The sequence below is a fragment of the Candidatus Chloroploca mongolica genome (genome assembly GCF_004762035.2).
Classification (GTDB): domain Bacteria; phylum Chloroflexota; class Chloroflexia; order Chloroflexales; family Chloroflexaceae; genus Chloroploca; species Chloroploca mongolica.
Window position 1 is genome coordinate 27,069 of record NZ_SIJK02000016.1, and the last position, 57,671, is coordinate 84,739.

A 57,671-nucleotide genomic window follows, 5' to 3' on the forward strand; every position below is an offset into this window, starting at 1 on the left:
TCACGGGCGTGAAGCTATAGCCCGCGAGCGTCGGCGTGAGCACGTGCGTGCCATAGGGTACCTCGGTCAACGTGTAGGCCCCGGTGCTATCCGTCGTGGCATTGCGCGTGCCGTCGGTGATCACCACATCCGCCAGGCCCACGCCGTCCACCGTCACCTGTCCCGTCACCGGGAAGGTGAGGAGGGTCGCCGTAAAGTCCTGACCCGCCAGCACTTCCGTCACCGTGATCGTCCGCGTCACGGGCGTGAAGCTATAGCCCGCGAGCGTCGGCGTGAGCACGTGCGTGCCATACGGCACGTCCGTGAGCGTGTAGGCCCCGGTCGCGGTCGTCGTCACGGTGCGCGTGCCATCCGTGATGACGACATCGGCCAGACCCACGCCATCGACCGTCACCTGCCCCGTCACCGGGAAGGTCTGTAGGGTGGCGACAAAGTCTTGCCCATCGAGATCGCTGGTCACGGTCACGCTTCGGGTCGGTGGGATGAACGTGTAACCAGCGAGGGTCGGCGTGAGTACATGTGGCCCATATGGCACGTTCGTGAGCGTATACGCTCCTGTATGGTCGGTCGTTGCCGTTCCGATGCCATCGGTGATCACGACATCCGCCAGACCCAGACCCTCCAGCGTGATATGTCCACGTATGCGATGCGTACTGATATGCTTCAGGTGATCAGACTCACGACCAACGAGTGCATTGCGATACAGAAAGAGCAGGCCGGTCTGTGAGGGCGAAGCCGCAGCCCCCTCGGGGCTTGACGTCCACGCGACGTTGACGCTGCCCGCAGGTGGCACATCAACCAAGCGGTCAGCTTCGGGGATGGCATAACGTGACAACCCAGGCGTGTACTGATACGTTCCCGTACAGACCCCGTTCACCTTGGGCGCACAATCCCAGGCGGTGCCGCCAAAGTAGGCATCGAAGAGGAAGACGCTGAAGCTGAAGGGCTGCCCTGGGGTCACCCCGACCAACGCGGCATCCATCGGCAGAATGAAGTTCTGCGTATTGAACGTCGAGTCGATGAAGTAGATAGGACTTGCAACGCGGGGCGTCGCCGCCAGATCAATAACAAAGACCACATTGCGCCCGTCGCTGCCATTGAGCGCAAGATCGGCATTGAAGATGACATAGTCATCGGTACCGTCGTTATTCGCGTCAATGTAGATGTCGATCTCGACCGGGTACTGACTCGCCCGATACGGGTTATCCCAGAGGGTCACGCCGAACTCGAGGAAATCGTTCGGACTCACAACACTGGTTGCACGGACACCGAGTTCCTTCAGATCGACAGGCGACTGATTACAGCCGGGGTCAAAGCCACCCGAGGCACAGTCACCGACCGTATAGCCATAGTCGTTGGCATCGGCGACGATGAGATCAAAGATGTCAACCTCGCCGGTCACGACGGAAGACGCATTGTTGAGCACAGTCGTCTGAGAGACCAGACTGGTCGTACCCAGCGACACATCAGCCACCGCCTTGGGCAACACATGCCAGACGACATGGATCGGAGCCCCGCTGGTCGGCGTGATGCTCACGTAACCATCGTATTCCTGGAACGTCAGGGCCGCGCCATTCGCCCCAAGCAAGCCCTTATTGACGATCCATGGGTGCAGGGCTGCGGGATCGATCGTCATCACGACGGGCACACTCACCGTGCCATTGGCCGGAATGGTGACCTCTGCCTGCCCTGGCGTGACCACCACACCCTGATCGGCATCTTGCGCATAGCGGAAGACCGATGCGAGCGTCACGGTCTGCGCGGCATTCGCCAGATTCTTGATCGTCAGGGTTCGCGTCAAGGTCTGGCTCTCAGCAACCGGCTGATAGCCAAAGGACATGCTGCCCGTCCAGGCCAGCGACGAGGCACTGGTGCTATCCCAGGCCACGAGCGTGCTCGAGTACGCTGCGCTTGCATCAACTTGACCGCCACCAATGCGGGTAATTGGTGCCAGCACCGTACCAGGATCGCCCTGCCAGATCTCGAGATTGCCCGTATTCATCAGCAGCGCTTTGTACTGCTGCACGATCAGCGTATCCGTGTAGACCTGCTTGAGCAACGCGGCCACACCCGAGACCATCGGCGCGGCCCCGGAGGTGCCACCAAACGGCCCGGTGGCGGCCCCACCAGCAGCGATCGCCGAAATCGAAGCACCAGGCGCACCAATGTCGGGCTTGATCACATTATCGTGATTACGTGGGCCACGCGACGAACTGCCGACCATCGTATTCGCCAGACTAATCGCATTGGCCGGATCGATCCCCACCACCACGCCATTCGCAATCTGCGCCTTGAGCAGGTTCGAGGCAGCCTGAGTGATCATAAACGACGGAATAGTGATGGGGCGGTCGCCGCCATCGCCACCCTCGAAGGGGTCGCTAGGATCTACTAGGCCGATCAACGAGATCGCCGCACCAGCTGCCGATGCATTTACGGCTTTGGCGGTGAAATTACACCCCCCGCGATCAGCCAGAACCACCGAACCGGTCAGGGGGGTGGTATACACCGCACACCCGTTGGTATTGGAGCCATCTGCGTTGCCATAGACAACCGGGCCTTGGATCAGCACATTCGTCGGGGGCACTGACCAGTTCTGGAAGACGGCCGTATTGATCGTGCCACTGACCGCACTGCTTGCATAGAAGAGCGGATAGCGCGTCGCTGAGGGCACGGAGGTCTGGGCGACACTCAGCACGCCATCGCCGATCGAAGGACTCCCGACGATGAAGGGCTTGTCTGCCGAGTTCCCCGCCGACGCGACCACGAGAATGCCCATCGCAGCCGCTCGATTCGAGAAGTAGGTGAGATCATTCTCGGGTTGCCCGTAGTTGGCACCAAGCGACATATTGATCACATCAACCGGGTCAACGGTGGCGGGATCACGGTCAAGATCGGCAGCATTGTCAACCGAAGCCAGCAACGCCAGACCGTTACATGCGGAACTGAACGACGCACACGCCTTGAAGCCATAGATCTCGGCTTCAGGAGCCACACCGGCACCCTTGGCGGGGTACGGACCATCTTCATTGGTGCCCGCCAGATAGCCAAAGCCACCGATGATATCGGCGACGTGGGTGCCGTGGCCTTCAAAGTCAATCGGGTTGCTATCAGTGATAATGGTCGTATTGGTCGAACCATTCCACTGCTCACCGAGCCAGTCAAAGCCACCCTTGATGCGCGGGGCCGCCGGGCCAAAGAGCGCCGGATCCGCGGGTTGCGCATAGGCACAATCCGGATCGTGGGCAACCGTGCGATCACAATCAGGGCTGTCGCCATAGTAGGCCGCTTCCCAGCCGGCCACGGTTCCTGGGCCGCCAAAGGCCAGGTGGCTAAAGTCAATCCCCGAGTCAATGACCGCAACTTTGACCCCAGCCCCGGTGACATTCAGGTTTTGCAGGGTGCTGGCCCCGATGAAGGGCACCGTCTCGGCCAAGTCACGCGTGTAATTGCGCACATGCGACAGGCGCTCAACGCCAGCAATCCGGCTCACGCGGCCAGCAAGATTGGCCGGCATCTGCACGGCAAGGCCACTGCTGAGCGTCGTGAAACGATAGATCACCGTCCCACCAAGGGCCTCAATCTCACTGCCGACCCGTGTCTGCACCTGCGCAATGCGGTTGGCATACGCCGTGCGCTGGGCCGCACGAATGCTCACCTGCTCGACCAACGCGGGCATGTCAAGGTAGACCACCACATCGATCACCTCGTTGCCCATGGCTTCGAGGGTCGGAATGGTGGTGTCCTCGCCACGTTGGGCAGCGGGAATGACCATACCACGAGGGGCGATCCGATCACGGGCAACCAGGCCAGCGATCAGCGCCGCGTCTTCAGGGGAGACGCGCTCATACAGGAATGCGTCGAGATCTGCCTCTGAGACGGGGACAATCCGTTCTGGCGCGGCGGTGAACGACCCGCTGCCCAGATTGCTTTGCGCAAACGTGAACGCAAAGCCCGACACTAGCATTGCCAAGGCCAGTGTGACCAACAACCAACGACTACGACCAACCATGTCAGCCTCCTGTTCAAACAACGCAGTATTGCCTCACGGAGGAAGTGCCGCTGTGGGGGCAACCGCAGCAGCACCATCCTCGTTTTAGGGACGTGCCTCGTTCACTTACCGCCGCACCAGCGGTAAGACGATGTTCATCGGCCCACGCACCGCCTTGGTGACGGTGGTGCTGGCCTTGTTCACCGCGCCGCACCCCGACCATGCTGCGCAGGGTGAGCGTGCGGCTGCGTTCGGTGGTGCTGAGTTGGGCATTGCCAAGCGGGATCGTAATTAGCTTCTGTTTCTCCCCCGCTGCAAAGTGCAGGCCACCCACCGTGTTCAGGGCGTCTAACCCGATGCTGCGGTACTGCACTGTCACCGGGCCACTGGCGGCTATGCTCAACTGCACCTCCACCGTGAGATGACTGCTGCCCTGGCCCACTTCGTAGGTCGCATGACTAAACGTGAACGTGGGGACGGGCACACCCTCAAGCGGCGTCAGGTGCATATGCAGATCGAGCACCTCTGGCGGCACGCCAACCATGGCAATGGTACTGACGCAACGTGCGTAGCCTGCTGCCTCCACCGTGACGTACCAGCAGCCACGAGCGACATCCCAGCCGTAGGAGCCATCGCTGCCCGTGACCTGCGGGTTAATCTGTGGATCGATCAGGTTGGGAACGGGCATAGGGATCACACCGAGCGACTCATCGGCAGGCGGCAGGTCGTCCCAGGTGCGCGAGCCGAGTGTAGCGGGACTCTCGCAGGTGTTGGGGGTGACATCGTCGGCACTGGCCTTGGGCGCGTAGCCGGGGACATTGAAGAACTGGACGACCGCCCCGGCAATCGGTTCGTTGGTGGTCGCATCGCGCACGAAGCCGCTGGGGTCGTAGAGTATCACGCGACCCAACGGCTCACTGATGGCTTCGCCCGCGCAGGTGTAGCGCACCCCCAACACACCACTAACGACCTGTGTCGCCGGGATGGTCATGGTGAAGATGCCACTCCCTGCCGGTGTTTCGCTCAATGGGAACGTGCTGTCTCCTAAGGTAAGTGTTGCTGTCGTTGGCGTGGTACCAGGGGCACAGTTGAGCGGCAACGCAATGTGCAGGTCGCGGCGCGTAGGATGCGCCATGCCCACCGTGACGAGGCCAGTTGTGGGATCGGTAGTAACCGAGGCGCCATTGCCGTTGATCAAGACGTCCGATGCCAGAGACTGCCCAAAGATCGCGTCAATCGCACTGGTGGTGGCGTCCTGGGTGACGGCTACCAGATTGGACTGGGTGGCAGACAGACCAGTGAACTGCCCTAGCCCAAGCAAGGCCAGCGCCAGGCCCAGCAGCGTGAACCGTGTGATCGTTGTAAACATTGGGTTCCTCCTTGTCTCGGCGCTTAGCGTTGGAGGAGCGGCAGGTACACAAGATTGCGCAGCAAACCCGCCGGCACAGTCATCTCAACTCCACTACCGTCTCTTGCCCGCAAAGGTGCGACGACATCAACCGTAAAAGCTGCCGAAGCCGTCAGGGATGTGCCAGATTGATCTGTGTCAGCGCGGGCGCTCAAGATGTAGGATCCAAGATCAGCTTGATCGGTTGCCAGTATGAGCCTGAAATAACCATTAGCGTCGGCCTGAATTGTATCGAGAGCATATCCATTGATCGTCAGAATAACCGGGCCATTGGCGAGAAAACCACCACCTACGAAAGTGAAGTAACTGCCCGGTCTGCCGTTGAGATACGTACCAACTAACCCTGGGGACTGAACTGGATTGACTTCCACTGGTTGGGTCAGCCACGGTTCGTACACAGCTTCTTGAGAAGATGCGTTCTCACGGTAATCAAAAATCCCATCCTCAATCGCAAGGATATCGTTTGTGCCCCACCAGTTCATCCGTACATCAATTGGATCGCTGTTTGTCCGAGAAACATTCACCGTCAGATTGCGATTAGTTAGACTACCGTCAATTGGACTGCGCTTGCTATTATTGTAAATATTATTGTTCGTAATCTTCACGCCAGGCCCAGTGACAATAATACCACCATTACCTTGATTATTTGTAATGGTATTGCCTTCGATTGTTATATTTCCACCGACTGAAATTCCACCGAGGCTAAACAGTCCAGATCCAACGTAAATGTTGTCACTGATTATATTGCCGCTGATTATGCCGAATTCGCTGGCATTAAACGACATTCCGTCGTCATTGTTTGTTATTATGTTATTTTTGATTTGCACAATCCTACCTCTGGCAACTCCAATGGCTTTTCTCTGATTGCCGCGAATAGTGTTGCCAGCAATCAAGACTGGCTGAATACGTGAGACAGAGGGGGGATTGATCGATGCTGAAACGGAAATACCTTCTCTGTCATAGCCCTCAATCAGATTTGCTGTAACATGAAAAGTGCCTGCAACTTGCCCCCCAATTCCTACTCCTTGGCCGTAACGCATCGTGTTGTGATCAAGATATGGCGCAGCGCTATCCAGCCATATAGCGCTCGATGCTGTATATTCGATCCACGCATACTGAATGACACTTCCGCCAAGGTAATTGCCGGCTGGATCAAATGTCGCGGTGGTGCTGGAACGCTTAAAGATAATACCCTTCCAGTCACCTTTGGCGGGATTGGCCTGATTTGACGTAAAGGTAATTGCTTGTGACGCTGTTCCTCGGGCAATAAGGGTTCCTTCAATCGTCAGCGTTGGATTGGAAGCAAACTTGATCCGCGTACCGGGCAAAATCGTCAGCGTAATGCCATGCGGCACGAGCACATTGCCACTGATCACATAACCATCGGGGCACTCCGCCGGGCTCCAGGTGGTATCGCCCGTAAGCTGGCCCGAGTAGCTCTTGCAGATGAAGGCTGCCACTTCGCCTTGGGCACGTACCGGAACAACGGCGGCGACCAGACTAACCAACAGCGTCAACAGCGCCAGCAGGGTGATCCGTTTCATGGTTTCCTCCTAAATTCTGCTCATAAGCAAGACACCTTGACCGAGGATTGGGGGAGTGATTTGCATCTGTAGAACCCAGCCTTACATCCCACTGGATGGTGGGAAGATGCGAGGGAAGCAGCTTCCCTCGCGTACCCTGACCTACCCAATCACTACTGCCCCGCCCGCACCTCTTGCCCCAACAGGCCCAAGAGCACGTGGTAGGGGGGCGCATTCTCGGGGTGCAACTCGAAGCGGGCACGCTCGAAGTATTGCACCTGGTATTCGCGTCCATCGCTCAACTGCTCCGTGATCAGGCCGGTGAGCGGCAGGCCAAAGAGGGCCAGGTTTTCGCTTTCGCTCAAGCCGGGACGGCCATCGAGTTCAAGGCCATTAGCGCGCCAGGCGGCCAGAATGTCGCCACAGACGTTGCGCCCCGTCTCGACGAAGAAGCGGCAGCCAGTCTGGGGCGTTTCGGGTGCGACCGCCTGCCAGTCGTAACCGCGCTGTGCTAAACGATCCGCACCGAGCCGCCCCAGCAGCACATCGTAGGGGCGCGGGTTGGCCGGGTGCAACTCGAGGCGATTGCGCTCGAACCACTGCACCTGGATCGCCCGCCCCTCAATCATCTCCTCGCGCTGCTCCGTTAGCGGGAAGCCAAAGACCGGCAAGCCGCCATTCTGCTCCCAGTAGCTACGGATGCGCCCCGCAATGCAGAAACCAGTCTCGGCAAAACAGCGCTCGTCACCCGCCGGGGGCGGTGGGGCTGGTGCAGGTGACCCGGCTGGGCGCGACCAGTTGGGGGAGCGACCATCATCAACGAGCTTAAACCGCCCTGATCCGTCGGCGTTGACGATAAAAATGCCAATTCCTCCCAACTCCATGCCGTAATAAGCTATTTTGCTGCCGTCAGGAGACCATGTGGGCTCATAAGCCTCAAAAAAATCGTCTTCGTTGATCCAGCGAGCTGCGCTAGAACCATCAGCAGGCATTACAAACAAGAAGCCAACATCACCAGCGGTATTAGCGATGAACGCCAAGCGGCTACCATCGGGTGACCATGCTGGGGCGCTACCTGCTGTTAAGAACTGAGCAGCACCGCCATTTTTATCAACTATATAAATAGCTGAGTAGTTATAATGATATGTAACACCTTCTCCCTCGCGTACATCCACAGATGAGAAAGAAATTCTATTCCCATCAGGATGCCAAGCAAGATCAGCGATCCAATTTGGCCGTTCGTTATTAAGTTGAAAGAATATCGGTATTTCAACGATGTCTGATCCATCAGAACGCATCGTGAAAAGCTTTCTTGCCGATTCATTTTCGCTATAAATAAAAGCGATGCGTTGACCATCAGGCGACCAAACTGGCTGAGACGCCCAATCCAATCTCGTCAGGCGTCTGATATTGCTGCCATCGGCTTGCATGACATAGATATCGCTGTGCCAGGCATCGGCTCTAAACTGTTGATAGATAGTAAAAGCAATCTGGCTTCCATCCGGCGACCAGACCGGATGCGCATAATCACCTCGAGTATCAAACGAAGTCAAGCGGGTGAGGCCACTCCCATCGGGATTGATGACCGAGATCGCACTCTTACCTTCTGCTTCGTGATACGAAACAAACACAATCCGCCCCTGATCCGCCTGGGCCTGCACGCCAGACGGCGCAGCGGGCAACGCCAGCAGCAGCGCAACGATGAGGATCCCCAACACCAGTGAGAAACGTTGCATGGTCTTGCACTCCTTTGTCGCTATGTGTCTCCCTTGACTTCGAGCCTACCTGAGCGCTTGGCCGCCTAGCAGTGGCGGAAGCTCGCCCCCCTGTCTCCTGCTCCCCTGACGGGAGCGAGGAGCGGTGATGCCCAAACACCTGATGGCGGTGCAGGAAAACGCCCCTCCACCCTGGTGGGGGCGAGGGGCGGGTGGGAGGGAAAGGCTATCGCCAGCCCAAAACGTTCTCCCTGAGCGGAGGGTGGGGGCGGGCATCCACGCCGCAGGAAAACTGACCACCCCACCCAGGTCGTGCAGGGCCGCCAGACATGCCGCACGCAAGGCAGTCTGCAGATCGTGATTCAGGTGTGCCCGCTCAGCCGGGGTGCTGCCCTCCCGCAACCGGAGCCCCGCCGTCTGCAGCGCCTCACTGCCCGATGCGCTGAGCGCATTGGCGAGGATCCCCGACGCACCGGGGAGCACCTGGTCAGCCGCTGCGCTGACGAGGCCCCCCGCCAGGCCGCCGAGCAGCGCCCCAACCGGGCCTGCGGCCAGACTTCCCACCATGCTTCCGAGGCTCCGAAGCTGCATCGCTGGCTTTCTCTGGCACGGGCGAACGACACCGATCACCCGGAGCCAGTCCCGCCCCCCTGCTATGGCTGGTGGGGGCTTCGGCGACCACCTCTGGCGCCCTCCCCTCGCCGCGTGGCAAGAGGCAGCGCATCGTCACGGATGGACACGGAATCAGACTCGGTGGCACGTCAACAACCGGGACGAGGAGCAAGATGCAGCATGCAGGTGACGGGCCGCGGAGACCACCACGCTCGGTCACACCGACAACAACGAGCACCCTGATGCAGGAGCAGCTCGGTCGTCGGCCCAGGTCGGCGTCGCGAGAGGGAAGATGGGCACGATGAAGATAGCATAGAAATCAGCCCTGTTTGGTTAAGAACCATCCACGCAGCAGTGACATGTTTTTTTGTGGAAAAAGGCACAAAGAAAACGACCCGTAAAGGTTGTGGAGCATGGCGTTATCCGGGGAGGCAGAAACGGGACATGGCACCGCTGCGTGAACCCGTGAACCAGGGGGCCGGGCGAGCGCATGTTGCGACGATCACGCGACGGGTCTACCAGCGGGATCGGGGTAAACCCTCCGAAAACGCGCATGCGCAGAGACATGCGCTCGCGGGAGCCAACATACCGCACGCGCACGCCCCATTGCCCTGACCGCATGTTCTGCCAAGCACCGCACCCACGCCATCCCTGCCCCCCATTGACCGCCGCGCAGCCCTGCGCCGCGCCCTCACACCGCAACACCCCCGCTGCGCACCGCTTTAGGCAGCGCGGTGCGCAGCGCGCCCTTCTCACGCTCAGCTGCCAGAACGGCGAATACCGCTGCGCACCGCTTTAGGCAGCGCGGTGCGCAGCGGGGGTGCGTGGACACCAGTGAACGATTAAGGTGGAGCCATTTGTCAAGACACAACATCGGCAGGACAACGGCGCGGCAACGGAGAAGGGGCCATCTACCAGCGTGACAGCGACGGCAAGTGGTGCGCGTCCGTCGACCTGGGCCTGGTCAATGGCAAGCGCACGCGCAAAGTGATCTACGGGAAGACCCGCAAAGAGGTTGCGGCCAAACTGAAGGCCATCCATCGCGACCAGGCCGCCGGCGTCAATCTGACGCCGCAGCAACAGACCGTTACGCAGTTCCTGAAGACCTGGCTTGAGGAGACCGTCAAGCGCCAGGTGCGCGTGCGAACGTACGCCAAGTATGCCCAGGACGTCCAGCACCACATCATTCCAGCGGTAGGCACGCTTCAACTCACCGGGCTCACTCCTGACCACGTCCAGAAGATGCTCAACCATCTGGCAGACAACGGGCTCTCGTCCAACTCCATCCGCAACGTGCGGGCAACGCTGCGCTGCGCCCTGAATCAGGCCCTCCGCTACGGCTACGTCGTGCGCAATGTCGCCACCCTGGTGGACATCCCTGGCAAGGTCACATTCAAAGCCCAGCCGCTCACGACGGTCCAGGCGCAGAAACTCCTTTGACACTGTCCAAGGTGGATCGTCTGGAGGCACTCTACCGTATTGCCCTGGGGCTCGGTCCACGAAAAGGCGAAATCCTCGGGCTGCGCTGGGAGGATGTCGATCTGGTCGGGGCCACAATCTGCATCTCTGGCTCATTGCAGCGCCAGAATGGTCGCTTAGAGCGCAGCACGACCAAGACCGAGGCCAGTGTCCGCACGATCGCCCTGCCGCTGCGCCTGGTGAACGCGCTGAAGCAACACCGCGCGTGTCAGGAGGCCGAGCAGAAGGCTGCGGCAAACTGGAGCAAGAGCGGGATGGTTTTCACCTCGCGTATTGGCACGCCACTCGCACCAGAGAGCCTGACGGAGCACTTCAAGGCGCTGCTGGAGAAGGCCGGCCTGCCGAAGACCGTCCGTTTTCACGACCTGCGCCACACTGATGATCAAGCAAGGTATTCACCCGCGCGTGGTGATGGAGATCCTGGGCCATTCCCAAATCTCGACCACGATGAACACCTATGGGCACGTGCTCCCCGAGGTCCAGCGCGAGGCGGTGAACGTCCTGGACGAGCTTTTCGCCGAGGGAGATGACGACGCTGCGACAACGGCGCCCCCGCCCAATCCCCCGACGTCTTCGGCGCCGGAGACAGCCGACTGGGAGGGGAGCATTTCCACGCCGATTTCGTCATCGGTGACGAAAAGGCATGACGAAATTGGCGGGCAGAAGTCAACGCGGTTCGAGCATCCCGGGCAAGAAGCGGTGATGGTGCCGCACACGCGCCATTACAACGACAGGAAACCTACGATTTCGCCACACCATTTCGTCAAGCCTGACGAAATGGTGTGGCGAAAAAGAAACGGATCAGGGCAGGTAGAAACGTTTCGCCCGGCGCTTTCCACGGGCAACGAGCAGCCCGTGCGCGGCAAGTTCGGTCAAGTCACGCAGGCCGGTGCTTGGCGAGACACCCGTCGCGACACAGTACTCGCTGGTGCTGATGCTCCCGGCCACCCGCACCATCTCCAGCGCCTTCAACTGGCGCTCGTTCAGCCCTTCCGGCTCCATCCCCTTCCCACCATTGCGGAAGGTCACGACGAAGTCGAAGTGCTCGGAGAACTCCGGCGGCGGCAGGCCCAGGGCTTCCATCTCGCGGAGCATAAAGCGGATACCGGAGCCAATGCGCTCCATGTACCCCGGCAAATCGCGGAGCAGGCCGGCCAGTACAGGGTTACGCGGCACTGAGGTGACGCGAAGCGCGACCAGGTCGTTGAGTGAGACGCCGGGCAGCAAGGCCCCTGGGCTGCGGATCTCAACGCGGTCGGAGTACAGAAAGACGCGCACCGTCTCGCCGGAGCGGGCGTAGTCGCGGTGGATCACCGCATTGACCACCGCCTCGCGGAGGGCTTCATAGGGATATTCGGGCTCGTCCTCGCGGTAAAAGCCGCGGATGGTGGCTCCCACGCGGATATACTGTCGCAGGAAGCTGCTCGCCTTGTCGATCAGTTCAGGCATCGTTCCCACGAAGTTTTTGCGGTCGATGTAGGTGCGGATGCCCTGGGTGTCGGCGTACTTAATGCAGACGACCTCGCTCTGCGGCAGGTAAAGCTGCGGGTCGTAGCCGAACATCAGGAGGCCGGCGTGCGTGGGGCGAGCCTCGCCAGTCTGCGGGTCCTCGGCCACCGCCTTGAGGCCGATGAGCATCTCGGTTCCAGAGCTATGGCGCTGGCGTGCCCGGCTCTCGGGCGACCGGCTTGCGAAGTAGCGGTCGAGCGCCTCGCCGCCGTATCTCCCAAGAGCGCACCTGTGATGTTTTCGGTTCAAGCATTGACACCCTACGGCTTGCTGACAGGGTCAGGTATGCCACCTGGGCGGCTCGTAGACGGCCTGAGCGCCCGCCAAAGAGCGTGCCTGTTCCAACGTCTCCTGTCTCCTGGGAGCCCGGGCGGCCCGCCCACGCTCCCAGCGGCAATGCTGCCCCCAGGTGTGAAGCAGTACCAATGAGTGTTCTTTGCGTTCTTTGCGTTCTTTCGTGGCTGAAAGAATCAACCAATGGGTGTTCTTTACGTTCTTTCGTGACTGAAAGAATCAACCATCTCGTTCGAGAACAAGCGGCCCGCCTATCCCTCAGAAGCGGATCACACCCAACAGCACCAGCATCACCAGCGCGGTAATGATCAGAGGCAGGCAACCGCCACCCGATGCGGACGGCTCGGGCTGGGGCACCGGAATGTAGATAACCTGCGGCGCTGGCGGACTGCGAAAGAATCCGCCAAGCAGGGCCGCAAGAGCGACGACCAGAGCCATCAGTGATAAAATCTCCATCGGGGGCCTCCTCTCGGTGTGGACACGGTTCCTGGTTGGAGTAAACTACAGACCAGCGCGGATCTGGCCCCCAGGCAACGCGGAACATTCCCCAGTGGTGACACCGAAATTTCGGCGTGCCTGCGCCGACATGTCCGCGTGGTGACACGGCAGCATGGTCAGGTGAGCCAATGCAACTGCCAGGAGAAGACAATGCGTAACCGTAGCGAAACCTTTGGCCGCCTGCTCAAGGGGGCCATCAACAGCATCGCCACCTATGAAGGCAAGACCGCGCCGATCATCGAGGAGGAACTGGCCGAGCAGGTTGGCCTGGCCGGCTCAGCGATCCAGCGCTACAAAGCCGGCTCCCTGCCCCCCGACCCGCGCACCATCGAAATCATCGCCGAAGCTGCCGTTCGGCGCGGCCTCTTCTCGCGTGAGTGGCTCCAGCGCTTCCTGCACGCCGCCCGCTACCACCAAGCCGACCAACTGCTCGACCGCCTCTGTCCCCTCGGCCCGGCGCGCCCGCGGCCACCACGGGTCTACCAGAACCTGCCAGCCCCAACCTATAGCCAGTTTGTGATGCGTGCCGAAGCCTTTGCTGAGGTACTGGACGGCCTGAGCAAACGCTCGGCGGCGGTAATCATCGTCGGTCTCGGTGGCAACGGCAAGACCAGTCTCGCCCGCGAAGTTGCCGACGCCTGCCTGAAAGACGAGAACAGCCCGGCACGGTTCGATGCAGCGGTCTGGGTCAGCGACAAAGACCGCCCAGGCACGACCAACCTCAGCATCGTGCTCGACGAGATCGCCCGCACGCTCGACTACCCCGGCTTCACCCAGTTCGAGCACGACGAAAAACGCCGCGAGGTCGAGCAACTGCTACGCCGCCAGCGCGTGCTCGTCTGCCTCGACAACGTCGAGACGATCACTGACGGCGCACTGCTCTCCTGGCTCCTAAATCTACCCGAACCGAGCAAGACGCTGATCACCACCCGCGAGTACCGCCGCGAGTATCGGCGCGGTGGCTGGCCGGTGGAGTTGCGCGGGATGAGTGACAGCGAGGCGTGGCAATTGATCCACGAACGTGCCTGCCTGCTCAAGATCGATCAACTCATTGGCGCACCAGACCAGGTGGAACCCTTGCTCGCGGCTACGGGCGGCAACCCCAAAGCCTTGACCATCACCCTGGGGCTGCTCAAATACGAACGGCGACCCTTGCAGCAGGTGGTTGATGATCTGTATGCAGCCCGTGGCGAGCTTTTCGCTGACCTCTTTGATCGTGCCTGGTCACTCCTTGACGAAGCCGCTCGACGCGTGCTTCTGGTTGCCACCTTCTTCCCAACCAATGCGAGCGCCGAAGCACTGAGTGCCAGCGCTGATGTCCAGGGGTTTGCCTTCGACCGAGCAGTAGAGCGTCTCGCTGATCTTGCGCTGCTTGATGTGCAGCAGGATGATCTCAATCATCCACCACGCTACACCATTCATCCTCTGGTTCATGCCTTTGCCATGGCGCACTTGGCCGATCAGCCATTATTTGAGCGTGATGCCCGCGAACGATGGGTTTCTTGGTGTGTAACTCTTGCACTACAAGTAGGCCATTGCCCTCATGAAGTGGAAAAATTATCACTGCTCGATCTGGAACACGAGACAACCTTCTGGGCGATGAAGTGGGCTTACCACAATCGGTGCTATGAAGATGTCCTCCAACTCGGGCACGGTTCTATGTACTATTATTATGTGAAAGGGTTATGGGATAAATGGTTTGATGCAAACTTGATGCGGCTCGAAGCAGTGCGAAAGATAGAAAATTTCATTGAAGAGGTTCGTGCGCTCGCATATCAAGTTCAGATGTTAAGTCGACAGGGAAAAATTAGTGAGGCAACGGAGTTTCGCCAAGCACTTGAACATCGCATCCACAACCGACCTCTCTCTGGGGATACCTTCTTCCTCGTTCACCATTGTCTCGGTGCATATGCTCTTGCCATTGATGATGTTAAAGCGGCTGAAATGTCTTGGCGAAGGATTCTTGCTGAACCCGAACAGCTCTCCCACTATCGAAGTGTGACAAGTCGTCAATGGGTAGGTCTGTGCTTATACTACCAAGGACAGAAGCAAGCAGCCCGTGCGCTGTTCCAGGAGGCACTTCACGAGGCCGTTGTGCATAACTATGGGCGCTACATGCTCTTCAACCAGATCCGTCTCGCTGCGCTTGAGCTGGATGAAGAAAACATCGATCGTGCCGAACAAGCACTTGAGCAAAGTGTTCGGCTAGCACGCCACTACCATGATCGCGAACAGCTCGCATACGCTTTACGTCTGACTTCGCGTCTGTGCGCGATGCAGGAGAATACCCATGCCGCAAAGGCAGCGCTTGCCGAGGCAATTGATCTCTTTGAACGAATAGGCCTACGCCGTGACCTCGCCGAGGCCCGCGAGGAGTTGCGTCGACTCGATGAGATGGGCGACGCGCCAGCGGTCTGACGCCTCGTCCACCTTCTTGCGCTCAGCCCCCTTCCAGCGCCCGCAGCGCGACGCGCAGCAACTCGATCAGCGCCGGCAGCGTCGGCATCAGCGGGATAGCACCGGGGGCCAGCAGCGCGGCGAGCAGCACGAAGGCGAACAGGACGAAGGCGGCCAGGGCGAGCGTCGCTCGGTAGTCGCGGGCGGTGCGGTTGCTGTTCATCTCTAACCTCCTGGCCTATCATTGCTTGGGCCGATGGTTAGAGTATCGCGTGAAATCGCTCGGATGTGCGGGATATCTTATGAGGCAAACTTCAGCATCGGGGTGGCCGGAGCAGGCTCGAAGTTGTAAGGAATTTCCGAACACCTCATCAACGCACGCCTGGCGTATGGCGACACACAGCCGTGGACGGCAACAGACGCTCCGACTTTGGCTACATGATTGGCTACATGAAACGCCTCCGGGCCGATCTTGGCGACCGACCCGGAGGCGTTCCAGAGCATCCCAATGCTGGTGCCGGAGACGGGACTCGAACCCGTAAGGGGTTGCCCCCAGCGGTTTTTAAGGGCGAACAGGTGGGGCGACACAGTCCGTCAGATGCCCGCGAACCTGATCAGGACGCATAAACCGTTGCGTGAGGATCAGCCTCAGCAGGGCAGCGAGCCGGTCTCGAACACTCTCACCATTACTCACAGGTGCGGCCTGAGGGCGGCGCGACCCTGCCTCGTGTTGGGTATGGCGCTGCTCGCTTGGGTTGCCGCGCACAGCCTGCGCGATGCTGCGCGAAGGCCGCGTGCGCCGCTGTGGGCTCTCCATCTGCCTGGCTGGCACGCGGGTCTCCCGCCATAAGGCGGTTCCCGTTGTGCGGCATTCACGATGAGAGGAGCCCCCAGGAGGCCGGGGAATCAACAAGGCTCAATCGACTTCCGTTGCCGCCAAGCACCAGTCGAGTGAGCCTCCCCGGATCAAGCTTTCGGACCGAGTCCGTAGGCCTGGTTTCCTGTTGTCTGCTCCATTATAACATCCGCCGATCCCTTGTCAAGCTATTGGATGGAAAAAAGGAGCATTGACCATGACCGTGTTTTCATCATCGGGGTCATCGGTACGCGGGCGCACGGGCGCGGTACAGGATGGCCTGTCTCCGCATCCCGCCCCATATCTGCGGGTGCCTGAGCGTCTGTTGCGCACCTATGCGCACGACCCGCTGGCCGTGGGAGTCTATCTGGTCGTCGCTCGGTGTGCGTTGGCCCACCAGGCACCGGTACCGTTGTCGGCAGCTGATCTGGCTGCGTTGTCGGGAGATCTGCACGTGCGCGATGCGAAGGTGATGCGTCGTATTCGTCATCTGGTTGCCGCTGGCTGGCTGGTAGCCCATGCTGCGCCGGCGGTGAAACCCCGCCTCTGGCCAGTGTGGGCACCGCAGGTTCCCTGGTGTCTGGATTCAGCGCAACAGGGCAAGCCCGGGCGGGTACAGACCTGCCGTGTGCCGCTGGAACTCTTCGATACCTATCTGGGACGCCTAGAGCCACACGCCGGTCGCCGTCCGGCAATCATTGTGCGCTATTTTACGCATCCGTTGCTCGATCTCGCTGATTTGGGTCGTTTCGTGTTGTGTCACGCTGGGTATGCTCTGCCAAACTACCGGCTTTTTGAATTGGCATTGATGGAAGGAACGTCTGCGTTGCCCGCCGTTCCGCTGACTCTGACGGAGTTGTTGCACCGCGCTGTGGCCGGAACGCTGCGGGTGACCACTGCCTGCGGGATAGTGAAAATCGAACCGAGTCGCGCGGGCTGGCGCAAACTGGGCTATGAGGGCGACCCGCGCGCAGCAGCCAACGGATCACCTAACGGATCATGCAACGGATCAGCATTGAACCCTCAGCAGATCGCGGAACCGATCACGCAACGGATCGCCCGCTCCCCTTCAGAGGAGACGGTCCTTTCGGCTTCAGGATGCGACAAAGTCCCTCAAGAAGAGCCAAACGGCGCGTATGCATGGGATTCATGGGATATGAATCAACGAATGAATCCCCCACCGCACGCGTCGGGGGGCATGGGCGGCGGCGAAGTTGCTCAGACCACTGGATCGCGAGCACCGCTCCTGGCAAGCGCAGGAACCGGAGGAGGCCAGGCGATGGACGGCGACGACCTCCCACGGGGAGGGGATGTGCGCCTCGGTGAGCTCGATCCGGCACTGCGCGATGGTCACGCAACCCTCAATGCGGCGCGCCCGATCCATCCAGGCGAGTGGTTTGAGCTGCTGCACTTGCAGCAGACCTATGGAGCGGAACGTATGCTGGTCTGGCAGGCCCGGGCGGCCCGGGCGGCCCGTGATCCTGCTCGTGGCATTGTGCCAGCCTATTATCAGGTCTGCGCCGCCGATGAGGGCGCTGCTGAAGCGGAGTTTCGGTTGATCGCGCCAGGTCTGACGCACGCTCACCTGGGTGACCAACTGGCACCCGGAGAATGCCATCCCGACGCGTGCGCATTCGCCCGCGAGCCGACGGAGCATGCACACGACCAGTACGCCACCGGAGACGTAGCCAGGGATCAGGCGTCCCCTTCGCGCCAGCATGAGGCTGCCACTGCGCCACTACCGCCGCCAACGTACCCTCCCCCTTGCAGGGCACCCGGACTCGATCCTGCGTGTGAGGCGTTGCTGCAGGCGATGGGTGTGCGTGCCCGTTACAAACTGGTCGGGGTCCCGCTTGCGCTAATCCATGCCTGGCACGAAGCCCTCCTGCATCCTGGCATTGCTGCGCGGTTTGCCGATCCGGTCGCGTTTGCTGTTTCGCAAATGATGCAGCAGATCCCGCCACCACCGTTGCACGAACGTGAGCGCTGGGCGGCCTGGGAGGCTTCCTCAGGAGGCGTCCGCTCCATACCGCTCATTGCCCCGCAGGACGCAGAACCCAGTGACGGGGAAGCGGCAGCCTGGATCGCACATGCCCGTCGACTTGTGCCGACGGCCTCATCGGATGATCTGGCAACCCTGGTGAGCTTTTTGCTGCAGGGGGCAACTGATACGGAAGCGCAAACCTGGCTAGCTGAACAACGAGCTAATGAGGGACAACGAGCCAGGCAGGAGGTGGTGTGATGAAACGCGCTTGTTTGCATCAGTCCAGGGCCGTTGAGCGAGAAGCGCACGAGGAGATGCCTGAGCGAGCTTTCGCCCCATCGATTGACGATGACGCCACATGGAGCGACGGCCCCGACACGCCGCATTGCGCGGCATGCGAGGGCATCGGGTGGTTGCGTCCCAAGCTTCCCGTTGGTGCTCCAGGCTATAACCAGCTGATCCCGTGCGCATGTACCACCATCCGGCGTGCCCGTCGTCGGCTGGCCCAGTTACAGGAACTCAGCCATATCGACGCGTTTCAGGCCCAGACCTTCGCCACCTTCAACCGATTGGTGCCTGGCCTTCAGGTCGCGTACCAACGGGCACGCACGTTTGCGCAGAACCCAACCGGCTGGTTGACCCTGCTTGGGCCGTGCGGTTGTGGCAAAACCCATCTGGCAGCGGCCATTGCGCATGCGGCATTTGCCGCTGAACAACCGGCACTGCTGGTGGTTGTGCCGGATCTGCTCGATCACCTTCGTGCGACCTACAGCCCAACCAGCACCGTCTCGTACGACCAGGTCTTCACACATGTGCGCGAAGTCGAGTTGCTGATCCTCGACGACCTGGGAACCGAAAGTGCCACCCCCTGGGCGCGCGAAAAGATGTACCAGTTGATCAACCATCGCTACAACCACCGGTTAGCGACCGTCTTTACCAGCAACATTCGCCTTGAGCAACTCGATCCGCGGGTCGCCTCACGCATGCACGACCCGGCGCTTCCTGCCTGCATTGTCACGATTCAAGCCCAGGATTATCGACGCCGCCCCCTCACCCCTGACCAGCGTCATCGTCCGACAACACCTGATGAAGGAGCCCAGGGATGCCTAAACAAGCGTTGACCCATGCGACGATCGCACAGGTGACCCAGCAACTGGCGGCGCAATTAGGCGAGACAGCAGCGGCACCACTTCGCCAGATCCAGCGTATTGTCACGGTTCTGGGACGCGAGCGTGCGCAGGCCTTCGTCGCCGAAGCCCTGGCACGCCAAGCCGAGGGCGGCTTGCTGGTGCCAGATGGCAGTCGCCAGCGCACCCTGGGCGGAATTTTCTTTTATCTCGTGAAAGCCCACGTCACCCCACAGCAGCGCAGGCAGCTCTTTCATCACCCACCACCACGCCGTCACCCACCGCAAAGCAACGCTCCAGCGCTGCCTGCTCTCACGTGGCCTACACGGAAGAGCGCGGTACGTGAGGGACTTGAGCAGAAAGGAGTCGCCCATTCTGTGAAGATCACGCTGATTGGTCGCCCCGGCATCATTGTCACCCGCTCGAATTGTGTATTGACGGCAATGGAGAGCACCCGTGGACCCAGCCTGCCCAGAGGCTTGCCTCCCATCCCGCCAACCCCAACAACCTACACCATCTACATTGCCCACCGCCACTGGGCTCGGGTCGCTGACGCGCTTGCCAATCCTGATGACAAACTCATCGTTGAAGGTTGGGCCGCCTATGATCCCGAGCTTGAAGGGATCGCCGTCTTTGCCACCTTTGTCACCACGACGCTCACCCGTGCGCAGCAGCACCAGTCCGCAACAGAAACTGAACCACTGCTATGAATACGGTCTCAGAAAGGAACCTTCGCATGCAACACGCAGGACATGGCCCGAATATTGGTCACGGTTATGTGAAATATGTCATCATTGACGCGAAAGGATGCGAACTGCCGCCGGTGATCTTTCCGGCGATGATCAGCCCGGCTGGACGCAGCGTCACAGGTGCGCTGGCGCACGTAGCAACGGTGCGTGCGGGTGGGGGCGCGTGGTGGAGTGGTGAGGATGCGTTGCTGGCGGGGTCACCCCTGACTATCCTGGCGCAAGAACGCCTCACCGATCCGGTATTTCTGCCGGTGCTCCTACGCAGTGCCTTGCACCGCCTAGGGGCGCTGAATGGCACCGCTCGTGGCGTGTGTGTCACGGGCCTCCCGGCAACCTGGGCGCTGGATCACGCGAAAGCGCGGGCATTGGGGGCCCATTTGCGTGACGCGCATAGCGGGTATAGCAGCATTCGGGTGATCCCTGAACCACTCGGCCTGGTGTATGCCGCAGCCCTCGATAATCATGGGCACCTTGTGGGCGATCCCGCGCTGCTTGAAGGTCAGATTGCCGTAGTTGATCTGGGCCACCACACGGTTGATCTCGCTGTCTTGCGCCGTCTGGTGCCGGTGCCAGCCAGCCTGGATACGTATCATCTTGGTACTTCGCGCCCCCTTCAGGCGATCCGCGCCCGTTTGAGTGCGACCTTTGAACGTGAACTCACACTCTTTGAAACTGATCAGGCGGTGCGGGCCGAAGCCCTGCTCGTCGCAGGCGAACCACGCTCGCTTCCGCATGGCTGGGATCGCCCCCTCCTCCAGCATGGTGAGGCTATCGCGGCGCGACTGGTCGAAGCTTGGGGCCGGGGCAGCCAGTTTGATACCATCCTCATCGGTGGGGGCGGGGCCGAACTTGCGCCTCTGGTCACGGCTATTCAGCAACGGTTTCGGCATGCCCAGCTGGTTGCGCAGCCGCAGACCGCAATCGCCCGTGGGTATGCCCGTCTCGCACGACGCCTGGGCGGGGCATCTGCGCCATGACAACATCGATGCGCCTCTTACCCGTGCGCGTAAGTGCGCCAGTGCGCCACCTGATTGACCAGGTAGGGGCAGTCAACCCGGCCACCCGTGCGCTCCTGTTGCTAGGAGCAGCACGGGCTGGCCTCGATCTGCGCGGCCTCGACCGAGAGCTTGCCATCGTGCTGGCGGCAGGCTTGGCCCCAGAAGTGCAGACGGCGCTGCGCGAGGTGTTTGATCAGGTGCATGCTGCCACGCGCACCGAGCAGGCTCCAGTGCATAGCCACGCTAGACAAGCAAGCAGCGCCTGCACCGGGTGTACGGCGCTTGTGCCAGAAGCGCACGCCTATGCCACAGAGCGATCAACGGGCACCGCGCCCACAAAGCAGGCTCAAGCCGGGGGGCCGTGGCTGTCCAGCGAACTGGTCGCTGACCCAGCACCCACAACCGACCCGCCACCTGCGCGAGCCGATGCAGGTGCCGATCCGTTCGCGATGGTTGGCATTGACGTGTGACGGTTCCCACGGCGATCACTGCGAGGAGCCGGGATATCTGCCGTCGACAGCTCCCGGCTCACCGCTGTCACCCTGTCCCGTGGCTTCCGTAATGGTCGAACATTAGAAGGAGCAAACAGTTATGCCCATTCGCGTTCCGGATCAATCCACGCCAGCGCATAGACAAGACCCTGCAGAGCTGTCAGTTGATGGTGACTCATTGCCCGAGGCGGCACTTCCCGATCCCAAACCGGGCGCGCCTGACGTCACCGTCCCACCACGGTTACCACGGCCGCGACGCGACCGCCGTGACGACGCGTCACTGCCCCCACCCACCGCGATTCGGGGTCTGTACCGTCGCATCGGAACCAGCTTTGCCCTGGTCGGTGCCGCCCTGATTGGGAGCCTCATGTGGTACTATGGAGGTATCTTTTCGCTCGACTATCTGGCTGACACCTTTGCCCCCATCAACGCCTTGATGCACGGCAACCCCTGGTGGTATTTCTGGTGGATCCCGGTCGTCATTTCGGCAATCGAGCTTTTTCTCTGGCCGCGCCGCGAACGGCGTTTCGCTATCTTCACACTCCGGCTGGTCATCTGGGTGCTGGTGCTGGCATTTGATGTCTTGACGACAATGCGTGGCTTGTTACCAATCTTGGCCGAGCTCGGGCTGCCTGCCTTTCAGCACACCGACGGCCCTCCATGGCTCGCCTATGGCATCAGTGGTATCATCGGCCTGGCCTTTGCCTATATGCCCGAAAAGATCGCCCGCTGGGTGCTCAGCGATCTCTGGAATCTCTGGATCGCACCGCTCTGGAAGCGGTTTCGCCACAGCGCACCGCACGTCGAGCGAGCGTCGGCATAGTGGGCCAAGCGACGGGAAGAGAGTGGCATGGAAGCATGGTTTCGTGACCCGGGAAATATGGTTCTGGCGCTGGGCGTGGCCCTCTGCTTGCTCGGCCTTGCCCGCTTCGGGAGGCTTGTCGCGTGGGGTCAACGGATGCAGGCGCTGCACGGGCACGCCCTCACCAGCATGCGCGTCTGGCCGCGTGCTCTCGCACGTGCAGGCACCTCCGCTACGTCGGCGCGACCGGCAGCGCCCCCTCGCGCCGATCTCGCCGCACCCCCAGCCCTGCTGGCCGGTGCCGGACGGGCCTTACGCGATCCTCCGGGGATCGAAGCAACGCTCAGCTATCTGCGGCGCCACTCGCCGAACGACCGGTATCGCTTGCCGTTGGGTTGGTGCCGTTCTGATCGCCAGGAAGCTGGCCTTGTCCATACCGCGCTGGTCGGCGAAACTAACCACATCCTGATCAGCGGGGCGAGCGACAGCGGCAAAGACAACCTCGCCTGGTGGATGCTCCTCGCGCTCGCACTGGTGCATCACGAACCGCACGAACTGCACGTGGCGATCATTGACGGCAAAGGTCTAGACTTTCAGCCGTGGGCGAGCAAAGCGCAGACCTGGGCGTTGGCAACTGACCCGGAAACGATCCCGGACGTCCTCCGCGCCCTGACCGCCGAACGCCAACGCCGCAAAGCAGTGCTCACTGCGGCGGGCGTGAGCAAATGGGATCACTATCACGGGCACGATCTGCCCCTCCTGGTCGTCTTCATCTCGGAACTGAGCCTGCTCGAAACCGCGCTGAAGCGCGAGCGCACCCAGCGTGAGCGTGATCGCACCCTCGACCTCGAACTTGACCTATGGCTCAACACAGAACTGACCGCAGGGCGTGCCTTTGGCATGCGCTATCTCATCGGCATGCAGACCGTCACCGGCATGGACATGCTCTGGCGTTCGCAAATCGGCGTCTTTATGGGAAGTTATCAACCCGACGAAACCCAGGTCAAACCCAACCTCGCCAAAACCGCGAAGCAGATCGCCGCCGCAGGCGCAGTTCCTCCGCACCACCTGCCCCCACCGCCAACTGGGGCTGGCGTCTTCACGATTGTCAGTGGCGAGCAATGCATCACCACCCGTGCCCCCTACCTGAGCGATGCCGAACGCCGCCGCTGGCTGGGCCTGCTGCCGGATCGTCTGCCGACACCTGACCCAGGGTGCCCTGAACCTCCAGCCAATGCGCAGCTTTACCCCAGGCACCGCACCCCATATGCCCGTTCCAGCGAATATTGCACCACCGCAACCGGCACCTCACCCGGAGCAGCCGCCAGCAGCGGTGTGCTCCCAAACACGGCCTTCGACGGTGCCGCCAACGGCGCAGCCCACCCATCAGACGAAACGACTGGCGAATTCAACGCCCCCACAAACCCGATGACAGCAGCCAGCAGCGCAGGTGACCCACTTGCGCTCCTGCCCTTCACCATCAGCGACATCGCCCGGCTCAGCGCCCGCATCGCCCGGGGCGACACCAAAACCGAGATTGTGCGCAGCATGCCGGGCTACGCCACCCGACGACACCGGGAATTTGTCGGGTATTATGACGCCATTGCGGCCATCCTGGGCGAAGAAGGCTGACGGGGAGTGGGGCGGGCCTGACTAAGGATATAAAGAAATTGATGAAGGTGATAGTATATGTTGCAGTCAACACGTAATAATGACGTCACCTTGCAACAAAACTTTGTCTTATGAACAAACAACGTAACACCATAGTTGTTGGTGCTCTGATACTACTATTAATGTCTGTCTACTCACTACTCGACAGCTTAGTTGCGAGTTGGCTCCAAGAAATACTTGGTTCAAACCTATGGGTGTCAATTATACCTTTCCTTATCATTGGGGCTATTTTGTTTGGCTGGCAACTGCGAGAGTATAAGAGGAGAAATGACCAAGACTCAATGCCCATTCCCGAAGCAATTCGACGAAAGCTTGACCAGGATAGTTTTACTGATGATCTAAACCGCCGTCTACTAAACCGAATGGAACGTGATTGGATACAAGGCTTCTTGCTACCTAATACTAAGACCTTTAATCATTTACGATTGACTTATCAGACATCTCATCAAATTAAGAGACCATTTGATGATAGAATTAAATTTCCAAATCCTGTTGTAAAAAATTTTTCAGGTCTTTCAGATTTATTAACCTACTTTGATGATCATGATAAATGTATTCTTATACTAGGAGATGCAGGGTCTGGAAAAACCATCACGTTGCTTCAAATTATGAATCAACTTATTATTCGAGCACGTAAACAAAAAGATGATCCCGTACCGGTTTTTTTGCCATTATCAACTTGGTCTGCTGTGGCGGATGATTTTGAGTCTTGGATAGTAGAGGCACTAGACAGAGAGTATCATTTTCCAAAAACTGAGATTGCTGAGTTAATACAGAATCGTCGCCTGATCTTCGTATTAGATGGTTTAAATGAAGTAAAATCTGATCTGCGTGAAACATGTGTCTCTGCAATCAATAGTTATCAGCGCAAATATATGGGAACAGGTCTTATTATTTCCAGTCGTACTGATGAATATCTTGAAATCAAAAATAAACTTCAAATAGAAGGTGAAATCATTATTCAATCGCTTACAGATAGCATGATTAGAAATGCACTAACAACGGCTTTACCAGTGAATTCTATAAATATTTTTCTTCGAGACACGGAAATTCGAAGCTTAATCAACACACCTTTCATGCTTACTATAATTTGTCAAGTACATGAAGAACTGATAAACGATTCTTTTCAAAAATCAACATCACCAGAGATCTTGCAAAAAAGACTATTACATGCTTATATCAACCATTTATTTCATCATCGCCCTCTAAAAAGAATGTATAACCAAAGCACTACGATTTACTGGCTTTCAAAATTAGCAGTACAAATAAAAAAGAATAATCGCCCGTCATTTCAAATAGAAAGCATAAGAGTTGAATGGTTGCCAAAGCGTCTTCGTATTATACCTACCTGGATTTTAGGATTTACCTTCAGCCTTATTATTGGAAGTTTCATCGGTGTAATTTTTGCAATTCTTGATAATAGTATAGTTTTAGGTTTTTTTGCCACTCTTATAATTGGCTCAATTATTTTCGCTTTCTCACAATTTTGGCGTGATATCGAACCGGTCGAAGCGGTTCGGGTTCGCTTCTCCGCAAAGGAATTTCTAGCGGGCCTCATCTCAACTGTCTTTACAGCGTATGTTCTTTTGTTAATAAGTCCAAGCAATCCTGTTTACACTTGGATTTTTGCTATATTCCATAGCAGTCTTATAACTGTGAGACGAATGTTAAAGGCAGACATAATTGAAGAAGTCGTATTTCCAAATCAGCCAATTTTGCGTTCTCTCAGAAATGGGGTACTCATTGGTGTTAGTTATTGGATACTTTCTGGTATTCTTATGGGTCCAGCTTTTGATGTTGTAACAGGACTAACTGGTGGAGTGAGAGATGGGATAATTGTCGGTTTCTTTTTTGGTTCAATTTTCGGATTACGTTGGGGAGGTCGATCTGCAATTCAGCACTACTCAGTTAGGGTAATCTTGAGAATATATAACATCTTACCATTAAGGCTATTTGCTTTTTTAACACATTGCACCGAACTTTCATTAATACGAAAGACTGGCGGTAATTATGTGTTTTCTCACCCGATTTTATTAGATTACTTTGTTGATCTGCAAAATAGTAAGATCAAGATAGATGATCCTGATTTTGAATCATAATTAAATATATTTCTTCGTGCAAAGAAGCTCTGCGCCTGCGAGTATGCGAGAGTGGAAAAGTCTTTGCCGCAGTGCCCTTGCTAACGCATCTGGGCATTGCTGGCATCGGGCCTGTGGCTAGTGTCCGGTTGGTCGTATCCTACTCAGTTAGGCGTGAGTTGGCGAAGGTCGCAACAAGGTTTTAGGGCCGCTCGCCAAGTTGGCGAAGCAAGGATTCGGCTTCAGCCTGTTCACGCTTCATCCCCAGGCGGCGGAAGAGGTCGAGGGCATAGTGGGTATATTCATTAGCTAATGGTGCATCTTCCTGATGATAAAGCTTTGCTGATTGATAGTACGCACGGGCGATCACATCTGCACGACCACACTCACGAGCAAGTTGTAACGCTTCCATACAACACTCTTGCGCAAGCTTTATCTCAGCATTGTTACTATAGACCACACCCAACAAAAAAACGCTCAATGAAAGTCCGGGCACATTATCTGCCTTTTTACTCGCGACGATAGACTGACGATACCACTTAATTGCATCATCCACATTACCTCTGGCAGCTTCTAAGCTACCCATTGCGTCTAAAAAATTTGACGCCATATAGCCTTCCAATAATTGACCATAGCTCTTGAATGCCTCGGTTATCAAGTACTCTGCATCTGCGATTCTCCCCTGATCTAAAGCAACTAGACCCAGAATGCGATCAGCATAGCAGAGACGCTGGGGCGAATGATGCTCCCATGCCAGTCGAGCCTCACGAGCCCACTCTTCTGCCAATTCTATATCTCCACGGAAGTAGCTAATCCTGCTGAGGTCATAGTAACGCCATCCTACTTCCTCGAGGGCATTCAATAGCCTTCCTAATTGTACTCCTAGCATGGACAGTTGATCGCAATCACTCCAGTATCCTCGGAGACGACATACGCGAGTCACTTTAGGGATGAGATTCAGGATATACTTTCCTCGATCCAAAAAATCAGCAGAGAAATTTTGATCTTCACGCTGAGTTTCACTGAGATTCAATTTCTTAATGAATAAATGGAGAACCGCAAGAATATTGGGAAGATCCTGCTCTACAAGATTATGAGCACGCCAATCAGGATTCCATCCGCCATAGGTAGCTGCAAATTCAGAGAAATAAGCCTGCCAGCGCTCCTGCGCTGCCTCTATCCACTGCTGAGTGCCAATGATTTCGCCTTGCACATAGCTTCGCGTAAGCGGCAGCAGACTAAAGCGATCCGCATCCTTATTCACCAGTGAGAGTCGGAGCAACTCTTCGAGGCCCACATCGCGACCAAAATGATCCTCGCCAAGCCCAGCGACCACCCCCAATGCCTCGCGGCTAGCGTCAGTGGCAAAGAGCGAGAGCGCCAGCAGCAGCCAGTAGGCATCGCGGACGCGGATCTGGGCTACGCTCTCGGCGAAGCAGAATTGGGCAATATCGCTTTGGCCGCTACCGAGTCGGCGCAGGACACTCTCGACCGAGCCACCAAGGCCCATCAGGCCGATGCTCCAGACAATCGCCAGCGGGACGCCGCCAGTTCGTTGCCAAAGCTGTTCGTGGTCGTCAGGCGCGAGCGGAACGCGTTTACGCATGGCCTCCTGGGCAATCAGCACCAGTGCATCGGGGTGTGGCATGCCGGTGAGTCGGATCGGGTGGGCGACATCAATGCGGTGACGTGTCGTCACCAGGGCTTTGGTCGGGTCAGGCAACTCGCGCAGGAAGGCCATCAACTCTTCGTCGTCAACCGTTTCCAGGTTGTCGAGAATGAGCAGGGTGCGCTGCTCCGTGAGCACTTGCTCGACGATGGTGCGCTGCTCTTCGGCACGGGCACGGGTAATGGCCGGGAAGTCAAGCACCTGAGCAATCGCCGCGTAAAGGTCGTTCAGGGCACGGAAGACCTGGCGGCGCTCGAGAATGCCATCAGCGGTCAGGTAACTGCGCTTGGCCGAAGCCCAGACAATGGCATCGAAACGTTCGCTCTCGGGCTGATCTGCATAGCTTTCACATAAGTTATAGGCAGCCTCCAGGGCCAGGGCACTCTTGCCAATGCCACCAATGCCATCAATCGTGATCACGAAGGCCCGGCTGCGTGACCCGAGCAAGCGTCGGACTTCAGCCAACTCGGTCTGGCGCCCAACGAAGCGCTCGTAGTCGCGCGGGGGCAGATTGTGGCGGGGCAGCATCGTCGTCATCTGTTCCTCCAGTTGGGCGATCTGTTGCTGATAATCGGCGATTTGCAGGATGATGTGGCTAGGCACGTGCACGGAGCCAAACTTCGCCTGCTGCACCTCCAACTCGCGCAGGTGGGCACGGTTGATCGCCATCAGGCGTTGAAGGTGGGCGCGTTCTTCGCGGCTCATGAGGTACGTTCCAAAACGTGCAATATCGCCTCAGCCTGCTGCTGCTCTTGAACCAATCCGAGCTGCCTACCCACATCAAGTGCCTCGCGCGCATGAGCTTCAGCTTGACGAAGCTGATCACATTGAAGCTCGAGATCAGCTAACCGAACCAGCAAGGTTGCCAAATAACCACGTCCGCCAAACTGACGAAAGTAGGCCAGGCTGCGTTCGTACAGTTGTGCAGCTTCGTCGAGTTCCCCGAGTTGATGCAACACAAATCCAAGGTTCCCGGCAATCCCCCAGGCTCGCTCAGGGTTAAAAGGTGATAGCTCATCATCAAGTGGGAAGATGCGTTGTGCCTCTGTAAAGATTTGTCGCGCCAACTGATAATCACCCCGATCACGAGCGATCTTGCCGCGTTCGAACATGAGATCTGAGCGAGTGTGGGCTGCCACATCCTCAGGTAAGCGTTCGATCAATTGAACAGCCTCTGAGAGGAGTTCTTCCGCACGTGTTAGATCGCCTTCGCGTCGTACAATTTGGACATACCGTCCAAGCGATTCAACTTGCCACACAACTTCACCACGCCGTGCTGACACGTCAAGTGCTTGTTCGATTGAACGCCTCGCCGCTTCATGTTGACCTTGCTGGCTCTCGATCCAGGATTTGCCACAAAGTATCAATGGCAACAGCCGTTCGTCGCCCAGAAGTTGTGTATAATCAATCATTTGGTCGGCAAGCCGCAGGATATCGCCCCAGCGTCCGACAACATCCAGGTAGACCATCAGCGCAGGAAAAAGTGCGAGCACAAGATCAATGCGTTCGACTTGTTCAGCCCAACGAGCGAGATTCTCGAGATGCTGTCCATCGAGGATGAGTTGAGCAGCGCTCGGCTGGAGGTGATGTAGCTCAGCATATGGACGCGAAATTGACAGCAGAAAGGTTATCCAACCCTCACGCAACTCTTGCTCAAGGTAGGGGATCGTCGCGAGTTCCTCACGGGCAAAGGCGTGGGTCAGTGGCAGCAAACTGAAACGGTCGCCTTTCTGATTGACCAGCGAGAGGCGCAACAGTTCGGCAAGGCCCTCGTCGCGGCCAACAGGATCATTGGCAAGGCCCGCGACGTCGCCGAGCATGGTGCGGCTGACGCTGCGCTCAAAGAGGGCCAGCGCAAGCAGCAAGCGATGGGCGTCACGGCCACGAATACGCTCTACGCTCTCGGCAAAGCAGAAGCGGGCAATGTCGCTCTGGCCCTGGCCTAGCCGACGCAGGACGGCCTCGACACTCAGGCCCATGCTCATAAGACCGATACTCCATTGGATAGCCAGGGGCACGCCGCCGGTACGCCGCTCGAGGTCGTCCATCGCAGGCGCAGTCAACTGCACGCCTTTGGCTGCACCTTCGACCTGCATCAGCTTGAGGGCATCGGCGCGTGGCATACCGGTCAGCCTGAGGGCGTAGGCGATGTCGATGCGATGCCGTGTGGTGAGCAATGCCTTGGTCGGATCAGGCAGTTCACGCAAGAAGCTGAGCAGTTCGTCGTCATCCACCGTCTCCAGATTATCCACGATCAGCAACGTTCGTTGCGCCGCGAGGGCATGCTCAACCAGGCTGCGGCGTTCATGCAGGGGAGCCTGCACGATTGAAGGTTGTTCCAACACGGTCGCCACCTCGCGGAAGAGGTCGTCCAGGGTGTTGAAGCTCTGGCGACGCTGCTGGATACCGCTTGCAGTGAGCAACGTGCGCTTGGCCGAGACCCAGACAATCGCCGCAAAGCGCTCTTCTTCAGGGATGGAGTGATAGTGCTTGCGATACCCATAGGCAAGCTCAAGCGCCAGGGCACTCTTGCCAACCCCGCCAATCCCATCAATGGTAATGACAAAGTGACGCGAGCGGGGGTGTGGGAGCATCAGCCGCGCAAGCTGCTCCAATTCATCCAGCCGGCCGATGAACTCAGGATAGGTACGTTGCGGAAGGTTATGCCAGGGCCGCTGGCGCTCTGGCAGGAGAGGGCGAGATGTGCTCAGGAGGTGTGGATCAGGCCGAGCGGCGATCAGGCGCAAGCCCTCCTGCAGTTCACGAAAGCCATCGTTCAGCACAGCCAACTGGTGCGCCGTCGCAGCGGTATGCTCCGCAGTGGCGCGGCTACTCTCGGCGCTGATTTTCTGAAAGCTGAGGGCGTAGAGCTCACGCAGTTGAGGGATGTAGAGAACCTCACGACCAAGGGCGGCGAGAAAGGCTGCCATCATCGCATCGACCCGCGTTCGATCGAAGCGCTCCGGTAGGACATCGGTGAACGAGCGTCGCAGTACGTCCACCGCGCCGTGGGGATCGTGGAAAGGACGAGCGAGCAGATCGCGGAGGGCAGCCCGCACACTAGGCAGATCGCTGAAGCGGGTCTGGTAGAGCAACGCCTGCACCAATTCAGGGTCATGCTCGGCATAGGTAGAAGCAAACTGCTGTTCGGCGCTGCTCACGGCCGCCACCAATGCTCGTTGGAGCGCTCGTCGTTCCGCACGCTGATTCAGTGTCTCGCCGAAAAGGTCGGCCAGCAGTTCACCGAGGGCATTTGCGAGCAAATCTGCGAAGAAGCCTGCCATCATTCGCTCCCCTGCATAGTGGTAAAGACGGCGAAATGAAGGTGATCACGACGCTAAAAGCTGCTAGGATTGAGGGTACTGAAAGGTGCTTAAACCAATAGTGAAGGCTCTGCCTACCTCCTCACATCTATCTCTGTATAATACCAACGGGTGCAGCTGGCGTCAAAGCTTCACGAACGTTGAGCATAGAGGAAAGACGGACTAGATTGAACGAGGGTACTCTACGATTGTCAGTGGCGAGCAATGCATCACCCTACCTGAGCGATGCCGAACGCCGCCGCTGGATGGGCCTGTTGCCGGATCGTCTCCCGGCACCCGATCCAGGGTGCCCTGAACCTCCGCCAGTGCGCAGCTTTACCCCAGGCACCGCGCCCCATATGCCCGTTCCAGCGCACTATTCTGCTCCTGTACCTGACCGATGTGGGCCTGCATACCGCAGACAGGTCTGCCATTGTCTGCCAGCTACATGCTATACTACCAACCACGATGCCTCAAATCTATGCCATCGCCAGCCAAGCGAAAGCTCGGTGACAGCGAAGGTGCAGAACTCACAGCGTGCCCTGCGGTAAGAGAGAAAAGATCTATGATGATTAGCCGTGTCGAGGCCCTGTATTACCGAAGTTTGCGCTATGTTGCTCAAGATGTACGCGCTTTCCAGGTACTCGTAGGCCCCAATGCCTCAGGGAAATCGACCTTTCTTGATGTGATCGCGCTCCTGGGCGACTTTGTCCGCTACGGGCTCGATCGTGCCTTGCTTTTTGGCACCGAGTCCGGACGTGGCCGCGCCAGCCGTTTTGAGGAGCTTGTCTTTAATCAGCAGCATGACTATGTTGAACTGGCCCTTGAATTCGCTGTCCCAGCAGCACTCCGTCAGCCGGTTGGCGAGCATGGCAGCAGCACGATGTATGACCGTGCCCGCTATGAGGTTGTCTTCGGGCTCGCCGACACTGGTGAAGTGCACATCCGTGCCGAAACCCTCTGGCTCATCGAACACGCACGGCATCCAGCGTCGATCATCGCCACGGATCGTCACCCCGAGCCTGACCTCTTCCCGAGAGAACGCACGCCGCCAGCGTCGCTGATGACAACGGGAAAGATACCCGCCGGCTGGCAGACGGTGGTGCGCAAGGTGGCAGATGGCGGCAACGATTATTACCAGGCTGAGGGCGGTACGTGGAACATTGTCTATCGTATTGGTCCACGACGGGCAGCCCTCGCCGGATTGCCAGAGGATGCGGTACGCTTCCCCATCACCCTCTGGATCCGCAACCTGCTCCTCGAGGGGGTGCGTGTGCTGGCGTTAAATAGCGTTGCGATGCGTCGCCCCGCAAGCCCATCCCTCTCACGGAGCTTCAGTGTCGACGGAGCGAATCTGCCGCTGGTGATTCAGGATCTTCAGCGCAACCACCCGCAGGCCTATGCAGACTGGGTGGCCCATCTGAAGACCATCCTCCCCGATCTGACCAGTGTCTCGGTTCGTGAACGCCCAGAAGATCGGCATCTCTACCTTGCGGTGAGCTATGCCAGTACGGCCGAGCCGGTACCATCCTGGCTGGTTTCTGACGGCACCCTGCGTCTTCTTGCACTAACCTTGCTGGCCTATCTTCCCCAGCAAGAGGGCATTTATCTGATCGAAGAGCCTGAAAATGGTATTCACCCGAAAGCACTGGAGGGGGTCTACCAATCGTTGTCATCAGTCTATAGCAGTCAGATCCTGGTCGCCACGCACTCGCCGCTCTTCCTCGGTCTGGCTGAGCCAGCACAACTGCTCTGCTTCGCCCGGAATCCTTCCGGGGCCGTAGCGATCGTCACCGGGGATCACCACCCGGCACTCCAGAACTGGCAAGGTGAGGTCGATCTGTCCACCATGTATGCCGCCGGGGTACTCGGATGACAAAAGATCTCGTCATCCTGACGACTGATGTGCAGCAAGAAAAGATGCTGGAGACGCTGCTCCGTGAGCGATTGTAGCGACCCGTCCTTTGTCCTCCTGCGTGAGACCTTAGCGCGCTGGTTTGCTCAGTAGGTAGCTCATCGCGTTAGCTTTATCCACCGGCAAAGTCTATGCCCGCTTTATCCCGACAGGTACCCGATGAGCATGCCGCGTTTGACCCACTTCCTCACCCTGGCCCGCGATCAGACCGCGCTGATTGTGGATCTCTGTGCGGATCCTGATTGGCTCAGCCGAGCCCAGTTGCTGCATTACCTCGAACACCACGGGGTACCGGCAGCACAAAAGGACGACCTGATTGAGGCGCTCTGCCAGGCCGCGATTCTGCTGGTCGAACATCAGGCCGGCTTCATCGTAAACCCGGCAGTGGTTGACCTGGTCAACTACTACGAGCGACGCGGTCGGCTGATCAGTGCGACCTTCCTGCGCGATCAGATGCTCGCCATTGCCGACTTGACCGGACGCCTCCAGCGCGAGCTCTTTGCCGCCGAGGTTGATCACCATGCGATCTTCGATGTGATTGACGATCTCTACCGTCTGGTACGTGAGGTGCGTCAGGCTGGCCACGACCACTATGTCGCCTGTATGCGTCTCCTTGGCGATATTAAGCGCGCCGGCGGCAAGCATTCGCTTGCGCAGCGCCTGCAGGATCTTGAGCATGCCCAGCGCCGCTATATCGAGCCGCTGCGTGAACTGATTGACCCCAGCGGTGATTATGTGCTGCACATCACCCAGTTACGGCGGCAGGTCGGCGAACTTGGTCGTCAGGATGTGCTGCTCGCCCAGTCGCAGGAGCTCGACAGCCGACGTCGGCGTCTGATCAGTGACCTGCACTTTATCGACCACGAACTCCTCCGCGGCTTTGCGGCGATCGTCGACACCGCTCGCACCCTGCTGCACTCGCTCCTTGATGAAAAGTCGCTCAAGGATGCGCTCACCTTCTGCCTGGCCCGCCTCGATCAGGTCTGGCTGGCAGTTGGAACGACAACGCTGATCGCGGCCGGGCGCAATACCTTCCATGCTGCGCCGATGGAGCGCATCGAGACCTTCTTTGCTGATGTGGTTCACCGCCGATTGCTGCCACAGCCCCGGGCCCTGACCATCAGCCCTGCTGTGCAGCGCCACGCTGAGGATATGGTGCTGACTGAGCGCCACCTCTGGCAGACGATCGCGACGGTTGGGACGATTTCGAGTTGGCCTGCTTTCGTGACCAGAACCTTCCCGACCTACGTTGAGGAAGAACAACTCCGGGCGATGGTGCTGCCGTTGCTGCGTCCACATCCACAGGTCGCTCTGGAGCTCCACGATACGCTGTTCCGCCACGAGCTCAGTGCGCAGACGCTGCAGTTGCGCGACTTTGGCGTGCGTTGGGAGGAACGTTATGCCCGCTGATGTACCACCCCATAGCGCCGAGATCTGCCAGCGTCTGCTGCGGGGATATCAATTTAGTCGGTCGGATCTGTCTTCCGGTGATCTCGGCCCCCTCTATGCTGAACTCGATGATCGCTTCGTTTGGTTCCAGAACCACCTCGCGGCATCAGGCTTCAGCCTTGTCCGTGATGGCGAGGTCATGCTGCTGGAGAAGGAGCAGAAGGAACTGACCAATGAAGAGCGTCAGACGGTAGTCACGCTCTTCCTGCTCAGCGATCTCTGGCTCGAGCAGGGCGGCAGTTACGCCGATCTCTTCAGTATGCCCATGCGCTGGTTTGATCTCAGTTGGCTGCGCGATGGCTATGGTCGTGAGTATCTGGCCCAGGTTGGCATCCAGGATCTCGATACCATCGAAGACCTCTGGCGACGCATCGCCCGCAAAGGCTTCGTCACCTACCATCCCGAGACGCGCACCCTGACCCTGCGTGATCCTGCCGCACGCATCCTTACTATGGCGCGCCGACTCCATCAGCACCTGCGGAGCGCCGAGGAGGACGCACATGCGTGAGATGGTCAGCAGCATTCTCAAACTTGGCTTGATCAATAGTGGCATGTTCGACACGCTGGAGCTCAATACCGATGTGCGTGCCGTACACCTGGTGGGCGACAACAACGTCGGCAAGACCAGCCTGATTGAACTCATTCAATTCCTCTATTTCCCTGACCTACGCGAGATGCATTTCTCAAAAAGCCTCTCCGAGACGTTAGCCTTCTACTTCCGCCGCGAGGGTTCCTATATCCTTTTCACCGTGCGCACGGTGCGCGGCACCCAGCGCACGCTCGGTGTCTATGGCACTGGCACCGCCGACTCGCGCCAGGTCTTCGCCTTCGACGGGGCCTTTCACCTGGTGGACTTTCTCGATGAGCAACGCCACGTACTATCGCCTCAGCGCGTCGGCGTACGTCTGGCCGACCGGCGCTTCTATCTTTACCAGCGTGCCGAAGATCACGAACGTGGGCTGGTCGGTGAGCAGAACGAGGATCAGGCGAACGTCCATCTCTTTGACCTGGGACGCGGCAACTTTCGCCTGCTACGGCGCTTGCTCCAGAACCTCCTGCGCCTGGAGCGTCTGACTGCCCGCGATATTCGTCTCTTCCTCAACGCCCTGGTGGAGAGCACTGGTGCGAAGACGCGTATTGACGTTGCGCGTGACTTCGACCGCAAGTATACCGAGGCCCGCAACATCCGCGATCGCATCAATAGTTTGTTGCGCCTCAAGCCATTGATTGACCAGTGGACTGCGGCTGTCGAACGACGCGAACAGGCCGCGAGGGACGAACATGTGGCCCGCCTCCGCCTGAGCTACGCGGCGCAACGCTACGCTGAGATGCTTGAAGAAGAGCAGGGCCACCTGGGCAGGCGTGCCGCTGCTCTGAGCGTGGCCTTGGTCGAGCTTGAGGAGCAGCGCCAGCGGCTTGCCAATCAAATTGCCGAGCAGCGTAGCCGAACGGTTGAACTGCAGCGCATGCTTGATGAGTTGCAGCGCCTAGCCGAGCGCTGCGTCGGCTATCGGCGGGAGCAGGTGCGCACCGAGCGCAACCAGCTCAGCTACCAGGCGATCGAGCTCGAGAAGCGGATCGAGCAGGCCGGCAGCGTGAGCGTCGCGCAGATCGAGGGTCGGCTACGAAAAGCCCACGATGATCGGGATCGTATCCGCCGCCTCATCGAGAGCCGCACCGTCAGCCACCTGCTGGCCGAGGCCGACCTGAGCGATGATCAGCGTGCCCTCCTACGCTTCCTTGTCTCCGAGCAATTGCTCAGCCTGCCCCTCGCCGACACCGTCACCGATGCAGCACAGCTGCTGGCGTCCGCGCATGCCGCCGCCGCCCGGATCGACCCGCAGGGGGTCTTCCACGGCTTTGGTCTCAGCATCGTTCGCAGTGTCTGGTATCGCCCGACCGCCGACGAAGAGCCGCTCGCCGACCGACTCGCCGAGGTCGAGCAGCGCATCCTCACCCACGAGCGTGAGCTGGCGATTGCCCGCGACCGCGAGCAGATCCAGCAGCAGATTCGATCCCTGCAGCGCCAGGTCAACGAGCTCGAAACACTGCTCGGCACGCTTCAGCGTCTGGAAGAGCTGGAAATAAGCAGCGGCGGAGCGGCGGCCGTCGCGCGGGAGCTAGAGTCCTGTCGGCGCGAGCAGCAGGAGTTGGAAGCACAGCAGCGCCCGCTCGCCGAGCGCGTTCGCGCACATCAGGATGCGCAAGTGACGCTTCGGACGGAGCTAAGCACGCTCCAGCATCGGCTCGACGAGGTGCGCCAGGTGGGCAGAGAGATCGGCGACGCGGCAGAGCCTTGCCCGGCCGACATCGCCAGTGTGGCTGCCGAAGAATTACCCGAGCTCTTTCGGCTGAGCCGCGAGCGACATCGCGATCTCCGCAACGAGCGGCGGCGCACTGAAGAGGCGCTGCACGAGCCACGTGCCCGTCTGGACGATCTCTATGAGCGCGAGGCACCAGAGACGACCTTCACCGCCTGGGTGACCGAAAAACGCCTGCTGACAGCCGAAGTTGATCGGCTCGAAGCCCAGTTGCATGAAAGCTACGCCAACCTGGTTACGCTGGTCAAAGGCGAGCTTGACAAGCTCACGCAGGCTTTCGAGATCATACGCAGCCGGGTTGCCGAGCTGAACAACGGCATTCGGCGGGTAAGCATCTCGAACATCGAGCGCATCGAGCTCCATGTACAGGAGAGCCAATTGGTTGAAGCCATCAGGCAAACCAGCCAGCTCCAATTCGATATGTTCGCGCCGAGCACAGGGAGCCTCTCGCTGGAGGCAGCTGAGCAACAGATCGAGCACTACTTGGTCGACACGCTGCGTGCGCACGGGCGCGAACTGAACCTCGACGATCTCTTTCAGCTGGAATTTCGGGTGACCTACGCCCAGACCGGTGAGCAGCGTACCGTCACCGAGATCCACGCCTTCGAGTCGAACGGAACGGCAATCGGCGTCAAGATCGTCGTCTACCTGGGCCTGATCCGTCTGCTGCAGGGCACCCGGCGCAGCATTGTTACCCGCATTCCCTTCTTCCTTGACGAAGTTGGCAGCCTTTCCAGCAACAACCTCCGCCAGATCATCGCCTACTGCACCGAGCATCACTTTCTACCGATCTTCGCGAGCCCAACCATCACTCCTACATCTTGCAGCGCGATGGAGATCGAAGTTGGCTGATCAATGAGGTCATTCTGACCGAACGAGAACACGTTGATGAAACCACCCACGTGGATCGCGCAACTCGCCCATGACGGGGCGGTCGCATATAGCCAGATCAGCCGTGCGCACGAAACGCTCCTTGCACAACTGCGTGCGCTCCGCCTAGTCGAGGTTGACGTGCAAGGCAGTCGGCGTCGAGTGATCGTACGCGAACCAGACGGGTTTGCCGAGTGGCTCGCGAAGCACTATCCCGATGTGGTAGCTCCGCCAGTACCTGGCCAGCGGGCCGCGAACATTGCCCGTGTCCGCAACAGCAAGTCTGGTCTAGTCACCCACACGGCTCAGCCGCTGCTGCTGCGCTGGTTCAGCAGCGAACCTGCCTCACCCTGGGCCGAACTGACCCGGCGCTGCGGCATGATCGGCATCACCAGTGATCGTCTTGCCGTGCTCGACCTCCCCGATCTCTGGACACTGCTAACCGTCGAGAATTGGGAGTCATTCCTGGCGCTGGACGACGCACCCCAAACCGGCACGATCATCGCCGTCTTCACCGGCGGCAATATCGCGGAAACAACGCTCCAGGCGCTGGCCGCACTGCGACCAGCACCAGGGTACGCCGTTCACTTCGGCGACTATGACTGGTCTGGCCTAGCGATCTATCGACGTATCCGAGCGGTCTTCCCGCAGAGTCTGCTCCATGTCCCGGCTGACCTCGCGACACTCTTCCACAGATTCGCCAACCACGAACTCCTCCATGGACAGTTGCCCCTCGTGGCCCGTGAAGACGACTCATCTGAGGTGCGTGCCGTCATTGCGCTGATCGCGCAATACAATGCTGGCCTGGAGCAGGAGATTGTGCCCCCGCCGAGGCTCTGAAGGTGCGCGTTGACCAGGGCGGTCTCTTGATGATGGTTAGAGTTTACTGGTCACGAACGTTGAGCATAGAGGAAAAGAAGGCACATGACGAACTAGATTGAACGAGGGTACTTTTATGCGAAGATCAAAGCTCATGTCATCTGTGGTAATTACTATCGTCGTGATGTTCTGCTTGCTTGGATTCGATGGAAAGACCCAAGCCCAAGCCGTAAGCGCTGCTGACCCCGGGTTGGCTGGGCAGACTGCACCGCCAAAACAAAATCAGGAGCAGCGGCCGAACGTAATCCTTGAGCCAACAGCCACAACCATCGCTACTACCTTGTGGTACTGGCCGTTCACCAGTCCGGTTATGCTTGAGTTCGTCGTACGCATCCCACCAGGAAGCAACCCGGCAACCTTCACGCCAAGCATTGATCCCGTGCGCGTCGTGCGCGAGAATGGGGTTGATGCAAACGTCGGCGGGCTAACGCAGAGTCTCCAGTGGCGCACTGCGGATGGGAGTCTGGCACCAATCAGCACGTTAGCCGACTCAACCCAAGCAGTAGCCGACGATACCGAACAAACAATTAGCTATGTCGCAACGCTTCAGGGCCTGGGGCCGGGCAAGTACACGAGTGCGGTCAGAATCGCCGGTGCTCCTCCCGAGGTTCGCACTGAGCTAACTATTTTGGTTCGTAGTAGCCCGCTCTTGCCTACGATAATCATCGCGCTGAGTATGATCGCGACCCTGCTGCTCTACACTTGGAACAAGACGATGCGCACGCGAACCAGACGTCAGTTGGAGGTTGAACAGCAACGAGCGAAACTTGCCCAACTTCATCCACCGCTGGACAGACCGACCGCTGCGCCTGTGACCCAGAAACCATTACCAGATACACCGCCCGATCCGATCTGGTTCCAGCTTGATCGTGAGTTGCAGCGGTTAGGTCAACGTGATGATCTGGATCGACAGCAGTTTCAGACCATGTTTGATGTGCTGCAGGAGTGTTTTGAGCGTTACAGTACTGTGTTGACGCACGCAGCGCAATTGTCAGCGCAGATTGCGAGCATAAAATGTACGGAGAACGAGCGTGCATTGCTCAAGCAACGATACGAGGCAAACCTGACGCATCTGCGCACCACACTAGGTGAACCGCTCGATCGTCGACTGACAGCGGTGCGTGAAGCGCATAATGCGCTGGACAACCTGCGTGCCGAGGTACAGCGTACGATCCTTACCTCAGTGGCCGAGCCACTCATCAAAAACCTGAGCGAACTTGCCACAGGTAAGGCTAAGGCTGCCATCGTCACTGATGCCAGGGTCTTGCAGCAACAACTGGAGACTGCTGATCAGGCCGCCACCGATTTCGCCGGACTTCATCGGTGGCAAACGACCATCGAGGAAGCGCAGTTCAAGTTCGTGGCGCTCAAGGTGCGCCAACTCAAGCATGCGGCAGGACAATTAGCTGCCGAGGCGCACGAGTTAGAGCCACCCCTCACGCTTGATCAACAACTCATCCTGACACAAGTTGAGGCAGCCGAGCAAAGCGGGCCGGATCTGGACAAGGCCTTTGAAGCGATCGGAGTTGCTGAAAAGCATCTGCGCAAGCTGCAAGATGACCTCCTCCTCAGCCTGACATCTGGAACATGCCGCCCACACCAATGGAGTCAGCAGCAGTGGCAGGAAGCCCTGCAGTCCATGTCCCCACCTGATTTGACTGCCCTCGCCATTGCCGTTCAGCATACGACTGACGGTGAGGTGCGTGAACAGTTGCTAGCGACGATGCGGGCCAACTATAGCGGGGTTCTGCTTAAAGCGGCTGACCAGTTTCGCACGGAGTATCTGGCGAGCACATTTGATCAACTGATGCCCGTGTCAGATCAGGATGCGAGCCTGATTCAACGCATCCAGCAACTCAGACAAACTATCGAGCAGATCGACTTTGCGGTTCAGCCCGCCACCAGTGAGCCTCGACAGCTACACGCGGATCTGCAACGCTTGCACTCAGGTCTACAGCAGCTGTGTGCGGCGCGCCTGGATGCAATTGATCTCGCCATTCAATGGCTCTATGATCCTGCCCATTTAAAGTTCGAACAACCCATGCAACCTGATAAACTGGCCGCCGTATACCAGAACCAAGCCAGAGCCCGTCATGCTCTGCAGCACGGGCAGGCTGAAGATGCAACAGTATCCTTCGTCCAGACCGAGCAAGCACTGAACAGTGCTGAAACTGTGCTGCAAGAGCTGCATGCGGAGATGTTAGACCAATTGGAAACATTCGTATCGATAGAAATGCAAGACCTCTATCCGGATTTTACTGAACGCCCTATGGAAGACCTGATAGAAGAACTCCGTTCGAAAGACCCCACTTTGAAACATATTCGTTTGCAAAACCCCGCTTTGAACAACTTCCAGGTGAAAGACTTCTTTTCGGAAGATCGTCCTTTCAACATCTCTCTCGAAGGCATCCCTGGAGCAACCGCATTGAACGTGGGGCCTGCGAAGAAGAGGGAAGAGCGCAGTACGAGCACGCCATCGACGCCTTCTGTTAGGGCTCTGCCCACCACCGTACCAACCTGGCTTATCACAAGTGGGGGCGAGATCCTTACCCTGAAGTTGGTACCGCAGCAGCGGCATGGCGAACGTCGTGCTGATTTCGCAGAGCGTGTGCGTAAACGGATCGCCCTGCTAGATTGGGCAGCTTTAGGCGTAGCGCTCTCTTTCAGTGTGGCGATCGGGCTAGGTGTACTCTGGATGCCCAACCCAACCTTCGGCGCACCACAAGACTGGTTGCTCGCGCTGCTCTGGGGGACGACCACGCAGGCTGGAGTGACGACCCTTGTGGGCGATCCGTCCACACCTGAAAGCTGAGAGAGCAAGCGATAATTTTTTGGAGCGTCCGCACGGCACTTCGTCGTGCGGACGTGCGAGCTATCCTGCTAAACCGCATACGTTCCCGTCCCCAGCATCGTCGCAGCAATCTTGGCATAGTCAGGATTGATTGGCCGGTCATCCTGGCTAAACTGCTCCGCCCGGTCAATAAAGAGTGTGGCTGATTCACGGTTTTTGCCAAGTTGAAGATGCGGATGCAAGCTGGCCAACTGGTGAGCTCTGACGCATCGGCCAGCCTGCACAAGCGCTTCAATTTGGAAGGCTAGCGGGGTGAGGTAGGTTGGTCTGACCCAGGTACGTACCTGTTCGAGGGTTATAGCGAGCATATCAGCGTACTCCGGATCACGCTGTGGCTCGAACGTGTACTTCAGCTTCGCAGGCATCTCCCAAGTCACCTCGTTGTGGCGCAATGAGCCCATTGGACCAAAGATATCTTCCAGGATGCGTGCCATGCGTACCGCAAGATTCCAGCGCCTGAATGGCAATGGCTCAGGTAGCTTTGCCAACGTCGCAGCATACCCACCAGTAAGCAGCGAGTCGATGCATGTGTGGCTCAACGCAAGCCCATCCTGATGCTGCTTACAGAAGTCTAGATAGGCGCAGATCGCGTTCGTGTATGAGTTGAAGCGACTCTGGATGAGTCGGTGCGCCTCGGTGGAAAGCGTTCCACTCGCATTGAGGAGCGCATGAAATGTGGTCAGCAGCCAGGCCACCGACGAAGCTTGCGTGTGATTGGTTGCTTGCGATCTAGTCAATAATTGCAATAGCCGCAGCTGATCCTCAAGGGGAAAATACGCGATCTCATCAGGAAGGAGGGTACAAATTCGTTCTTGCAATGCTTCAGGAGCTTGGCGTAGTTTCTGGTGAACATACAGGCGAAAATCTGGTTGCGTTGCGAGCTGTGCTTGAATCCACGCTAAGCTGTGCGGATGGAAGGCGGGTACGGCAAGGGTCTGCATCACATAGGCAACAAATAGGTCGGCTTCATGCGCACACACCGTTTGCCATGCCTGATGGGCTTGGGCGGCAAGCGGTGGAATCTGGAACAGTGCATAGGCCATAGGCCCGAGTTGGGCAATGGCGTCGGTTCGCTCCGGGGGGCTTGGCAAGAGGCGGATCCCTACCTGGAGCAGATGAAGCCGATCCTCATGGGGGAGACTGGCTTCAATATTCGCAAAGCGCTTCATCCATGTAGCAAAATCGTCCCAGGTTTGCGGTGAAAATGATGGTTTGAGCAGGCCATAGAGCGCGTTGAGCCATGTGGGAGTGGCTGGCACTGCCGCCAAGAAGCTATCGCGGTGCGGCCCTGGCGGAAAGGCCGCACATGTTGCGAGATAGGATGTGAGCAGAGCAGGGCTTTGCTCACATCCTTCTTGCCACTGCTGGTGAACCGTTGCGCGTATCACCGGATTGTCCACAGTAAAGAGCGAAACGGCAAGCGGCTGAAGCAATTCGGCGGTTAGGGTGCAAACTTCTTCTTGAGACCGCAGCACCCCAATGTATTGTGTGAATTGGCGCAACCTCTCCTCAGGTGGTTCGGCCAGGATCTGGGTACTATGATGCAACAGCCAATTATGGAGTGTGGATCGATAGGCCAAGATGATGGCACGATCTTCGCTGCGATAGACGAAATCGTCGAGGTGAGGGATTTGAGCTTGTAACCAGGCGTATGCGTTATCAGGCAAGCGATCGGCATTACGCGAGAGCATCCGTAAGGTTGCACCTAGGACTTCAAGTGCATTGGTACGATCCTCACTGGTCGCAAGCATCGACAGCGCATATTTGACCAGCTGCAGCTGAACATCCAAGCTCTCGCCACAAATTTCTTTCTGCCAGCATGTTATCCAGGGCGCCAACTCATGCCAATTCGATGGCAATTCCGTTGATTGCGCCCAGCGGTAGATGGTCGGCCGCATTGAAGCGTGCGCAGGATCAAGCGTTGCCATAAACTGCATGAGTAGAGCTTGTCCACCAGGGATAAGCAGATATAGCAATGCGTGTATGCGTGCGTGTTTAGGATAGCGCTGGGCCTCGGCTTGCAGGGCGGCCTGAGCGGTCGGTGGTAATGGAGCATCAATCAGTGTCCCCGCCTGGGCGCGTAACCACTCGGGAATGGTGCTTAGTTCCGCTTTTTCGCTCACGACGAGCGTGATCGTATGACGAAGCACAGCTAGGCGATCATCGAGTTCATCAGCGCGTAGCTCATCAATGAAACGGCAGACCCAGCGACGAAAAGAGTCTGTGTGTTTACTCTGGAGTGCCGTTGGTTTCAGTTTCAGGTAGACCGCACGATGGGTAACAGGGTGGTGCGTACGCAAGAAGGCGAGAAATTGGTTGATCAACTCCTCGCTGAACAGCGATGTTTCATGATGGGTGATGTAGGTGGCAATGGCATCGGGATCAGGCATGCAGATCCGTTGCCATACTTTGTGCGCAATGGGGCCAGTTTCAGGATCGCTAAGCAACGGCATGAGCAGCGGACTCAGCGCCGCAACGAACTGATCGTGTGGAGCATCAGACCTCGCCAGTTCACCCCACCTGTTGACTAGCCGTACCCGTTCCCTAGCTTCCTCAGCACAAATTTCAGCGCGAAACCAGGTAAGCCAGATCTGTAACGCCCGCCAACTTTTGATTTCCCCGTGGCGCTTGAGCTTTGCGTAGACGGCACTGCGGGTCGCTGGATCCTGGCGGGCAAGCAGGTTGAGGAGCTCAATAGCGTATAGAGCCGTCTCGGGGCGGCGCTGGGTGAGGATAAGATACTCAACGGCAAGGTTCGTGCAGCCAACGCAAGCTTGCTGCCACAGTGGGTGAACCTCGGAGGCGCTGCTCGGCTCGCTCAACAGCGGTAACGCAAGGGGCTGGAGCTGGATGGCTGCTTGTTCCCGGCTTGGGCCAACGGGAAGCGCCGCGATCCCCTCACGCAGACGCCGCAGGCGTTCTTCAGGAGTATCGCTCAGGAGTTCGCTCGCGAACTCGGTGAGATACCACACCGTCGTCGCCCATGTCTCCAGCCCCAGGCGGGTACGGATGACTTGATACACCGCTGCTTGCAGAGGCTGGATCTGATGAAGTTGCGCAATGATATTCAAGTTGGCTGGGGCAACCTGGAGTGCAGTGGTGGTGATCTGTTGGGCGATCACACTCGTCAACACAGCGCTCCCAGCAAGAGCGATCTGCGCCATACGCAGCCGCTCGTTGGGGGTTTCCAGCAGACTGATCAGCCGTGTGGTGAGCGACAGATGCGTGCTCAGCGCCTCATCAGAAAGCTCCGCCACCACCGCACGCCGATCATCGGCAGACCAGGCTTCCCAGGCAACCGCGTTCTGGTCAAGGGCCGTAGCAATTGGTTCAGCCCGCGTCGCACGGTCGCCGGTGAGCCAAACCTTCAGCAGCAGCGGTGCTTCTGGGCCAGACCAGGCGACCGGGTAGGCCTCGTCAAGCAGCAGCCCTAACGTTGTCCAACTCAGCGCAGGTACGGCACGAGCGTAGAATGGTTCAGCGAGCGAGCGATCCTTGGCTAGTCGTGCCGCACGCAGTGCAAAGTGCTGATGCCGTTGTTCGTCGTGCAGGACGCCAGGGGCAGCGTAGAGGTCGGCGAGGGCCGCACATGGCTCAAAGAGGAATCGATGACTGTCGGGGTTCCGCTGCTCTTGTAGAGCCAGCAAGTCTTGCCATGTCTGGGCTTCGACCTCCGGCTGACCTTGACGTTGGGCTAGCTTAATCCGCTGGCGACATATGCCCAATGAAGTAGGCTGAGCGCGCCACGCTTGTTCGACGAGCGCACTAACGACCTTTACATCGGCGTCGGTGGCTATCTGCACCAGGTTCTGGATAAGCTCAAGCAGATCACTCTTTCGAACTTCTAGCAGGCCTCTGATCATCGTAGACGCCCGGATGACTAGTGCGCCACGATGCGTCGGTGTATCAAGTAGCAGACGATTTGTCCATCCCTGGAGGTAAGCAAGCAAGGCGTGGCCGGACTGCTGCGCACGCTGCATTGCGTTCAGTAGCGCTTCGACTTGGTCGGGAGACGGAAAATCGGTGACGTACTGTTCAATCGTGTCAAACAACTGCGCTAGCTCAGCACTCATGCGGGCCACTACCTGCTTGCGCTGCTCGAGCGATGCCGTGAAGTTCTCGGAAGGTACGCAGCGGCTACAACTCAGGCAGTTGTCGCCGACAATCACCTCAAAGGTCTTGAGGTAGCCAAGCAGCACTCCGCGCAGGCAAAGCTTGTTGCCCTGGGTACCGATCTGACCGTCAGGCTCGACCCCAACATAGTCAGTGAGCAGTCGGTGGTAGGCAGCCCAGTCGTTGTCCTCGCGACTATCGTGGAGCGCCATGAATGCGTTCAAGTAAGCGTCAAAATCCTGATCACGCTCCAGAGCCGGTCCAGCCAGAATCTCCCAGCCCTGTGGCCTACGTAGTTCGGGCCAAGCAAACCAATCGTCCAGCGTGATCTCCTGACGCCCGTTTTTGTACGGACGTCTAGCTTTACGCGCCCGCTGGTCGGCCTCATTCTTTTTTGCTCGTCGTACTGCGCCCGCATAGGCTCGCCAAGCAGCCAGACTCTCGCGGCCCTGGGCAGGGCCGTAATAGGGTGCGCCAATGGCTCTATAGGTAAGGAGTTTATCCTGACGCGACCCGGAGGCACCGGATTGAAACTGCTTGATGTCGCTCACGAGTTGGGTAACTTCGCTCAGAGGCTGCTTGATCCGGGTAGCAAGCTCGATCAGATCGCCGCTGTGCAAGATGCTGGTGAGTTCTGCTGCCGTTAGACGAGTCTCACACAACACCGCCCCGAAGTACGCATTTGAATTCAGGATGGCTGGGGCATCGTGAACCTGAGGCTGGATGAGGAGGGCACCAACCTGACAGTATGCCTGCACCAGGCTCTCGCGGGGGCCGTCCGAACCCACGCGAGGACGGATACGATAGACGACGTCGAGGATGCGCTTGATATAGTCGGTTTTGTGGGCATAGCGATAGCCACGCTCAAGCAACTCCTGATGCTCGGCAGACTCTTTGCCTTCAGGCTCACGGTCTGGCCATTCAGGCCATGTGTAGGGTGCGGTTAGTCCAGCCAGACTAGGCTGTTCGCTACAGCGCTCAAAGAAAGCGATGGCCTCATCATTGGTGATGTAGATGCGCCCAACGATCTTGCGTCGCGCTGAGCGGAGAAACGCACGCATAACCAAAACATCCTCACGGCGAATATACTTATCGGCCAGGAAGCGTCGCTGAATCTCATCATCAGAGGGAAGTTGAGTTTGTTTCCGTTCGCTCTGCTCCATAGGCGCATCAGGGCTGTAGTAGAGGATCACTGTTGCTGGTTCACCGTCACGCCCGGCCCGTCCGGCCTCCTGTGCATAGGCCTCAAGATTGCCAGGAGCGCTCCGATGGATGACGAGACGAATGTTCGGCTTATCAATGCCCATGCCGAAGCCTTTCGTCGCCACCATGATCGCTCGCTCGCCTTTGATGAAGGCCTGCTGCTGCTCTCGTCGGCTACGCCCGCTCAGGTCACCCAGGGGGGGCGCTTGTTGCGGAGCGAAGCAATCCTCTGGCTCTTCCTCCTCGTCGTCCTCCGGTGCTGCGCTGGCGCTATCAAACTCCATCCTGCCGTGGTAGACCGCAACCCGTTCGGCAAGCGCTCGCTCCAGATAGGAGGCAAACGACGAAGCGCCGGGACTGAGGCGGCCTTGGTTTGCTTCACCGTTTCGACGGGTATACGCTAGTTTGCCCCCGGTGTAGGGCATAAAGACAATCGCTGCGCCAGGGGCCTCGTTCTGCTGATTATGGGCAAGGAGTTGTTGCAACTCAGTGAGGATGCTCTCGGTTTTGTCTTCAGTCGTTCGACAGACGCGCACCACCAGATTGAGCTCTGGTCGGTTTGAGGATTCGATGAAGAGATTGCCGCCGGCATCAAGCGGGCGCGGATCCAGATCTAACTCTTCACAAATGTCGCGACGCACCTCGGGGCTCGCCGTTGCCGTCAGGGCAATGGGCAAGGGGTGAATGTCACGAGTGCGGAGGCGCGCCAACAGATTCAGGTAGGACGAACGAAAGTCGTGGCCCCACTGACTGATGCAGTGCGCTTCATCCAGGGCTAGGTAGCGAATGCCAATTTGCTTATGCGCCCGGTGGAGACTCTCAAGCACATAGCTGCGCTCGAGTTGTTCGGGGGTGAGATAGACCAGTTTATAGTGGCCGAGTTCCATCCGGCGCAGGCGCGCCATGCGTTCAGCAATACTGACATCACCATTAATGACTGTGGTTAAACTATCAAGCCCATACCGCTGATAGATACGCTGCTCGTATTGATCCATCATCAGCGATTTGAGCGGCGAGATGACGATGGTGATGCCGGGCAGCAGCATAGCAGGGAGGATATAACACTCGCTTTTGCCGCCGCCTGTTGCAGCAATGCCCAATATCGGTTTGCCGGTGAGTGACTGCCCGAGAATCTGATGTTGGAACGCCCGCATCCCTGCGAAGCCAAAGAGTCGATAGGCAATCTCATCAACTGCGCGGCGCACCTGAGGCGTATATGCGGGCAGGAAGGTGTTGGCGATATTGAGTGGTTGTTGAATTTGATCAAACATCGTCTTTGAATCAGGCTTAATACGAGCTGTCTTGGGGCTCTTTACCGCATATGTTGCATGAATAATTTTGATCAACTCACCATAGCGCAGGCGTGGAAGTTGGATACCCTGATCGCGGATGAGGGTAAGGGTTTGGATGTTTGCCACCGCAGCAGGACACAGCTTGACAAACTCAGTCCATGCGTCGTTAGCCTCTGGTCGGCGATCAGGTTTCTGATGATCAATGCGGATGTCATAGCCGTCATCATTTTTGCGAGCACAAAACGCACCAATGAAGGTGAGCGCTTGATCCGCCGGCCATTGTGCTTTGTCGTTAGGCGTAAGCGGTGCGGTCATCGTCGCAGCGGAAGCTTGCGCGTGATGGAGCAGGACATAGCTCCATGAGAGCAAGTTGTTCTCCGCATCGTCAAACGATCGATCATCGCGCTGGTAGCGTGCGGCATGCCTACGAAAGGATATATAGAGCGCAGGTTGGTGCAGCGACTCGCGGCGACCATTCCAGCAGGTGTCGCAAGCCGCACTCACCGTAGCGCCCGGGACAACACCACAGGGGCCAAGGGTCGTGAGATGATCTGATTTCTCAAGCAACGCACGGCGCCAGGCCATGAGTTGCTGCGCATTCTGTTGTGCCCCCGGCTCAATGATAATTGCACTCGCCTGCTGCGGCAGGCTGCTGATCAACGCTCCGAGATGCTTTCGGCCTTCAGGCGAAAGCTCATTAAAGACGTTAGAGGCGATCACCAGATTGCTAGAGCCGCCGCTATAGGGCTGCTGATTCAAATCGTGCAGTTGCCATGCAGCGTGCGTAACCCACTGCTCGACAGTCTCCAGCCGCACCTGACTCTCCTCGTCATGGCTCAGTTCACGACGACGGCCTAGCGCCCCCGCATAGGCGGCGGCAATTTTGCGCGCATACGCAAGATTCTCCTGGGTGCAATCAACACCCGTGAAGGTCAAACTCTGGATTGGAAAAGGGGCTGCATAGAGATCGCAGACGGTCGCCCAGGCGAGGAGAAAATCCATCAGACCAAGCAGCGTTGTACCTGTGCCGACGCCAATATCAAGAACATGCAGCACCGGGCCGACCAACGCTGATCGCGCCACCAGATCGAGTAGGCTGAGTTGTACTTTCGCCACATTGGTCGTACAGTAGTAGGCCAAGTAGGCGTCAAGAAAATCCGGCGAGGTATAGCTCGTCGACGTGAACTTCTTCCCATGCGCCGCAAACGTTGTCCAGACTTGCGCAAGCTGAGCAATGCGCTGATCCGCCGCGTCAAGAATGGTACGCATATCTTCGTGGTGGCGTTGGATATCCGGAGGCCGACCGCAGAGGATTTCGCATTGGGTAGCCTCAATGTAGTTTGAGATGCGTGCCCGTCCGCCGGGTGCAAGCAACCCCTCTAGGGTTTCGACGAGAGTTGGATCAAAAGGAGTTGCCATACACACCTTTGACAGAAATAGCTTGGCCCAATGATGGACTTTACATATCAAGCGGAATGGTGAACTGTTGAGGCGGCAGGTCTTCTTCTGGCGGTTGCTTGGGGCCGCGCTTGATCAATGCATCATGTTCAACATCGTGCTCTTTATAGCGCTTCAGCGCCAGAGGACGGTTGATGACCGCATAGCAGTAGACACAACCATGAGGACAGGTGTCGTAGGCACCGATGTCACGACTGTCATAGCATCCACACTTGTTGCGGTTCGGTGAAAGTTTCAGCTTGTGCTGCTGTTTGTGTGGCCAAAGCTCGTCAATCAGTTCCTTGTCAACGCAGGCTCCGCGCTGAATGGGCGGGACGACTGCAAAGTCTTCGGCACATGTATAAAGACCAATTCCATGAGCTTCAGCGATGGATGCCAACTCACCAGCTAGTTCAAGTTTCTCGTTTTGTGGAGGGTCATAGGGTCGCAGGCTATCAGGAAGCTTCCTTGTGTTCCGTGCGACTTTGTCGTAGCCATCAAGAAAGCTGAAGTAACAGCGTTCCGTGGAACCAGCAAGCCGCTGCGCTAGCGTACGAAAGGTTCGCCGATGCCAGTCAGCATCCGTGAGCGGGGTGAAGATAATCGGATCGTAGCGCCAGAGCACATGCTTGTGGCTGTAATGGCGGGCAAGTGCTTGGAATGACTCGATCACCTGATCAGGTTGGGGAACGCGCTCCTCAAGTGGATGGGTCGTCCGTTCAGCAGTGTAGCCGGTCAGTGAATAGTGGAAATAGCACGCTAATCCGGCACGATCCAGCTCATCGAGGTGACGCAGGAATGGGCCGTAATGCTTAGACCAGAACACAATCGCGCGGACATCCTCTGAACGCAGCGAGACGGTGACGACTTGAGGGCCGTAGGGGTTATGGTAGCGAACATAGCCTTCACGAACCCGCTGCATAAACCAGTCACCGTAAAAGGCGGGGATGTCGGTACGATAGGAGACGGATAGCACATGCATGAGGAGTCTGCTTTCATTCGACCAAGCTGGGCCGGAAAACTCGTACTGGAGTTGTCACCACTGCATCTTCCTAAATTGTAAGATGAACGTGATGCCATGTCGCACAGTAGAATTATGGTACAAACGGATTACCATACCATTACCAGATAGTGTTTGCCCAGAAAATGCCATCGCCTTAGCCTCGCCAGCAGTGGTATACTTAACACCAAGCTTTGTCTCTTGAGTGTACCGCTAGATGCAGTGAGAACAAAGGACGCTGAGCGCAATCTATGGAACTGACGATCTCGTCCCAATCCGCGAACGAAGCGCTCGTCAGGTGCGATGGCGTTGCGTCGCACTGTTTCATTCCGCGAGAAGTCTTGCCAGCACCGCAGGATGGCTCACGTTTGCCCAACCCCCTGGACGATCCGGTCGCTTATGGACGTGCGCTCTTCACGGCGCTCTTCCCCACCGGCTCGCTCGCCCACGCGGCCCTGGCGGCCCGCCCTGAGCGGATCGTGCTGGTTGCCGAGGGCGCGCTGGATGCCGTGCCCTGGGAGTATCTCTACGGGCCGGATGGTTTTGTGGTGCTGGAGGTGCCTTTTGTACGTGGATTGCCGATAGAACGGCGTGTGGCCCCACCAACGCTTGATGGCGGGCTGCACATCGTGGCGGTGCCGAGCAATCCGCTTGACGCCGCTGTGGTGCCGCTGAATATTGACGGCGAGTGGCTGCGGCTGCGCGAGAGTGTGCAGGCCGTCGAGGGTGCGGTCGTCCTGGAGCGCACGCGCCCGGCTACCGATGAGCAACTGCGCCGCCTGGTCGCTGGCAAGCGCCACCGTGTCGTCCACTTTATGGGCCACGGCAGCGCACAGCAGGACGAGGCGCAGCTCTGCTTCGAGCGCGCTGACGGGGGCCTTGAACTGGTCAGCGCCCGCACGCTGGCCCAGCGGTTGCGCGGCACGGTCTTCCTGGTCACACTGAACGCCTGCGTCAGTGCCACGCCCGGCCCCACGCCCTTCAGCAACTTGGCGCGCCTGCTGATCGAACAGGGTACCCCCTACGCACTCGGCATGCGCTTCAGCATTGTGGATGACGACGCACGAGCCTTCGCGCGCACCCTGTATGACGATCTCGCCCGTGGCGTCCCCATTGAAGAGGCGTTGCTCCAGGCCCGTCTGAGCCTAGCGCGCAGCGCCCGACCATGGGCCGTCGGCGTCCCAGTGCTCTATACTGCCCTGACCACACCCGCTGGCGGCTTTGCGACCCCGGCGGGCCAGCCCGACGTGCGCGACCGTCGCCCGCCGATCCAGGTGAGCGCCCTCCCCCGCGCCGAGGGTGCCTTCCAGGGTCGTCAGGAAGAGTTGCGGGCCATTGGTGCGCACCTGACTGGCGATAGCCGCCCGCCGGTGCTGACCATCCACGGCATCGGCGGTCAGGGCAAGACCGCCCTGGCCCGCGAAGTTGCCGAACGTTTCGCTTGGGCCTTCCCCGGGGGCGTTTGGGCCATCTCGCTGGAGAGCCTACCCAGCCGCGAACTGGTGGTGGCCGATCTCGCCCGCTTCTACGAGATCAGTAGTAACGCCATCGCACCAGAGCAACTCGAACGTCAAATGCTGACCTCGCTCAGCCATAACGTCGTTATCCCACCGGAGCAACTCGAACGCCAGGTGCTGATCCGCTTGAGCCAGCAGCGCACGTTGCTCATCTTCGACAATGCCGAGACCCTCATAGCAGCGGTGGAGGCGGGCGAGAGAGAGGCGCTGCGCTTGGTCGAGTTGTTGCGGCAGGAATTGACCGGCGCACAGGCGACCCTGCTGGTAACGTCGCGCTCATTGCTGGGCTGGCCTGGCGAAATTTACCTGAGCCTGGGCGGGCTATCGGCCCCAGATGGGGCGCGACTGTTCCGCCAAAGTGCGCCAGCCCGGGCAGGTGCGATTGATCAGCGTATGGCTGAGGTGCTAAGTGCAAGGGTTGAAGGACATCCCCTGAGCCTGCGTCTGCTCGGTGGTGCCTTCAACGACACAACTATGGCTTTGGAGTCGTTTGTAGCCGCCTACGAAGCGCAGCTTGCGATGGCCCACAACACGTACCTGGGCGAAGATCACCGCCATCGTACGCTGTACGCCAGCATTGAAACCAGTGTGCGCTACCTGGCCCCCGCGTTGCGCGATCTGCTCAGCGGTCTCTGGATCTTCCACGCACCCTTCCTGCCCGAGACAGCCCAGGCGATCTTTGATCCCGCTCCTACTACTGATGATGTGCAACGCCCAGATGTCCGCGACCAGTTGCACGCGCTCTGGCAGCGCGGGCTGATCGAGCGTGAACAGATCACCCTGGAAGAGGGCAGGCTACTATATTATCGGCTACATCCTATCCTGCGGCTATACGCCGAGCACCACCTGCAACCCCAGGCCTATGCGCCTGACCTGCTCCAGTCTCACTTCGCCACGATCTACCTCGAGCTAGTGCGCTTGGTCAGTGAGAAACTGAACAATGACAGTCGTGCATCATCAATTGCACAGCAAGTCCGCGAAGATTTCGAGCGAGGACTTAGCTTGTGTAGCCTAGAGCAACGCGATGAATATCAAGTACTATGGGGTTTGGTTACGGCACGACTTGGCGATCTGCGGCGTGCGTTGCAATTGTGCGAAGCCGCTTTGGAGCGGCTTCAGGGTGGTGATACACAAATCCACTTACTAGCACTGCAAAGTATGGCATTGGTGTACCAGGGTCTAGGCCAACCACAGCGAGCAATTCAGATCTACGAGGAAGCCATGCCAGTCTGGCGTGCAATTTGTGATCGCGCTGGCGAAGCCATCACACTGCGAGGTATGGCGGAAGTGTACCAAGTTCTGGGCCAGCCGCAGCGGGCGCTCGCACTCTACGAGGAAGCATTGTCGATCTTGCGTGTGTTGTGCGAAGATGATCTCATAGCCGTCACACTGAGTGGTATGGCAGGGTTATACATGGATCTGGGCGAGACGCAACGGGCGCTCCAGATTTTAGACGAAGCCTTACCGATTCTACGTGCAGTGGGTGACCGTTCCAACGAAGCTGTCACATTGAACTATATGGCCACAGTGTACCGGAGTAAGGGGCAACCACAGCAGGCACTCCAACTTTACGATGAAGCTTTACCGCTCGTGCGTGCAGTTGGTAACCGTGCCGGCGAAGCCACTACGCTGAATGGTATGGCGATGGTCTATCAGAGCCTAAGTCAATTCCATCGGGCTCTTCAGTTCTACGAGGAGGTTTTGCCAATCTGGCGTGCGATGGGCAACCCCACTGGCGAAGCCGCTACGTTGAACAACATGGCGACAGTTTACCAGATGCTGGGAGAGCCGATGCAGGCGCTCCAGTTTTACGAGAAGTCCTTGCTGATTAGACGTATGGTGAGCGACCTTGCAGGCGAAGCCTATACGCTGAACAACATGGCAGAATTATATCGAAGCATAGGCCAGCCTCAGCGGGCGCTCCTGTTGTGCGAAGAAGCTATCCTGATCTGGCAGTCAGTGGGCAACGCTAATGGAAAAGCTTCTACGCTCAATAATATGGCGATAGTCTATCAGATTTTGGGTCAACCAGAGCGTTCGATTACGATCTGCGACGAAGCCTTACCAATCTGGCGTGCAGCAGGCAATCCCGCTGGCGAAGCCAGCACCCTGAACGTTATGGCAGAGGTGTACCGAAACCTGGGCCAGCCGACGCAGGCGCTCCAGTTCTATGAGAAGACATTGCCAATCTTCCGTACGGTGGGTGACCGCGTAGGCGAAGCCCAAACACTAAATAACATGGCACTGCTATATCACGGTCTAGGGCAACCCGATCAATCGCTCCAGTTCTACGATGAAGCCTTGTCGCTCTGCCGTATGATAAGCTATCGAACTGGAGAAGCCGCTACCCTGCACGGGATGGCGATGGTGTACCAGAGCATAGGGCAACCAGAGCGAGCCCTCCACCTCTTCGCCGAAGCCATCCCAATCTCTCGTGAGATAGACGACTGGGCTAGCGAAGCATCTATGCACAAAAGCATGGCGCTGGTGTACCAAACACTAGGGCAACCGCAGCGAGCACTTCAACTCTTAGACGAAGTCTTGCCAATTTTTCGTGAAGTTGGGAACCGCACCGAAGAAGCCGATACGCTGAATGGTATGGCGCTAGTGTACCAGACCATAGGGCAGCCGCAACGAGCACTCGAACTCTTCGACAAAGCCCTGTCGATCTGGCGTGCAATTGGCAATCGTGCTGGCGAAGCCGCCGCATTGAATGCTATGGGCATGGTGTACCAAACACTAGGACAACCACAACGAGCATTTGAACTCTTCGATGAAGCCTTGCCGATCCTGCGCAAGGTGGGTAGCCGCGCTGGCGAAGCTGAAGCATTGCTTGGTCTGGGAGTGTTATACCAGAGCATAGGGCAACCAGAACGAGCACTTGAACTCTTCGACGAAGTCCTGCCGATCTGGCGTGCAATTGGTAATCGCGCTGGCGAAGCCGCCGCATTGAATGCTATGGGCATGGTGTATCAGACCATAGGACAGCCGACGCAAGCCTTCCAACTCTTCGACGAAGCTTTGCCGATCTGGCGTGAAATTGGTAACCGCGCTGGCGAGGCTGCCACGCTAAGCAATATGGCATCGTTGTACCAGAGTCTAGGACAGCCGGAGTGGGCACTCGAACTTTACGAGGAGGCTCTGCCAATCTGTCGCGAAGTAGGTAATCGTACTGGCGAAGCCGTCATACTAAGTAATATGGCATATCTGTATATGTACTTGCAGCAATTTGAACAAGCTTTAATGCAATTTGAAGCATCTATTTTGCTAGCTCAGCAGACAGCTTATCCCGCCGTAGAGACCGCCAGCCTCATTGGTCAAGCCATACTTTTGTACCAACACTTGGAACGCCCCCAAGAGGCCATGATTCAGATCGAGGCAGCACTTCAAATTTTTGTAAACACTGATTTGCCCCAAGATATTTCTGGTAATACACCTGAACATATACACCAAATCCGTGCGGCAATGCAGAGCGGTGAATCTCTCATGCAGTCTGACCCAATAACCCTGCCCACAGAACAACTCCAGGTGTTGATTGCCAGTACCGTTGCTGTATTGACGAGCGTTCCTGAACATCATTCCGGTTGGCGGGATGATGTAGCTAACATGCTTATGAATGCTCAGCAAAGGGGCAATCACTGGCAGATGGAAGTTGATCTCTATGCTGCACTGCTCGCGCTGCTGGACGGTGAATTGGTGGTGCTTGCGCCAGATCACCCTTATGCACCTACGTTAGCTGCTATACAAGTGGAAATCGATAACAGGAACATTCCCCCGGTCGAGGTTTCGGAAGAAGTGATGCAGGTGGTACTTGCTTTTGTGAATGCTCCTAACTGCTCCACCCGTCGCCAGGTGGTCGAAAATCATCAATCCATCCTCTTCTCTCCTGAAGTCGAGGCGCTTCTCGAAGAGTACATTCAACTCGCACTCGACCAGGGCGATCAGGATACGGCAAAGGGACTCGCTATTCGTCAGAGTATACTCAAGAGCTGTCAGTCTAGCGGGATCGAAACTGTTTTTAGCAACTTAATGCTGATAGAGTCTATCTTTAGCCCACAAGCAGCGGATCAAGCACTGGATGTATCACCAATTGACCCCGATCTCGTTCCGCGCTCGATTGTCGCCCTGCTCGCTGGCCCACAAGAGAAAATGGCCCACGCGCAATACCTCAATGCGCTTGCCGCTGCCAATGATGATCAGGGGCTCACGGCGCTTGTCCAGGCCATCCAGACCGCCCTCTTCGGCGGTGACTTAGCCCAACTTGGTGCCAAGCTGACTGGCCCGTATGCCGAGGCGTGTGCGGCCATTGTGGCTGGGGTGGAGCATGCGCAGCAGCAGGAGTAGTTAGGAAGGTAATATCATGGCCCAACTCTTTCTCATTGCGACCCCTGCCGACGCCACTTGCACCGATGCGCTGCGTGATCTGCTCACTGCGCAGGGCTATGGTATCTGGTCACTCCCAGCCCACCTCGATTCCGGCTCAGCCTCCTATCCCAGCGCACTGGAGCGTGGGATTCGCGGTAGCGCCGCCTTGGTGTTGATCTGGAGCGCGGCGGCGGCGGGCGATGAGTGGGTTGAGCGCATGGTGCGCTATGGGCAGCAACTGAAGAAGCCGGTCATCACGCTGGCCCGCGATGCGACGCCACTGCCAATTACGCTGGTTGATGCGCCGGGGCTGCGCGAGAACGGCGACCTTGCAGCGGCAGTCACGCGGCTTGTCCCGCTGCTGCCGCCACCCGAGCAGGACGATCTGCTGCTGGCGCTGCTGAGCCACGAGTATATCCGTGAGCAGAAACGTGGCATTGCCGAGGCGGTCACCTTGATTCAGCGCGGTGAGCGCCGTGAGGAACTGCTCGCAATGCTTGAAGATCTGGCCCGCCATAGTCTGTACAACACGGTTGCGGCAGAGGCGCAGCAGGCGCTCGCCAGCCTCAGCGGTCAGCCCGCGCCGGAAGCCCCGCCCGCTGCGTCGCGCCATACCTTTGGCGTCCGCTGCCCCAAGGGGCACGTCAGTTGGTACGATAAGCGCGAGGTCTGCCCCGCCAGCGGGACAATCCCGCGTAGTACGGTGCGTAAGGCCGGGCAAGATCTGGACGAACTGCTGTTGCCCTGCCGTACCGCCGGTTGTACCGAGACGGTCGTGGTGCGCGTGGACTGTGAGGGCTACACATGACCAAACCGCCACCCACTACGCGCACCAGTCCGCCCGTCCCCGACCCACCAGTGCCAGAGATCAAGGATGGGGTGCCGCCCCGCGCCGAGCAGCAGCAACTCGCCGCCTTCTTTGCCGAGGCCGAGCGCAAGCAGGTGGACTTCCTCGACGAGGCCGGTAAGCGCATCATCGAACTGACCACCTTGCTGCTCGGCGTGCTCTTTACCGTGGTTGCCTTTGGCGACACATACCCGCCGCCCTATCTCGCCGACAATCCCGTCGCCAAACTGCTCAGTCTGGTCATCCTGGCCTGCTACGTGGTGGCGATGCTGCTCGGGCTGCGCACGGTTCACCCGCGTGACTATGCGCGATACCGCTACAACCTCGATGGGATGCGTGAAGAGCTTGACCGCATCCTGGCCAACAAGAAGCGCTCGCTCTTCTGGGCCGGGCTCACCTTCTGGGCCGGCTCGGGTTGCCTGGCGCTGCTGATCGGCATCATCATCATGCTAGCCTGAGCTG

Annotated in this window: 31 protein-coding genes and 1 pseudogene; 20 read left to right on the forward strand and 12 right to left on the reverse strand. The window is 58.3% G+C overall.

What is annotated here, in order from left to right; all coding sequences use genetic code 11:
- The 5 genes from EYB53_RS10670 to EYB53_RS10690 all read right to left on the reverse strand — a co-directional run.
- Positions 1 to 4,009: DUF8811 domain-containing protein (locus EYB53_RS10670; RefSeq protein ID WP_135478218.1), on the reverse strand; the 4,009-nt coding region annotated here is incomplete at its 3' end.
- Between the two features lie 13 nt (positions 4,010 to 4,022).
- On the reverse strand, positions 4,023 to 5,357 hold the full coding sequence (locus tag EYB53_RS10675; RefSeq protein WP_135478173.1) for a hypothetical protein: 1,335 nt from the start codon (positions 5,355 to 5,357) through the stop codon (positions 4,023 to 4,025).
- A gap of 23 nt (positions 5,358 to 5,380) precedes the next feature.
- Positions 5,381 to 6,940, reverse strand: a complete 1,560-nt coding sequence (locus EYB53_RS10680) for a right-handed parallel beta-helix repeat-containing protein (protein ID WP_135478174.1) — start codon at positions 6,938 to 6,940, stop codon at positions 5,381 to 5,383.
- A gap of 152 nt (positions 6,941 to 7,092) precedes the next feature.
- A complete protein-coding gene (locus EYB53_RS10685; protein ID WP_135478175.1) occupies positions 7,093 to 8,655 on the reverse strand; it encodes a beta-propeller domain-containing protein in 1,563 nt (520 codons plus the stop codon).
- Positions 8,656 to 8,700: 45 nt separating this feature from the next.
- Positions 8,701 to 9,225 (reverse strand): hypothetical protein, encoded by a 525-nt coding sequence (locus tag EYB53_RS10690; protein ID WP_135478176.1) that lies wholly within the window; start codon positions 9,223 to 9,225, stop codon positions 8,701 to 8,703.
- A gap of 1,008 nt (positions 9,226 to 10,233) precedes the next feature.
- Here EYB53_RS10690 and EYB53_RS10695 point away from each other — a divergent pair.
- Positions 10,234 to 10,686 carry a site-specific integrase gene (locus EYB53_RS10695; protein WP_167857343.1) on the forward strand — a complete coding sequence of 151 codons (453 nt, stop codon included), beginning with the start codon at positions 10,234 to 10,236 and terminating at the stop codon, positions 10,684 to 10,686.
- An 11-nt stretch (positions 10,687 to 10,697) separates the two neighbouring features.
- A pseudogene (locus EYB53_RS10700) lies at positions 10,698 to 11,136 on the forward strand (site-specific integrase); the annotation flags it as partial.
- A gap of 390 nt (positions 11,137 to 11,526) precedes the next feature.
- Here EYB53_RS10700 and EYB53_RS10705 read toward each other — a convergent pair.
- Positions 11,527 to 12,483 carry an ATP-binding protein gene (locus tag EYB53_RS10705; RefSeq protein ID WP_503827063.1) on the reverse strand — a complete coding sequence of 319 codons (957 nt, stop codon included), beginning with the start codon at positions 12,481 to 12,483 and terminating at the stop codon, positions 11,527 to 11,529.
- Positions 12,484 to 12,786: 303 nt separating this feature from the next.
- The gene (locus EYB53_RS10710; protein WP_135478179.1) at positions 12,787 to 12,984 is read right to left on the reverse strand and encodes a hypothetical protein; all 198 of its coding nucleotides are present in this window, start codon (positions 12,982 to 12,984) and stop codon (positions 12,787 to 12,789) included.
- A gap of 192 nt (positions 12,985 to 13,176) precedes the next feature.
- Here EYB53_RS10710 and EYB53_RS10715 point away from each other — a divergent pair, with 192 nt between their 5' ends.
- Positions 13,177 to 15,444: a helix-turn-helix domain-containing protein gene (locus EYB53_RS10715; protein WP_135478180.1), complete on the forward strand. Its 2,268-nt coding sequence runs from the start codon at positions 13,177 to 13,179 to the stop codon at positions 15,442 to 15,444.
- A 22-nt stretch (positions 15,445 to 15,466) separates the two neighbouring features.
- On the opposite strand, the gene EYB53_RS10720 is transcribed toward EYB53_RS10715, so the two are convergent.
- A complete protein-coding gene (locus EYB53_RS10720) occupies positions 15,467 to 15,646 on the reverse strand; it encodes a hypothetical protein (protein WP_135478181.1) in 180 nt (59 codons plus the stop codon).
- 850 nt (positions 15,647 to 16,496) lie between these two features.
- Here EYB53_RS10720 and EYB53_RS10725 point away from each other — a divergent pair.
- The 8 genes from EYB53_RS10725 to EYB53_RS10760 all read left to right on the forward strand — a co-directional run bounded on the left by EYB53_RS10725 (position 16,497) and on the right by EYB53_RS10760 (position 26,200).
- Entirely contained in the window at positions 16,497 to 18,521 is a 2,025-nt protein-coding gene (locus EYB53_RS10725) for a hypothetical protein (RefSeq protein ID WP_135478183.1), read from the forward strand.
- On the forward strand, positions 18,521 to 19,384 hold the full coding sequence (locus EYB53_RS10730; protein ID WP_135478184.1) for an ATP-binding protein: 864 nt from the start codon (positions 18,521 to 18,523) through the stop codon (positions 19,382 to 19,384). The genes EYB53_RS10725 and EYB53_RS10730 overlap by 1 nt, the downstream gene beginning before the upstream one ends.
- The gene (locus EYB53_RS10735) at positions 19,366 to 20,100 is read left to right on the forward strand and encodes a phosphorylated adapter RNA export RNA-binding domain-containing protein (RefSeq protein ID WP_135478185.1); all 735 of its coding nucleotides are present in this window, start codon (positions 19,366 to 19,368) and stop codon (positions 20,098 to 20,100) included. The genes EYB53_RS10730 and EYB53_RS10735 overlap by 19 nt, the downstream gene beginning before the upstream one ends.
- Positions 20,101 to 20,126: 26 nt before the next feature.
- Positions 20,127 to 21,116, forward strand: coding sequence for a ParM/StbA family protein (locus tag EYB53_RS10740; protein ID WP_135478186.1), 990 nt, complete (start codon positions 20,127 to 20,129; stop codon positions 21,114 to 21,116).
- Positions 21,113 to 21,607, forward strand: a complete 495-nt coding sequence (locus EYB53_RS10745; protein WP_135478187.1) for a hypothetical protein — start codon at positions 21,113 to 21,115, stop codon at positions 21,605 to 21,607. The genes EYB53_RS10740 and EYB53_RS10745 overlap by 4 nt, the downstream gene beginning before the upstream one ends.
- A 121-nt stretch (positions 21,608 to 21,728) precedes the next feature.
- A complete protein-coding gene (locus EYB53_RS10750; RefSeq protein WP_135478188.1) occupies positions 21,729 to 22,451 on the forward strand; it encodes a hypothetical protein in 723 nt (240 codons plus the stop codon).
- 27 nt (positions 22,452 to 22,478) lie between these two features.
- Complete coding sequence (locus EYB53_RS10755) at positions 22,479 to 24,062, forward strand: FtsK/SpoIIIE domain-containing protein (RefSeq protein WP_135478189.1); 1,584 nt, start codon at positions 22,479 to 22,481, stop codon at positions 24,060 to 24,062.
- A gap of 110 nt (positions 24,063 to 24,172) precedes the next feature.
- On the forward strand, positions 24,173 to 26,200 hold the full coding sequence (locus EYB53_RS10760) for an NACHT domain-containing protein (protein WP_135478190.1): 2,028 nt from the start codon (positions 24,173 to 24,175) through the stop codon (positions 26,198 to 26,200).
- Positions 26,201 to 26,381: 181 nt separating this feature from the next.
- Here EYB53_RS10760 and EYB53_RS10765 read toward each other — a convergent pair whose 3' ends face one another.
- Both EYB53_RS10765 and EYB53_RS10770 read right to left on the reverse strand, forming a co-directional pair.
- Positions 26,382 to 28,553 carry an AAA family ATPase gene (locus tag EYB53_RS10765; RefSeq protein WP_135478191.1) on the reverse strand — a complete coding sequence of 724 codons (2,172 nt, stop codon included), beginning with the start codon at positions 28,551 to 28,553 and terminating at the stop codon, positions 26,382 to 26,384.
- Positions 28,550 to 31,135: a tetratricopeptide repeat protein gene (locus tag EYB53_RS10770; RefSeq protein WP_135478192.1), complete on the reverse strand. Its 2,586-nt coding sequence runs from the start codon at positions 31,133 to 31,135 to the stop codon at positions 28,550 to 28,552. Before EYB53_RS10770 ends, EYB53_RS10765 begins: the two co-directional genes overlap by 4 nt.
- A 580-nt stretch (positions 31,136 to 31,715) precedes the next feature.
- On the opposite strand from EYB53_RS10770, the gene mads3 reads away from it, so the two are divergent.
- From mads3 to EYB53_RS10800, 6 genes are all read left to right on the forward strand, one after another.
- A complete protein-coding gene (mads3, locus tag EYB53_RS10775; RefSeq protein ID WP_167857345.1) occupies positions 31,716 to 33,026 on the forward strand; it encodes a methylation-associated defense system AAA family ATPase MAD3 in 1,311 nt (436 codons plus the stop codon).
- A 198-nt stretch (positions 33,027 to 33,224) separates the two neighbouring features.
- Positions 33,225 to 34,475 (forward strand): hypothetical protein, encoded by a 1,251-nt coding sequence (locus EYB53_RS10780; RefSeq protein WP_135478194.1) that lies wholly within the window; start codon positions 33,225 to 33,227, stop codon positions 34,473 to 34,475.
- Positions 34,465 to 35,022, forward strand: a complete 558-nt coding sequence (locus EYB53_RS10785) for a condensin complex protein MksE (protein ID WP_135478195.1) — start codon at positions 34,465 to 34,467, stop codon at positions 35,020 to 35,022. The genes EYB53_RS10780 and EYB53_RS10785 overlap by 11 nt, the downstream gene beginning before the upstream one ends.
- The gene (locus EYB53_RS10790) at positions 35,015 to 37,687 is read left to right on the forward strand and encodes an Mks condensin complex protein MksF (RefSeq protein WP_135478196.1); all 2,673 of its coding nucleotides are present in this window, start codon (positions 35,015 to 35,017) and stop codon (positions 37,685 to 37,687) included. Before EYB53_RS10785 ends, EYB53_RS10790 begins: the two co-directional genes overlap by 8 nt.
- Before the next feature lie 36 nt (positions 37,688 to 37,723).
- Complete coding sequence (locus EYB53_RS10795; RefSeq protein WP_135478197.1) at positions 37,724 to 38,545, forward strand: Wadjet anti-phage system protein JetD domain-containing protein; 822 nt, start codon at positions 37,724 to 37,726, stop codon at positions 38,543 to 38,545.
- Between the two features lie 715 nt (positions 38,546 to 39,260).
- Positions 39,261 to 41,396 carry a hypothetical protein gene (locus tag EYB53_RS10800; RefSeq protein WP_135478198.1) on the forward strand — a complete coding sequence of 712 codons (2,136 nt, stop codon included), beginning with the start codon at positions 39,261 to 39,263 and terminating at the stop codon, positions 41,394 to 41,396.
- Between the two features lie 68 nt (positions 41,397 to 41,464).
- Here the strand turns inward: EYB53_RS10800 and EYB53_RS10805 are convergent, their stop codons facing one another.
- Both EYB53_RS10805 and EYB53_RS10810 read right to left on the reverse strand, forming a co-directional pair.
- On the reverse strand, positions 41,465 to 49,462 hold the full coding sequence (locus tag EYB53_RS10805; protein WP_135478199.1) for a DEAD/DEAH box helicase: 7,998 nt from the start codon (positions 49,460 to 49,462) through the stop codon (positions 41,465 to 41,467).
- A gap of 40 nt (positions 49,463 to 49,502) precedes the next feature.
- Entirely contained in the window at positions 49,503 to 50,462 is a 960-nt protein-coding gene (locus EYB53_RS10810) for a DUF1848 domain-containing protein (protein ID WP_135478200.1), read from the reverse strand.
- A 269-nt stretch (positions 50,463 to 50,731) separates the two neighbouring features.
- Between EYB53_RS10810 and EYB53_RS10815 the strand changes: the two genes are divergently transcribed.
- From EYB53_RS10815 to EYB53_RS10825, 3 genes are read left to right on the forward strand one after another with little or no spacing between them, the layout of a single operon-like run.
- The gene (locus EYB53_RS10815) at positions 50,732 to 56,341 is read left to right on the forward strand and encodes a tetratricopeptide repeat protein (RefSeq protein WP_135478201.1); all 5,610 of its coding nucleotides are present in this window, start codon (positions 50,732 to 50,734) and stop codon (positions 56,339 to 56,341) included.
- 16 nt (positions 56,342 to 56,357) lie between these two features.
- Positions 56,358 to 57,170 carry a TIR domain-containing protein gene (locus EYB53_RS10820; RefSeq protein ID WP_135478202.1) on the forward strand — a complete coding sequence of 271 codons (813 nt, stop codon included), beginning with the start codon at positions 56,358 to 56,360 and terminating at the stop codon, positions 57,168 to 57,170.
- Positions 57,167 to 57,667, forward strand: a complete 501-nt coding sequence (locus EYB53_RS10825) for a hypothetical protein (RefSeq protein WP_135478203.1) — start codon at positions 57,167 to 57,169, stop codon at positions 57,665 to 57,667. The genes EYB53_RS10820 and EYB53_RS10825 overlap by 4 nt, the downstream gene beginning before the upstream one ends.
- Positions 57,668 to 57,671: the final 4 nt, after the last annotated feature.

Coding starts and splice junctions, on each gene's coding strand:
- EYB53_RS10675 (WP_135478173.1), bottom strand. CDS start 5,357: ATGTTTACAACGATCACACGGTTCACGCTGCTGGGCCTGGCGCTGGCC.
- EYB53_RS10680 (WP_135478174.1), bottom strand. CDS start 6,940: ATGAAACGGATCACCCTGCTGGCGCTGTTGACGCTGTTGGTTAGTCTG.
- EYB53_RS10685 (WP_135478175.1), bottom strand. CDS start 8,655: ATGCAACGTTTCTCACTGGTGTTGGGGATCCTCATCGTTGCGCTGCTG.
- EYB53_RS10690 (WP_135478176.1), bottom strand. CDS start 9,225: ATGCAGCTTCGGAGCCTCGGAAGCATGGTGGGAAGTCTGGCCGCAGGC.
- EYB53_RS10710 (WP_135478179.1), bottom strand. CDS start 12,984: ATGGAGATTTTATCACTGATGGCTCTGGTCGTCGCTCTTGCGGCCCTG.
- EYB53_RS10715 (WP_135478180.1), top strand. CDS start 13,177: ATGCGTAACCGTAGCGAAACCTTTGGCCGCCTGCTCAAGGGGGCCATC.
- EYB53_RS10720 (WP_135478181.1), bottom strand. CDS start 15,646: ATGAACAGCAACCGCACCGCCCGCGACTACCGAGCGACGCTCGCCCTG.
- EYB53_RS10725 (WP_135478183.1), top strand. CDS start 16,497: ATGACCGTGTTTTCATCATCGGGGTCATCGGTACGCGGGCGCACGGGC.
- EYB53_RS10730 (WP_135478184.1), top strand. CDS start 18,521: ATGAAACGCGCTTGTTTGCATCAGTCCAGGGCCGTTGAGCGAGAAGCG.
- EYB53_RS10735 (WP_135478185.1), top strand. CDS start 19,366: ATGCCTAAACAAGCGTTGACCCATGCGACGATCGCACAGGTGACCCAG.
- EYB53_RS10740 (WP_135478186.1), top strand. CDS start 20,127: ATGCAACACGCAGGACATGGCCCGAATATTGGTCACGGTTATGTGAAA.
- EYB53_RS10745 (WP_135478187.1), top strand. CDS start 21,113: ATGACAACATCGATGCGCCTCTTACCCGTGCGCGTAAGTGCGCCAGTG.
- EYB53_RS10750 (WP_135478188.1), top strand. CDS start 21,729: ATGCCCATTCGCGTTCCGGATCAATCCACGCCAGCGCATAGACAAGAC.
- EYB53_RS10755 (WP_135478189.1), top strand. CDS start 22,479: ATGGAAGCATGGTTTCGTGACCCGGGAAATATGGTTCTGGCGCTGGGC.
- EYB53_RS10760 (WP_135478190.1), top strand. CDS start 24,173: ATGAACAAACAACGTAACACCATAGTTGTTGGTGCTCTGATACTACTA.
- EYB53_RS10765 (WP_135478191.1), bottom strand. CDS start 28,553: ATGAGCCGCGAAGAACGCGCCCACCTTCAACGCCTGATGGCGATCAAC.
- EYB53_RS10770 (WP_135478192.1), bottom strand. CDS start 31,135: ATGATGGCAGGCTTCTTCGCAGATTTGCTCGCAAATGCCCTCGGTGAA.
- mads3 (WP_167857345.1), top strand. CDS start 31,716: ATGATGATTAGCCGTGTCGAGGCCCTGTATTACCGAAGTTTGCGCTAT.
- EYB53_RS10780 (WP_135478194.1), top strand. CDS start 33,225: ATGAGCATGCCGCGTTTGACCCACTTCCTCACCCTGGCCCGCGATCAG.
- EYB53_RS10785 (WP_135478195.1), top strand. CDS start 34,465: ATGCCCGCTGATGTACCACCCCATAGCGCCGAGATCTGCCAGCGTCTG.
- EYB53_RS10790 (WP_135478196.1), top strand. CDS start 35,015: ATGCGTGAGATGGTCAGCAGCATTCTCAAACTTGGCTTGATCAATAGT.
- EYB53_RS10795 (WP_135478197.1), top strand. CDS start 37,724: ATGAAACCACCCACGTGGATCGCGCAACTCGCCCATGACGGGGCGGTC.
- EYB53_RS10800 (WP_135478198.1), top strand. CDS start 39,261: ATGATCGCGACCCTGCTGCTCTACACTTGGAACAAGACGATGCGCACG.
- EYB53_RS10805 (WP_135478199.1), bottom strand. CDS start 49,462: ATGGCAACTCCTTTTGATCCAACTCTCGTCGAAACCCTAGAGGGGTTG.
- EYB53_RS10810 (WP_135478200.1), bottom strand. CDS start 50,462: ATGCATGTGCTATCCGTCTCCTATCGTACCGACATCCCCGCCTTTTAC.
- EYB53_RS10815 (WP_135478201.1), top strand. CDS start 50,732: ATGGAACTGACGATCTCGTCCCAATCCGCGAACGAAGCGCTCGTCAGG.
- EYB53_RS10820 (WP_135478202.1), top strand. CDS start 56,358: ATGGCCCAACTCTTTCTCATTGCGACCCCTGCCGACGCCACTTGCACC.
- EYB53_RS10825 (WP_135478203.1), top strand. CDS start 57,167: ATGACCAAACCGCCACCCACTACGCGCACCAGTCCGCCCGTCCCCGAC.